The following is a 57,671-nucleotide window of genomic DNA, read 5'->3' as shown; positions in this document are numbered from 1 at the left end:
CAGGTAATCATCTGCCCCAAGCTCTAGGCCTTTGACTCTATCTTCCACCTGGTCTCGAGCAGTCAGAAACAGCGCAGGCGTTTCACTGCCCGCAGCGCGTGCTCGTTCAAGCACCTGCCAGCCATCCAGCCCTGGCATCATCACGTCCAAAATCAGCAGGTCATATTCTTCATCATGAGCCTGTTGGACCGCATCAATACCGTTCGTGACCAAGTCGACAACAAACCCAGCTTCAGCCAAACCTTGTTTCAAGTAAACGCCAGTCTTCGGTTCATCTTCTGCAACCAAGATTTTCACAATCAAGCTCCTGCCTAAGCAATAGCTCATTGTGCAGTGCTCAGGACGGAGATGCTATTGCCTTTCATAAATGTAATTGACGGCGTCCAACACATCGATAGTGTTAAGGCCTGAACCGGCTTGGCGCGTCGGGAGATTGCGCCGACAGCGCCAAACGATCAACCCGCCATCCGCCCACATTCTTCTAAACAGGCGATGCAGGCTTCGGCGCAGCGCTGACTAACACGCCCCGTACTCGCTATATAGCAGGAACGGGGCGTGCGTACCGACACTCAATTTTGATAGCTCTGTTAAGAACTAGCGCTTGCTTGCTCTTCTAACTCGTCATCTCGACGGTGAACCAGCTGGTAAAGCAACGGTAACACTAATAGCGTTAGCACCGTTGAAGACAGAATCCCGCCGATCACCACCGTCGCAAGAGGACGTTGTACCTCTGCACCGGTCCCGACATTTAAAGCCATTGGAACAAATCCGAGTGAAGCCACAAGAGCAGTCATTAATACCGGTCGTAGCCGGGTAAGAGCGCCCTCGCGGATCGCGGTGTCCAGAGGTAAACCTTGCTCCCGTAGGCTACGGATGAAGGAGATCATTACCAGGCCATTTAGAACGGCGACGCCTGACAGAGCAATAAAGCCAACTCCTGCTGAAATGGACAACGGGATATCTCTCAGCCACAGCGCAACAATGCCTCCGGTGAGCGCAAATGGAATCCCTGTAAAGACCAATAAGCCGTCTTTGACATTGTTGAACATCATGAAAAGCAGAATGAACACCAGGAGCAGCGCCACGGGGACGACAATCTGCAGCCGCTTCGTTGCCGATTCAAGCTGCTCGAAGGTACCGCCCCAGTCGATCCAATAACCTGCCGGGATATCTACCTGGGCCTGGATTTTCTGTTCTGCCTCAGATACGAATGATCCAATGTCACGACCACGGACGTTTGCACTGACAACAATTCGCCGTTTCCCTTCTTCTCTACTGATCTGATTCGGACCGGGGGACAGATCTAGCGTGGCCACCTCGCCGAGGGGGATATAACTTATGGTGCTGTTTAATTCCCTTGGAAGGGCAATTGGAAGCCGCTCAATTGCGGCGAGATCGCTGCGTATCTCGTCCGGTAAACGAACCACGATATCGAAACGCCGGTCTCCTTGAAACAAGGTGCCTGCCTCTCGGCCACCGATAGCTACTGCAACCGCTTGCTGTACAGTATCTAGACTCAGGCCGTATCGTGCGATTTGATCGCGATCGATATCAATCGTGAGCATAGGAAGGCCAGTCGTTTGCTCGACCGTAACCTCTGAAGCGCCTGGTACTTGTTCTAGCAGCTCGGACACTTCCGCCGCCGTGCTGTTAAGAACCTCCATGTCATCACCATAGATTTTCACGGCCACCGCGGCACGAACACCGGAAATCAACTCGTTGAAACGCAGCTGAATCGGCTGGGAAAACTCGTAGTTATTGCCCGGCAACTCAGCGGCGGACGCTTGGACCTCGCTTAAGAGCTCATTGCGCGACTTGCCTGGATCCGGCCACTGCTCTTGTGGCTTCAGCATGACGTACCCGTCAGAGATATTTGGTGGCATGGCATCGGATGCCACCTCCGCAGTGCCTGTGCGCGCAAAAATCCGCTCGATCTCCGGAAACTCACCCATAAGCTTTCGTTCCAGCTGCTGCTGCATCTCGACAGACTGACTAAGACTGGTAGCCGGTACACGAAGGGCTTGGATAGCGAAGTCTCCCTCGTTGAGGCTAGGCACGAATTCACTGCCCATACGTGACCCTACGAGGCCGGAAAGTATGACTACAACTACGGCAAAGGTGAGCACCGCTGGCTTGTTGGCCATCACCGCATCGAGTGTAGGTGCGTAGGCCCGTTTAGTATTGCGGATTAGAAAGTTTTCCTTCTCTGTAACCCGCTTACCGATAAATAGCGCAACGGCTGCCGGGACGAACGTCACCGAGAGGATCATCGCCCCGAATAGCGCTGTCACTACGGTAAACGCCATGGGCGTGAACATCTTACCTTCTACCCCTGTAAGGGCGAATATCGGCAGATACACGATCATAATGATCAGTTGCCCATATAGTAGAGGCCGACGCACTTCCTTTGCCGCAGCGAACACTTCATGAAGCCGCTCGGACAGCGTTAATGCCCGTCCGTGATGGGACTGAGCGTGAGCAAGTCGACGCACGCAGTTCTCAACAATCACCACGGCACCATCGATAATGATGCCGAAATCCAATGCGCCTAAGCTCATCAGGTTGGCGCTGACCTCGTTGGCTACCATGCCGGTGAACGTAAAGAGCATCGCCAGCGGTATAACAAGTGCGGTTAGGATCGCCGCACGGATATTGCCCAAGAAGAGAAAAAGTATAACCACAACAAGAATGGCACCCTCAGTGAGGTTCTTCTTAACGGTGGATATAGCTTTGTCTACGAGTACAGTTCGATCGTAGACAGTGATCGCCTTTACGCCTTCCGGAAGCGAAAGGTTTATCTCTTTCATCTTGTCATCGACAGCCCTAGAAACTACCCGGCTATTTTCACCGATAAGCATGAAAGCCGTACCTAGAACCACTTCGCGGCCATTCTCGGTGGCTGCGCCAGTACGGAGCTCCTTTCCAACCTCGACCGTCGCAACGTCCCGGATACGCACTGGGGTACCGTCAACGTTGCTAATAAGGGTATTGCGGATGTCCTCCACAGACTGCATTTGTCCTGGTGCACGAACAAGATACTGCTCGCCGCGCTTTTCAATATATCCGGCACCTAGATTGTTATTGTTTTGCTCAACCGCCTCGATTAGATCTTGTAGTGTTAGTCCAAACGACCGCAAAGTGTCTGGGTTGGGGGCGATCTGATATTCCTTTGCATATCCTCCGATCGTATTGATCTCAGTAACACCAGGTACATTGCGGACTTGCGGTTTGATGATCCAATCTTGAATCTCACGCAAGTCAGCAGGGGTATACGGCGTACCGTCCGATTTGGTGGCACCTTCCTCAGCTTCAACCGTCCAAAAGTAGATTTCGCCAAGCCCAGTGGAAATAGGGCCAAGTGTTGGAGTGACGCCTTCTGGGAGCTGATCTTTGGCCCCTCCCAGGCGCTCATTCACAAGTTGGCGGGCAAAATAGATGTCAGTGCCTTCCTCAAAAATAACTGTGATCTGAGAAAGTCCATATCGAGACAAGGAACGTGTCTGCTCGAGCTTGGGCAACCCGGCCATTACCGTCTCGAGCGGGTAGGTAATGCGCTGCTCCACTTCCAGCGGGGAATAACCTGGCGCCGCAGTGTTGATTTGCACCTGTACGTTGGTGATATCAGGAACAGCGTCGATAGGCAGCTTTTGGTAGCTGTAAACTCCTAACGCTGCCATGCCAAGCACGGCTAGCAAAACCAGCCAGCGATGCTCTATAGAAAAACGAATGATACGTTCGAACACAGTCTATAACTCCGTATTAGTGAGCATGCGAGGCGCTGGCTTTGCCAAGCTCGGACTTAATAATGAAGCTGTTAGCCAAGGCATAGCGCGCTCCGGCCTGAAGACCTTCCTTGATTTCAACCGCTTCACTATCGCTGCGACCAGTCACGATTGGCTGAGCAGCAAAACCATGGTCGGTCCGTACAAACACCACCGGCTTTTCTTCCAATGTGTGGATCGCATCAGGACTTACTGCGACTGGCACGGATGCTTCGCCAGCGCCTACCTGCACTTTGACGAACAGGCCGGGGCGCCAAACCCCTTCAGGATTGGGAAGTGTGACCCGGGCGGTAGCGGCGCGGCTTTGCTGACCAACAAGTGAGCCGACATAAGAAACGGTTCCATTGGCACTGGACTCGAATGCTGTGGCCTCGATAACGGCATTGCTGCCTACTCGTACCGCGCTGAGTGCATTGGCAGGAACGCTGATATCTGCCCACACGGTGGAGAGATCGGAAATGATGAATATCTGGTCATCGGTATTGACTGACTCACCGAGCGTGATGTCCTTCTCAACGATCATCCCATCGAACGGCGCCCTGAGTTCGTAGCGGCTCAATGCGTCTGGCTTGCCAGCATCACTGCCAAGCGCTTGTAGCTGTGCGTTTGCATTCGCAACAGTCAGCTCTGCTTCCCGTAAAGCCTGTTGTGCCTGTAAATAATCCTGTTCCGCAGAAATACGCTCTTCCCATAGCTCCTTTTCGCGTCGATAGGTTTTTTGAGCCAATGCAAGACGTTTTTGCGCCGCGTAGAACTCGCTTCTACGTTCCGACAGGTCTGTACTCGCGATCACAGCAAGTACTTGCCCCTGTTTCACCTGTTCGCCCAAATCGACTTTGACCGCTTCAACGACACCTGAGAGACGAGGCACAACTTGCGCTGTGCGGTCTTGGTTGAATGTAATTTCGCCAGGCAGCTCAATTGCGCTTTTTATCTTTGCGGGCTGAGCAGTTGCCAGTGAGATGCCGGCGGCTAGGATTTGTGTCTCTGAGAGTTCTACCTCTGCTGTTTCAGTATGCTCCGCTCCCTCGGGCTCATCTTCATGCTCATCTTTCTCTGCCGCACCGACCTCGTGATCGCTATCGGCGCCTCCTTCATCATGGCCATGATCTCCTTCGGCTTCTGCATCCTCATCCGAATGCCCTTCATCCTCATGCTCCGATTCGTCACCATGCTCGCTATGTGCGTCGCCCGCATCGGGCACAGCTGGACTACTGCGAAGAAGCAATCCGCCAAGCATAAGTGCCACGCTTAATATGACGACGATCCAAAAAATCTGCTTCTTGTGACCAGCCAAGCAAGATGTATTCGATTTACTTTTCATATGGATTCCTTATGGCTGAGTGGCCGAGGTGATAACGGCCGACCCATCTCCGACAATTCGCGAGATTTCTGCCGCCGCCTGGTTAGCTTGTGATAGCGCAGACAGATACTGAGATCGGGCTTGGAAAAGCGTGCGTTGAGCATCCAGTACGTCAAGGAAGGTGAACTTTCCGAGTTCGAACCCCTTGCTGGCAGCTTCATAAGCGCTTTGGGCACTGGGGAGCATATCGTTGCGCAACAGTTCAAACTGCTGGCGAGCAGTGCGCAGCCGCATGTGCGCTTGGGAAAGTTCGCTTTTCAGGCGTATATGGACGGCGTTGAGCTCGTCCTGCGCCTGGTAGGCCCGTTCCTGCGCTGCTCCGATGTTGCCTTGGTTTCGATCAAACAACGGCAGGGGCATCGAGATACTCACCAATCCCAGCGTGCCGTTATATTCATCTGAGCGTTGGGCACCTACGCTAACCGTCACGTTAGAAAAGCGATTCGTCCTTTCCAGCTCCAACGCAGCCCGACGTCTTTCTGCTTCCCGACGCGCGCGGGTTAGTTGAGCGGAATCGCTCAAACGGCTATAAAGCTCGCCTAGTTCGGGAAGCGGAGGTACTGCCTCTGCCGGCTCTTGTACTCGCTCAAAGCGTGGCTGTGGGTTTCCCCAGTTGGCCGCCAGACGAGTGCGCGCAGCTTCGAGTTCAGCTGTGGCCTGGGCAAGCTCCACTTGCACTCCAGTAGCCGCAACCCGCGCCCGGGTTTCCTCTACGGGAGAAACCATGCCGGCCCTCACACGCCGATTGGCCACGTTCACTGCTTGCTTCGCAAGGTTTGAAGCAGCCTGAGCGAGCTCCAGCCGTTCTTGAGCAGTAAACACATCGTAGTATGCGCCCATCACTGCCCCCCTCAGTCGAGCTTGAGCGTCCTGTAGGTCGGCGGCCGCTACGTCCATGGCGCGTTGCGCTGCCTCAATACGAGCCGAACGTTTACCGCCTATCTCGATTTCTTGGCTAAGTTCAAGCGTCGTCTCCGGGGCGTCTCCCCTTATTCCTTCCTGACTAGCGGACAATATTGGGTTTGGCCGTACTCCGGCTTGAGTAATTAATGCTTGGGAAACAGCCAGCTCGCGTTTGGCAGCAGCCAGTTGAGGGCTTGCAGAGCTAGCAAGCTCCAAGGCGCGTAACATACTTATGGAATCGATAGGCTCAACCAGGGAGGTATTTAACTCATTGACAGGTGAGGACTCTGTGAAGGTCGGCAAATCTAAAGATTGCGCAAAGGCAAGGTTGCACGACAACGTAATCAATCCTAGCAAGAATAGAACTTCTCGCATCTAAGTCTCCTAAAGAAGTTGAAGATAGAAGGCACGTCAGATACAGATAAATGGCACTCAATGGTTACTTTCGCGTCTGATCTTATTTGCATTGATGCGCCGATTAGATTTCTAAGAGCTCTCAGATTCAGCCGATGCGTAGCCGCCAAAAGGAAACTTTTTCAAGCTCCTTCTTAAGGCCACGCCAGGCGAGATTCCTTTCGTTATATACCGCTCGCATTGGTCGCCATGGAAAAAACAGCCTCAATTTGGGCTGGTTTTTTATTTGCTTTTTATAATCCCTCCTTCTCCGAACTCAAAGATTCATGCAGATATCCTAGATAACTTTTTGGCGAACCATTTTCATAATTTTACCTCGCGCCAACAACTGCGGATGATGTTGCAATGGGAAAAGCGCAAGCAACAACAGCAGAACTATTTTTCTAATCCAAGGCATAGCTGTTTTTTCCTCGCCCTAAGATGCTGGCGTCTCACATTAAGTCAGCCATGCTGGCTTCCAGGAAAGAGCAAGCCAGGGTGCTACGCGTGGATTACTTATGACCGAAGCTGCAGGTGAAGTATGTTGAGGCTCTTATCCAATCGCAAACTACCTGCGTCAAGACGAGGATCATATGCGCAGCTAATGCAACAGTGAATAGCTCAAGATCCAAACAAGAAAGCGACTTCATATAACATCGCTATACAGGCCAAATATCTGAGCGCTATCTGTAGGAGACTATAAAGTAGAGCTGTTAACGAACCAGTGACCACTTCGTTACAAATTTGTAATAAAAAAGCGATCGACTGTTGAACCTGAATCACACCGGGTTTCGTGGAGGCCTCAACTCTTGAGAGAATGAAGCATGAAGAAATCCAATAGCTACTCCCCTGAAGTCCGTGAACGTGCTGTGCGCATGGTTCTGGAGAACTTGAAGGACTACCCATCCGAGTGGGCAGCCATCGAGTCCATTGCACCCAAAATTGGCTGTGTCCCACAGACGCTGCATGGCTGGGTGCGCAAGCACCAGACCGACAACGGCCAGCGACCCGGTCAGACGACTGAGGAGCGGGACCGCATCAAGGCCCTGGAGCGCGAGAATCGTGAGCTGCGTAAAGCGAACGAGATCCTCCGCCTGGCCAGTGCTTATTTTGCCCAGGCGGAGCTCGACCGCCGCAACAAACCCTGAACGGCTTCGTCGACGAATATCGTGACCGTTACGGAGTCGAGTCGATCTGCCGAGTGGTGCAGATTGCTCCGTCCGGTTACTACCGGCATGCAGCTCGAGCTCGCCAGCCAGCGCTACGCAGCATGCGGGCCAGACAAGACGAGCTGCTGAGTAGTGAGATCCAACGCGTCTGGGATGACAACATGCAGTGTTATGGCGTCGTGAAGGTGTGGAAGCAGCTACATCGAGAGCGTATCAACGTCGCGCGTTGCACGGTGCAAAGGTTGATGCGCCGGCTTGGGTTACAGGGTGTTCGCCGCGGCCAGATAATCCGTACTACGGTGCCTGATGGGAAGCTTGTATGCCCGCTCGACAAGGTCAATCGCCAATTCCATGCCAGTCGCCCAAACGAGCTGTGGGTCTCAGACTTTACCTACGTTTCAACGTGGCAGGGCTGGCTGTACGTGGCCTTCGTGATAGATGTCTTTGCACGCAGAATCGTTGGCTGGCGCGTCAGCAACAACATGAAGACTGAGTTCGTGCTGGATGCGCTGGAGCAGGCGCTGTATGCAAGGCAGCCAGGACGATCAGATAATCTGATCCACCATAGTGACCGTGGCAGTCAATACGTCTCCATCCGCTACACAGAGCGTCTCGCGGAGGCCGGAGTAGAGCCCTCTGTTGGTAGCAAAGGAGACAGCTACGACAACGCTTTGGCTGAGACCATCAACGGATTGTACAAGGCGGAACTGATACACCGGCAATCATGGCGGAGTCGCGAAGCAGTAGAAATAGCCACCCTGAAATGGGTTCACTGGTTCAATCATCAGCGCCTTCTGGGATCGATTGGACATATACCGCCGGCAGAAGCTGAGGCAAACTTCTACCAGCAACACACAGGTCAGGCCGTGGCGGCCTGACTTAAACGGAATGGCCTCCATAAAACCCGGTACGATTCAAACCTGAAGATTACAAAATAGTAATTTACCGCTAATGTTGTGGTCATCTTTAAAAGCCTATAATTAATAAAAATTTAATGCGAAAGGCGCCATCTAGGCGCAAATGATGTCGCACATCAGGAGCATTATCATGAGCAAAAAAACCACTCTTTCACTGATAGCCATTTCAGTGACACTAAGCAACGCTCCGGTCTTTGCTCAATCGGAAACAGCGGAGGGTTTCATCGAAGGCAGCACGCTTTCGTTAATAAATCGCAACTATTATTTCAATCGAGACTTTCGCGACGGTGAGAGCACCACCGGCAATGGCTACTCTGAAGAATGGGCTCACGGAGTGATGGCTTTTTTCGAGTCCGGATATACCCAAGGTTCGGTGGAGGTCGGCGTCGACGCCTTTTCTATGCTCGGAATCAAGCTCGATTCCGGTTCGGGACGCTCCGGTGTGGGTGGCAGCATAGACCTGCTTCCTTACGACAGCGCTGGCGATCCTGAGGATAATTTCACTCGGGTGGGTGGCGCAGTGAAAGTGCGACTGTTCGATACCGAGATCAAGGCCGGTGACGTGTTCCCCACGACGCCCGTTGTGCATTACGGTGACTCACGGCTGCTGCCGGAGTCTTTCAAGGGTTTCACTGTAGTGAACAATTCGCTGGAAGGCCTTACCATCCAGGGTGGTCGCCTACACGCGATGAGCCAACCCAACACTAGCAACACGAACGACGACTTTGTCACCTTCTACGGAGGGGATGTCGACGCGTCTTGGCTCGGCTACGCAGGGGGCGACTATCGCGTTAACGAAAATATCAGTTTTAGTCTGTATACCAGCCGGCTCAAAGATGTTTGGAACCAACATTACTTTGGTCTAGCGACCACCTACCCAGTCTCAGATATGGTAGATGTGCTGGGAGGTTTCAACTATTACAAAGCAACCAATGAAGGTCGTGACCTGTTGGGTGAGTTCAACAACAACATCTGGAGTTCCAGCTTGGGTGTCGTTTTTGGTGCGCACGCCGTTACCGCATCTTATCAGCAAAACAATGGCAACAATGATTTTGACTATCTGCGCCAAGCGGACTCGATTTATCTGAATAACTCCATACAGTACAGCGATTTCAATTCACCCAAAGAACAGTCTTTGATGCTGCGCTATGATCTGGACATGGCGGACTATGGGATCCCCGGGCTTACGTTCATGACGCGTTACGCCAGTGGTTGGGGCGCTGACTATAGCAACGCGAACGAGGTGTACATGCGGCAAGACGATAACGGTGCTGCGCTGACAGGACAGAGCCGATGGGAGCGCGACGTCGAAGCTCGCTATGTTGTACAGACAGGCTCTCTCAGTGGGCTCTCTTTGAGGGTACGCCAGGCTACTACGCGGGCAACTGACTTTGAGTCAGACCTTGATGAAGTCCGATTCATAGCTGAATACCCGCTATCTATCCTGTGAGGTACCATAGGCAACACCACATCTTCTTTTTTTGCTCCCTAGGTTAGAAGATGTGTTTCAGGCGCCCATCTGGGCGCCTTTTTTTGCTTCAACGCACTTCCTTGCGCTGTGGGTTAACCAAATTTCCGGTAGATACAAAATAGCTGGATGACCCCGAAAAACTATTGCTGCGCTAGGTTGCTTGCCAAATCCATAGGCAAAGTTTTTTCATTTGTCTTTTACGTTAATAAAAAACCGTTTTCTTCTTGACCTTATAGTTAATACATAGATTATTTTTGTTCCGCTTACCGCACACCTCTTTTCCGAGCTACCTGAAATCATGCGCATCTTGATTATAGAAGACGAAATAAAAACTGCAGAATACCTACAACAGGGTCTTACCGAATGTGGTTACAAGGTCGATCGAACGGCTGATGGTCTCGACGGGTTTCACCTAGCTCAGCAAAACGACTATGACATCGTGCTACTTGATGCGAATCTACCAACCATGGATGGGTGGGAGGTGCTCGAACTCATCCGGCGCCGGAAGCAAACACGCGTCATCATGTTGACAGCCAAGGGCCGCCTGGAGCACAAAATCCGCGGCTTGGAATTGGGCGCTGACGATTACCTAGTCAAGCCGTTCCAGTTCCCTGAGCTGGTCGCTCGCATCCGAACAGTGGTGCGACGCAGCGAGGCCGTCGCACTCCCGAGCAATCTGAATATAGCCGACCTCGAGCTGGACCCGAGCCGGCATTGGGCCTATCGAAACGGTCAGCGTATCGACCTCACCAGCAAAGAATTCGCGTTATTGCATCTGCTCATGCGCCGGGCTGGCGAGGTGCTTACACGTACTGAGATCACAGCTTTAGTTTGGGACATCAACTTTGACTGCGATACCAACGTGGTGGATGTCGCGATTCGTCGATTGCGGATGAAAGTGGATGAGCCCTTTGGCAATCGGTTGATACACACCATTCGGGGTGTGGGCTACGTGCTAGAGGCGCGGCATTGAAGCCACTCAGCCTCGCATCGAGACTTGCGCTCCAAATCACATTAGCCGGCGCCGCTTTGGTCGCGCTGCTTATAGCGATGAGCTACTGGGTATTGGTACGCCAATTAGATTCGCGAGCCCAGGAGGAAATGACGGATAATCTCGGAAAAATTGATCATGTACTCGTAGATACCGAATCCAGCACAGGCCGTCCTTGGCAACATTCGCTGAGCGATACGATACTCGGCCATGACAACCTTTCGATTACTGTCGTCAACGATACAGCGAAATCGCCTATTTTGAGTATCGGAAGGTTCGCCAGTGCTCCGGAACAGCTGGATCTCGTTAACAAAGATAGTGACTTTCTGGAATGGACTGCGAAAGAGGATGTGCTGATGTTAACTGGGCGCAAGCATATCCAGGTTCCGGGACTGCCTCAAATGACGGTTTTACTTTCGCAAGATCGCAGTGCCGATCAACAGTTGGTGGCTGCATTCTTGGGCTCGGCTTTAGTGGCCGTGCCGGTATTGCTGACATTAATCTGTTTGACCGGATGGCTGGTTGCAAACAATGGCTTGCGACCGCTGCGTAAATTTCGTGCTTTGGCGACTAAGGTAACCACGCAGGATCTGTCACCCCGAATCCGCATCGATCGGCTTCCCAAAGAGCTCCAGACATTGGCGGATAGCCTCAACATAATGCTTCATCGACTCGATTATGGCGTTCAGCTCTTGTCTCAATTCTCGGACGATGTAGCTCATGAGTTGAAAACTCCGCTGAACAACCTGATAGGGAAGGCTCAGGTCACCCTAGTACGCGAGAGAAATAAGGAACAATATCTTGAAGCGCTGGAATCGTCGGTAGAAGAGCTCGAACGCATGGATCGAATTGTGTCAGACATGCTGTTTCTGGCCCAGGCCAGCCCAGCACTGAAGCTGGAACCATTATCCTTGGGGAACGACGCGAGACGAGTATGTGAATATTTCGAAGTACTCGCTGAGGAAGCGGGAATCGCAATGACGATAACGGGCGATGCCAAGATTTTAGGAAATCAACTCATGGTCCAGCGAGCCATTTCCAACCTGCTATCCAACGCGTTGCAACATTCGAACACTGGCAGCACGGTAGAACTTCAAATCCGGGAGGACTTGGAAACGATCTCATTGGCCGTTACCAATCAAGGCCCCACTATCGAATCTAGCCATCTCCCACTCCTGTTCGAGCGTTTTTACCGCACCGGCAGCATACAATCTCGAGGAGTGGGCTTGGGGCTAGCGATTGTTCGTTCAGTGATGAACCTCCACCAAGGCCACGTGGCCGTGGCTAGCACGAGCGGTCGCACCACTTTTAAACTCACTTTTCCTCGGCACGCCTGACTCGGCAAACCCCCTGAGTCAGTATTCATCAGAAGTAAAATTTCCTACTAATCGGATAAAAATTTTTATGTGGAGACATCCCGTTCTTCAGAAGGCCAAAGCATTTCTATTCTCAAGCACGCCGACGCCGGCAGCCCTGCACCCGAGTTATGCCGTGAGTATGGCATCATGCACGGCGTAGCGGGCCAAGTTTGGCGGCATCAACAGCTCGTTAGTGCCCCAGCTGCGCGAGATCGAGGATGAAAACCAGTGCCTCAAGAATGGCATGCCGAAGAGCGATTGACGGCCGAGATCATCCAGGCGGCTAAGTCAAAAATGGTGAAGCCATGCCAGCGGCGCAAGAGGTCACAGCAAGCGGTTAGCTCTGGCAACATCAGCACCAACCTGGCTGTTTTGCCTTTGACGTCAGCGTTACTTGCTATCGCTACTAGCCGCGCTTGTCATCAGAAAATGTCAAGATCGCCGACCACCTCATTAACCTCACACACAACCAACCCAACTAGGGTTATGGCCTGTTCTTCCTGTATCTGCGCAACGTGAAAGGCTATCGCTGGAATCGCAATCGGGTGTGTCGAATCTATGGCGAGCAGGAGCTCGATCTGCAGGTCAAGCCGAGCGCGCATCGTTAGGGGGGAGCCCCAGTCGCTGGCGGTGCCGAACTCGATGAATCAGTGCTGGACGACGGACTTCATGCACGACCAACTATCAGATGGCCGCAGCTTTCGGATATTCAATTTAATGTGAGCGCTGGTGATTTTGACATTTTATTCCAGTAGGTCTGACCCACTCGCGCTGGATGTTCTTACCCACCCATTCCAGTGATGGTGATCCACTGCGCTGATGATTTTGACCCATCCGTAAAGCGTTAAACTATCCGCTCTATCCCTACTTCGCAGGTCGTCTCAATTGATTGAAGAAGGCAGCCAGAATGTCTATACCGATCTCAGTTGCGCCAATGCTGACGCAATTCAGCGTAAAACCATGCTCATTGTGCGCATCAACGATTTTATTAGCGCCAAAGGGCTGGTGCTTGCCTAAGCATCGGCGGTGATGGGCATCGAGGTATTTTAGGGGCATTTTCGAGATACTGACGAAGCCTTACTGTATGCCTGCCTAAGCCAACTTGAGATGCAGTCTCACTGACTCGGTCATTTTCGCGGGCGCGAAAATGACGAAGGGGGTAATCCCCCTCCGTTGTCTATCATTTATGCCTTGGCAGCCTGCTTGCGCAGTGACTCGCCCTTGAGTCCGATACGGTGCGAACGGTGGACGATGCGATCCAGTATGGCCTCGGCAAGCGTGACGTCGCTAAACATGCTGTGTCAGTGCTCCGTGGGGAACTGACTGGTGATGATCAGCGAGCCGGTCTTTGCATGCGTTGATCGACAATGTCCAGTAAGGTATACCCCACCGTAGGCTCTACCGGAGCCAACCCAAAGTCATCGAGGATAAGCAAGTGGACTTTGGCTCAAGGCCGTTCGATACTTTGGGAGAGAGCCGTCGCCTATGGCGATTTGCAGTTCTTCGTAGAGTTTCGAGACGTTTTTATAAACCACTGAGTAGTCCTGCCGTCAGGCCTGGCTACCAAAGGCACAGGCGAGTCAGGGCTCCGGTCAGCAACAGGTTCTGTTGCTGACCGATCCAGCGACAGCTAGCCAAGCCTTCAATCACTTGCTTATCCAGACCGCGACTGCTGCGATAGTCCACATCCTCTAGGTGCGCGGCATAGCGCAGTTTCGCCTGCTCCAGTAACCGTGACAATTTGCGGTTCTCACGCTCGCTGAGTTCGCGATCAACCATTAGGCCTAAGCGGTCATCAAATGGCAATTCCTGCATGCGCGGTTGCTCAAGCTGGTCGCGGTAGGCCTTGGCCATGCCCGACAGGTGCAGTTGCTGGAGCTTGTTTTGGATCTGCTGGTTCAGCATGTCGAGTGATCCTTTTCATCGGCAAAGTAATGGGCGCCGCGCGGGTTTTCGTGAGCGGGTGTCAAGCTGGGCAAAGCTTTCAGGCCAGGGCGTTTGTCAGGTTGCTCGCGCAAGATGGATTGCAGACTTTTCAATGCGAAGATCTTGATAGTCAGCGCGTAAGCACAGGCCTCCTCCAGTCGGGCATCGCCATGCAGGTGGGCTTCCTTGCGCAAGGCGCTGGCGCGCCTTGCGCCCATTGGCCACAACGGTACGTTCGGTAAAGTGGTAGTGCAGGTGACGCAGCAGTGCAGGCCCTACTCGCTCCTCCCAGGTCAACAATGCGGCGGGTTGGCTGTCGGCGTAGTACTGATGGTTAGACGGCCGGTGTTCCGGCTGCACGCTGATGCCAGACACAAACTGACGGGCATGGCTGCTGACACTCAAATGGTTGTAGAAGACCTCAACAATCTGCCCAGTGGCGCGCACATCCACCTGCTGCTGTAACAGTCGGCTTGGCACCGAGTAATGGTGGTTGTCGTACTCCACTAGGTAGTCACTACGTACCCGTACCTTGAAGCGCCAATCCGCATGCTCGTAGGAGTGGGCAGGCAGAGGCTGGAGCGCAGGCTGAGCCACTGCGACGAACAAACTTTGCCGATTGCTGCCCGGCTGGCGTTTGAACGGACGCTGATTGAATGCCGGCAGCAAATCAAAGATGGCCTGATTGAGTTCCGCTAAGCTGAAAAAACGCCGGTGTCGCAGGGCTGCCAACAACCAGCGCTGAACCAGTTTCACGCCGGCCTCCACTTTGCCCTTATCTTTGAACCGCCCCGGGTTTCGCGGAGGCTGTTTGGTTTAAGTCAAGCCGCCACCTTGGAAGCCTGACTGGCTAGTTGCCGATAGTAGTTTGCCTCAGCCTCTGCGGGCGGTATATATCCGATGGGTTCGAGCAGTCGCTGGTGATTGAACCAATGCACCCATTGGAGCGTGGCCAGTTCCACCTGCTCACGATTGCGCCACGAGCGTCTGTGGATCACTTCGGCCTTGTACAGGCCGTTGATCGTCTCAGCCAGGGTATTGTCGTAGCTGTCCCCTTTGCTGCCTACCGACGGCTCCACGCCAGCCTCGGCCAACCGTTCGCTGTAGCGGATACTGACGTATTGCGACCCGCGATCGCTATGGTGGATCAGGTGGCTACCGCGTTCAGGCTGACGTTCGTACAAGGCTTGTTCCAGCGCATCCAGCACGAAGTCGGTTGTCATCGATGGGCTCACCCGCCAGCCGACAATGCGCCGGGCAAAGACGTCCACAACGAAGGCCACGTACAGCCAGCTTTGCCAAGTGGAAACATAGGTGAAGTCGGACACCCACAACTGATTCGGTCGGTCGGCTCGGAACTGCCGGTTCACTTTGTCCAGCGGGCACGGAGCCTTGTGGTCGCTGACTGTGGTGCGGACGATCTTGCCACGCCGGACTCCGCGCAGGCCAAGTCGTCGCATCAACCGCTCGACCGTGCAGCGGGCCACGGCGTCTCCTTCACGGTTCATCTGCTTCCAAACCTTGTCAGCACCGTAAACTTGCAGGTTCGCGTTCCACACAGCTTCGATCTTTGGCATCAACTTGCTGTCGCGCCGGGCTCGGTGGCTTTGCAAATCCGGATTTCGACGGCGGGCGGCATACCGGCGATAGGCTGACGGGGCAATCTGCAGCACCGTGCAGATTGGCTCGACCCCAAAAGCATCCCGGTGTCCATCCACCAGAGCGTAGATCACTTCAGCCGGCGGTCGAGCTCCGCCTGGGCGAAAAACGCACTGGCCACCTTGAGTATTTCGTTGGCCCGGCGCAACTCCTTGACCTCGCGCTCGAGCTCTTTGACGCGTTGCGCGTCGGCTGTGCTGACGCCCGGCCGTACGCCGGCATCGACGTCTGCACGCTTGACCCATTCCAGCAACGTTTGGGGTACGCAGCCGATCTTGGGTGCAATCGACTCGACCGCCGACCACAGCGAGGGATAGTCGCCGCGATGCTCTTGCACCATCCGCACGGCTCGTTCACGGACTTCAGGGGAAAACTTGTTTGTTTTGTTCATGGCTTCATCTTCTCAGGAGTTGAAGCCTCCGCGAAACCCGGGGCGGTTCATTTAGCAAGGTCAGTATTGGTCGCAGTGACTTAGCATAGGTACTATTTGCCACCTTTATGAGTAGCGGTGTCTGTTTTGTCGGTAAGAGCAACCTGTACACCCCGTGTGCAGGTTGCTCTTCTGACGAAGAGCCGATACGGCCATCCCTTCAGTGGCGGGCGAGGATCTTCGCTGCGATGGGCGAAGTGATCATTTGAATCACGGCAAAAAAAGCGGCTGGAATTGCGATCTCTGATGGCAAGCCAGAAGCAGCGACAAACGCTGCAGCGATGCTGAATTCCTTTTTACTGACCGTGAAAAGATAGGTAATCACCTCTTTGCGATCAGAGGTGAGTAACCGTGAGGACATACCTACCAGGTACCCAATCAAATTGAGGCACAGGGCCGCGCCCGCAATCACAAACGCATACCAGCCATAGCCAATGATCGTGGTGGCATTCGGCCCGACCACGGCGAGTAGGATCAGCAGATACAGAATCGACCCTATCCCTGCATACGCTGAATCATGCCGTGCAAAGAAAGCCGAGAACCTTGTACGCAAGCTGACCCCAATCACGGTAGGAAGAAGCACGATTAGTGTTAATTCAAGAATAATTGATCCAAGCGGCACGTCTAACTGAAGGCCGGTGAGCCATAAAAACAGGAAGGGAACAATAAACGGACATAACGCGGTGTTGACTGCGTTGAAAACAGCGGCAAGCGCCACATTGCCTTTCGCCATCAGTACCAAAAGAGGAGAAGACACATCTGTCGGCAGCGTGCCGAGCAAGGTTTGGCCAGCAGCCAGCGGGCCGCTTCCAAAAAATAGACGGCCCGTTAGCCACCCGGCAATCGACATAGGCCCATAGACCAGCCCCAATGCCAACAACTGCCGTGACGGCTTTCGGAACACGATGCGCACTGCATGCGCATCGAATGTGAGGCTGATAATCAACATCAGTAATGCCAGTAATGGCCCAATCGCGAACTTAAGCATTATTCCGGTGGCCGGAAAGAGTAAGCCTCCCCCCGCGACGACGATTACAAACCAGACAAGGTGCGCCTCGACAAAATAAATGAATCTACCCATGGTGGATTGGACGTTACCGGTTGAAGTGGATTGAGCCCCGCACCTAAAACATGATAACCTTCGGCCCAGCACACAAAGGCTCCTTGGTAGCTAGGGACGTGCTTCCCAATCCAGCGATGCAAATAGATAATGCTCAAGGGTTGAAGCTTTAGTTGCTAGAGGTTTTATAGTACCAAGAACAGATAATTCGAGAGAAGGTAACAGATGGGACATCATCATGATCATCCCCACATTGATCCTGCCTCTGGCGACCGGCGCGTCAGCATCTCCATTTGGGCCAATGGGCTCTTAACCATCGCACAAATCGTCGGTGGCATTATGGCGGGGAGCCTATCGCTGATCGCTGATGCGTTACATAACTTTTCTGACATGGCAGCATTAGTCATTGCCTTTGCTGCTCGTAAAATCGCCAGACGGCCTGCCGATGCGCATATGACCTTTGGCTATGGCCGCATCGAGATAGTGGCAGCACTCATCAATTACACCACCCTCATTATTGTCGGTGTCTACCTGATTTACGAAGGCGCTATGCGGATGGTCGATCCCCCTGAGATAGAGGGATGGACGATCGTGATTATTGGTGGCGTCGCGCTCGTCGTCGATGCCCTTACCGCCATGCTCACGTGGTCAATGCAAAAAGAGAGTGTCAATATCCGCGCCCTTTTTCTGCATAACTTATCGGATGCGTTTGCCTCCATCGCCGTGATTATCGGTGGTTCGCTTATTTTACTGTACGACATGCGCTGGGTGGACCCCGCGATCACGATAGGGATTGCGCTATATATTCTTTACCTAGCCTTCTCTGAAATTGGCGGCCCTATCCGTACGCTAATGCTGGGATCTCCCCCGGACATTGACGGGCAGGCAGTCGTTGAGACCGTACGAGATATCGAGGGAGTCCAGGATATTCACCATGTGCATCTATGGCAGATGCAGGAAAACATGGCAGCCCTTGACTGCCACGTGGTTCTGACAGAAACCGGCTGGCAGCAGCTTGAATCCGTCAAAGCAGAGATCAAGGAGCAGCTTAAAATGCGCTTCAGTATTGCTCATTCCAGCCTAGAGTTTGAGCATAGTGACCACGCGCATCAAAATGCCAATCTATATGGGCACGAGTGATAGACCGAGGCCGACTCCCGGCTCAGGTAGGTAGCGAGCGGCTTACTCCCATAGCGATTTGTAGTGGTCTACTAATCCCGGACACCAACGTAGGTGGTAAAATCGCCACCCTAAGCGAGGTGTCAGATGACCAGGAAACGACGCACTTTTTCACCCGAGTTCAAGCAGGAGGCAGCCAGCCTGGTGCTTGATCAAGGATATAGCATTCCCCAGGCTTGTACTTCTCTCGGCGTGGGAGAAAGCGCTCTTCGCCGCTGGGTCGATCAGTTGTCGCAGGAGCGTCAGGGTGTCACGCCCAAGGGCAAAGCCCTGACGCCAGAGCAACGCAGGATCCAGGAGCTCGAGGCCCGCTGTAAACGCCTTGAGATGGAGAAAACTATATTAAAAAAGGCTACCGCTCTCTTGATGTCGGACGAAATGAATCGTACGCGCTGATAGACCAGTTGGGTGAGCAAATGCCTGTCGAGATGGTCTGCGCAGCGTTCGATGTTAGTCGTTCAAGCTATTACGATTACCGCCAACGCCGGGGTCGGATAGATGTTGAGCGGCTTGCCTTGAAAGCAAAGGTAAACCGGTTGTTTTCGAAGAGCCGGAGCTCTGCAGGTAGCCGGACCATGGTGGGTCTGCTCAGCGAAGAAGGCATAGCTGCTGGGCGCTTCAAGGTGCGGCGTCTGATGAGCGAGCTGGGACTGATTTGCAAACAGCCAGGGCCTCATGCCTACAAACAGGCGACGGTCGAGCGGATCGACATTCCGAACCATTTGGCACGGGAATTTGTGGTCGATCAACCCGATCAAGTCTGGTGTGGCGACATTACCTATGTATGGACCGGTCAGGCCTGGAGTTACCTTGCTGTAGTGCTGGATCTGTATGCGCGCCGTGTCGTTGGCTGGGCCATGTCAGCCAGTCCAGATGCAGACCTTGTTGTAAAAGCGCTGGATCACGCCTGGGAACAGCGGGGCAGGCCGGACAATGTCATGTTCCACTCGGACCAAGGAAGCCAGTACGCAAGCCGCAAGTTCCGCCAGCGGATCTGGAGATACCGTATGCAGCAGAGCATGAGCCGGCGTGGAAACTGTTGGGATAATGCTCCAATGGAAAGGCTGTTCAGAAGCCTGAAATCAGAGTGGATACCTGCCTTTGGCTATCGAAGTCTGCCAGAGGCGCAAAGGGATGTTGCTGACTACCTGATGGGCTATTACAACGAGCAACGACCGCATACGTTCAACGGTGGTGTATCGCCGGTAGCGGCGGAAGAAAAACTTAAAATACTGTCCGGTATCAGTTGACCACTACACGTCCTGTGCAGCCAGTCATTGAGCCGTTAGCTACTTAGCCATATACCGCGGTCGCAGCTCGCGGTGACGCTGACCATAGGTCTCGATAACCCACTGGTAGGTCTTCACGTCCGAACCCGGCAGCGCATACTGGATATCGAACACCTCCTTAGCCAAGGCTTTCCACTCTACGATTGAGGCAGCATCTGGCTGTATCCGCTGGCTTTTCCGCGTGTATCAGGTAGGTCAGGCTGGATGTCAGGAAGTCTAGTGTGTCTTCGACGCTCTCCAGTAGCTCTATGCGTTGACGCTGCGTCATTCCAAGCGCAGCGGCACCCGACAAAAGCATTGTGTATCTCCTCTGAGTAAGTGTCAGCATGCCTTGCACCAAGGGAATACAAGGCTTACCCTGCAGTCTGCAACATCACTCTGGAGCCGGGAAAACTTTTGGCAGCAAGCAAGATCGCTTTAGCGTAGCCCAAATAGTTTTCGAGAGTTGGGGCTGACGATCAGATCAGATCTATGGTGGCGTCTTGCTTGTTACTTGCAGCAATGGCTAGGGCGATATTCAACGCACTGATTATTGCTGCAACTCAACATGGCGGGTTGTTAGCTTTTAATCATGCGCATGACCGTGGCTTTCAACGTCCGACTGAGTTTCTGGTTCGCCACCACATGCCGACAGCAGGCCGAGCAGGCAAAAAAACAGCAGTGTGCGACTCAGGGTAGTCGTGGTTTTCATCGTGTATTCCTTTTAAATTCGATCATGTATGTAAAGCCCCGGCGCTCTCAGACGCAGGGGCTTTTTGCCTTAGATAACTCGCTTGACGCTCAGGTACTCGCCCTTGGTCTTGAGCGTGATGGTCACATCTTTGTTACTGCGGTTGCGCCAGAACCAGCCGTGGGTGCCGTCGAAGATGGCGGTGAACTCGCCATTGTCGCCTTCAACCTGCTTGCCCTTGCTGTAGCTGTGAAAATAGCCATTCGGGCCGTTGTAGGGCTCGCCGTGGGTGTCGTGGTTGACCGGCACACCATTGGTTGTCCACTCGTAGCTGACTGTGGCCTTGTCGAGCATTTCCAGTTTGATTTCACTGGCCTCGCCCGGTTTCAGTGTGACCGTTACCTCATCGGACTTCAGGGCTGGCTCAGGAGGTACTACCGGTGTGGCCACAGGTACTGCCGCAACTTGTTCTTGAGCCAAAGGCTGAGCAGGCGCAGGAGCTTGAGCAACAGGAGCCGCAACAGGCTGAACAGCTGCATCCGCTGCCGCTTCTTCGGCCAGAGTTATTTTAATTTCGCCCATCTGGGACAGTCCGAGTGCGCGACCTACGCCCGTTGGGTCGATTGCGTACTCAGAGGGCATAACAACAGTGACCAATAAGACAGCGGCAACACCTACGGCGATCACAGTAGAGCGCAGCAACTGGCGGCTGGTCGGCAATTCACTTTGGATCGGAAGCTTAGTATTAAACATGCTTAGTATTCCTTATTGAGAAACGATCAGTCCGGTGAGCTGGTAACCCATCAACAGGAAGCCGGCGCTCATCATGGCGACATTGGCAGCGTAGGCATGACGCCAAAAGCTAGCGGTGCGCCTCCAGTAGCCCATGGCAATCAAGATGGCGCTCAGAGCCAATAGCTGGCCAATTTCAACGCCGACGTTGAAGGCAATCAAATTAGGTATCAGGCCGTCTGCCGAAATATTGTATTCCTGAATCTTGGTCGCTAGGCCAAAGCCATGGAGTAACCCAAATATCAAAGTGGCTACTTTCGTATTTGGCTGGTGACCGAACCACCGTTGGAACGCTCCTAGGTTATCGAGTGCTTTGTACACCACCGAAAAGCCGATAATGGCGTCGATCACATAAGAGCTGATGCTGATTTCCGCCAACACGCCCAGCAGAAGTGTGATGGTGTGGCCTACGGCAAACATAGTGACGTAGAAGCCCACATCTTTTAGGCGGTAGAGGAAGAAGATCACCGCGAAGAGAAACAGCAGATGGTCGTAGCCGGTAATCATGTGTTTAGCGCCCATGTAGATAAACGGCAGTACCATCACACCGGAGCTTTCTTGGATAAATCCCTTGTCGCCTTCGGCAACAGCATGGGCTAGTGCTTCAGGCATGCCGAGAAACAGCAGTGCCATGAGCAGCAGCAACAGTAGTAAAAAGCGACTCCGGCGCACCGGAGATGCGTCCATTGCTCGCATAGATAGCGATTGCATAATTAAGTCCTGAGTTACAGTGATTTTGGGCCGCATGGCGGCCTATGTCAGAGCACGAGTTCAGGGCGGGGGGGCCGCTCGATCAGGAAGATCGGTCTGGGAGGAATGGAATAGCGAGGTGCTTCCCTTGACTGTGTTCGCTCTGACTCCGTACTGATGCTTAGCAGTGAAGTTAGATGCGGTGTTTCATGTAAATGATCTGCGGTCAGCGGCGAGTGGCAATGATCCCCGTACGTAGCACAGGTCAATTTTTCATCACCATAGGTATGAGAATGAATGGTGCTGTCATCAATCCAAGGCTGCTGGCTCGAACCCATAAAAAGCGCAGATGTATGCCCGGCCCACGCTATCAATATGGCGAGAGCAAGAGCAAAAAGTACCTTGGTAATGATGGACTTACCGAGCATGTTGTGGCTCTTTCGATGCCTAAGCAGTGGTTGGCTTTCTGGAGGGCTGGACGGATTGACCTTATCCCCCCCAGGGGGATAGCATGCGAGCATAATTCATCGACGCACGAGACTCAAGTCATGAGCGAACACGAGCACGGACATCAGCACCAAAGCCATAAGGACATCGTCAAAAGATTGAAGCGCGCAGAAGGTCATCTGCGCAGCATCGTAACCATGATCGAAGACAGCCGCCCCTGTGTAGACATAGCTCAGCAGCTGCATGCAGTGGAAAAAGCTGTCTGCCAAGCCAAGCGTGTGCTTATCCAAGATCACATTGACCACTGCCTGGAACACACAGTCGAAGCCCTCGCGACAGGCGAACGCGCCTCACTTGAAGACTTCAAGCAAATCACCAAGTATCTTTAGGTCCATCCTATGTCTAGCTTCGCCGAACTTCTGCAACAGGGGGCCTCGCAGGCCTGGCTGTACTTTCCTAGCGCTATCCTTCTAGGGGCCTTGCACGGCCTGGAACCGGGGCATTCGAAGACTATGATGGCAGCGTTCATCGTGGCCATTCGTGGTTCAGTGAAGCAGGCGGTGCTCCTGGGGTTGGCCGCAACGCTCTCGCACACTGCGGTTGTGTGGGCGGTGGCAATGGCCGGCATGTACCTCGGGCAGAACTTGGACGCCGAAACCACTGAGCCGTATTTCCAGCTAGCCTCTGCCGCGATCATCATTGTCATCGCGGTATGGATGCTTTGGCGTACTTGGCGTGGAGAACAGATGTGGCACTTCGAGGAAAGTGATGATCACTTGCATGAAAATCACGATGAAACGCACCGCATTGACACCGGGCACGGACGTATCGAGCTGTCGATCTTCGAGGAAGGCGTCCCGCCGCGCTGGCGATTGAGGAACCTGGCTGGCCATAACTGGCCAGCTGCTGAAGTGAGCCTACTGACAACTCGCCCCGATGGATTGGCCCAACGGTTTCGCTTCGTGGGTCGGGGCGACTACCTAGAGTCGCTGGACGAGATTCCCGAGCCCCATGAGTTCACGGCACGCTTGAGCCTGGGCCATGCCGGTCACCCCCATGACTATGACCTAGAGTTCCGCGAGCATAGCCACGGTCATGATCACGCTCACACTGAGCTGGAGGGACTGGAGCTGTCGCTAGAGGGCTATCAGGATTCCCACGAGCGCGCGCATGCCAATGACATCCGCAAGCGCTTCAGAAACCGTAAAGTCACTACTGGCCAAATCATCATGTTCGGCCTGACGGGCGGCCTGATTCCCTGTCCAGCAGCAATCACTGTGTTGCTGCTGTGCCTGCAAGTGAAGGAGGTCGCGTTGGGAGCCGTCTTGGTACTGTGCTTCAGCATTGGTCTGGCCATTACCCTAGTCACTGTTGGTGCCGCTGCCGCTCTCGGCGCACGCCAAGCGTCCAATCGTTGGCCTTGGTTTGGCACCGTGGCGCGTCGCGCCCCGTACCTGTCCAGCTTGTTGATTATCGGCGTGGGGATTTACGTCGGCGTCCATGGCTGGATCGGCCTGAACGCCTAGCCGATGTGGGAGTTATCCGCATATTTCGGCCTGTTTCTCGCCACCTTAAGTGCCGCCACGCTGCTGCCCATGCAGTCGGAGGCGGTACTGCTCGGGATGATATTGACCGACCAGTATGCAGCCTGGGTACTGCTGGCGGTGGTCACCACAGGCAATGTGCTGGGCTCGGCGCTGAACTGGCTGCTGGTTCGCTCTATCGAGCACTACCGGCACAAGCGCTGGTTTCCCGTCAGCGAAGGCTAGCTCGAAAAGGCCTAGCAGGCTTATCACCGCTTCGGTCGCTGCTATTGAGCTGGGTGCCGATCATTGGTGACCCACTAACCGTAGTGGCGGGTGTCATGCGCGAAACACTCTCGAGTTTTCTGTTGATAGTGACACTGGCCAAAGCAGCCGGCTATTTGCTGCTGGCGGTCGTGACGCTTGGCTGGCTCGGGTGAGCGCGCGCGATGCCAACCTGGATCTGATCAAATGGCTGGCGATGCTGAGCATGCTCTTGGATCATTTGCGCTACCTCTGACCGCAGGCGGCTGATTGGCTATTCAGCGTCCCGGCCTTGTGTGGCTATTGCCTGCCGCACTTTGCCTGCTGGCCAGCAGCCGCAACCGCTGGCTCGCGGACTGGGAGTTCCAGCCCTATACCTTGCTGATTCTGCTCACAGCGTTCACCGCTCCCTTGCTTGGGCTATTGCTGCTGCGCCGCCCCGGCCGTTTCAGGAGCTGGCCGGTCAAACCCTGGGGTTATTGGTTCTACCCTGCCCATCTAGCAGCACTGCATCTGATCCGCTCGCTCAGCTAATGCAGATGCCTCACTTCAGAAGTCTTCTGCTGTTCTTATTGCCGCCGTTCTCGCCCTAACCTCCGTGGCAGCCCTCGCCCACAGCGATGGTACGGACTCGAAAGGTTGCCACCGCAACCACAAAACAGGCGATTACCACTGCCATTAAGCAATAGCCTGTAGCGACTGGCGGCCCCTCACATCTGTAGTACCCAGATACAGATGTACAGAGCCTGATAAAGAGTTTGAGATCCTGGTTTCATTTGTTTGGGCATAAAACTAGGACCCTGTTTCCGCCCCGGCATGTCCGGGACTTTTTATGCACGAATCTGCGGAGCGGGCCAGAATCGTCAGCACGGTGGGTCACCATCATTGGAATGGATGGGTCAGGACCTCCAGCGTAAGTGGGTCACAATCGTTGGAATTGGATGTCAGAAACGCTGGAATACACAATTTAATCGATGACTTTAACCGCAAAGCACTGGCGATGGACGTTGATCTGTCTCTGCCCACAGAGCGTGTCGTTCACGCCTTGGATCAAATGATCTTGTAGCGTGGCAAACCGCTCGCCATCCGCAGCGACAACTGCCCTGAGCACATTAGCAACAAGCTGGTAGCCTGGACTGAAACATGACATCCGTCGGGAGTACATCCAGCTGCAAAACGCCTACGTCGAGCGGTGCAACCTAACAGTGCAATACGACTGATTAGGGCATTACTTATTTGAGTCGATAGCTGCGGTGCAAGGTCAGAGATCGAACTGAATCTGGACATATAATCACGAGCGCCCAAATATGGTCCTCGGAGGCATTACCCTCAAACAAAAGCTGGCCCTAGGGACTTAACCTCTATTTCTAGCGAACGCTATGGATGGGGATTACCCATGAGTCGGCGCGAGGACTGTCACGGCAATGCCCCAATGGGGCGTTTATTTCGAAGCTTGAAAACGGAATGTATACTGGCGATGTGTTACATGACTGCATCGCTAGCCCGGTAGGATATTGGTCGATTTCCGATGCGTCGATACAACTGGCAACGACCACAACAATTCAACGCAGGGCTCGTGTTATGGAAAACTTAACTCAGTGTCCAGGATCACTTAACCACTACACTCAAAATACTGAGTGATTTGTACTTGAGTAATAGTGGCCTGGTTTTTTTGATTGAAGCATAAATATTGATTTATCTTTACCGCGTCTCAATTGTCCGCCTGATCTAAACCGTCCTGACGCTGATCTTGCCTTGCTTGGACGGCTTCTTGCTTTTGATGACCTGAGTGTTCCTCTTCAGATAAGCGAGTTTGTTTTTCACGGGCGTTTTCATGAAATCGCTTCGACCTATCCAAACCTTCTTCGGCACTGGCCATACCTACAAAGAATAATAGGGTGCTGCTGATCGCGATAGATTTTAAGAAGTTCATTTTAATCCCCTGCTCTTGTTAAGCTCGCCTATCGGATGGCGGCTTTTCACTGTTCACAGTTTAAGACTTCAAACCTGACAGCAAGGTGAGCGCAAAATTACAAAACTGTAATTTTTCATTGGGGAATTGTTGCCTGCTTGTGTTTTTAGCAAGCTCTAAAAGTCTAAGCGAAAGCCTATCTGTTGCTCAACTATGCCACTGCTCTAATAGGAAATCCATGTAGTGGTCGTAAGCGTATAGCCAACACACGCCCACATGACTGACGGTGTGTGGTTCAGTCCGTCGACTGCGTCCAGTATTTGTCCAATCGATCTGTAACGGGTATGCCCCCCTCAAGCTTTAAGACAGTACAGGTAAGGGCAGACAGCCATTCTTGATGCCTGGCTAAGCTACGTCCAAGGACGCTCCTCTCATCTACTGAGCTGCCCAAGCCAGAAATTCAGCCTGAATCTGCGCTAGGGCTTTTCAATACTATCTCCGTCGACCATTATCGCAAGCATGTGAAAAACATAGTTAAGCAGCTGCGAGGAGTACTGTTTTATATTTTTCCTTTTCCCAACGATTTCATCCTCGTTGACATGCCGCAATCTCAGGTACGCCTGAATCGACTTGCCTTGCGCAGCTTCTTGCAAATGAGTGCTTATTCCGAGCGAATGCCAAACATTCAGTTCTTCGATGCGCGCCTTTGGCGCAAGCAAAATATTTAATTCCCAGCGCCTTTTAGGTATGACCTTCTCAAGTGAATTGATGAATTTTCCTGCATCATCCAAGCAGGTAAATCGTATGCCCTGCTTCGTTTGGCTGGTGTTTTTTTCCAGTAATCGATACACCACCTAATCGCTCCCTTATCTTTCCCGAATGCGTCTCGCAAAAGCGAGATCACTCTGTCAGTTTCCTTCGCTGTAGCCCTATCTTGAGGCCTTATGGGCGCTAGTGGGATCCCGATAGCGGTTGAGCTCATGCGCTTTGGAAAATGTCGCCGATTCCCAGCCTTGGTTACTAGATTTTGTATTTGCGTCGCCGCTTCCAGCCATCCTTTTATTTTCGTTTTATCAATGTAATAACGTACACAAAGCGTCGAGATAGGGTCACCCCCCTCAAGATCGCGAAGAACTGTGTAGCAATCAAGAACTGTAGCCCTCGGTTTTGGTGATGCGTACTGAAAAGCCTCAGCTGCCATAGTGCTTATATCGCTTGACTGGAATCTTCGGGACATCGGCGCAAGCCGTTTAAGAATTTCGGGGCGCAAGGCTGACAACCTGACGGCGATGCCACTATCCTTAAAATGAGTATTTATCGTCTGAGATGAAAGCCCACTCAGACTAGAGATATGTTCTTTCTCGAGCACCGGGTCGTATTTTGTAAGCCTCCTCCAGATAAAAAGACTTGTCTCATGGATGTAGTACAGAAAGGTCGTATCGGGTGATAGGTGCCCGGCAAGACCAGCAAGCGCACTGTACTTATCTCGGTCACACATCGGGTTTGAGCAAAACAACTCTGACCGTATTATTTTAGCCTGCTCTCGACTGTATCCGGTCAGTGCTTCAATCAAGTCAGGGGATTCCTCCATTACAATGAATAGGGTTGTCAAAGTACTGTGCCTGAGGTGATGAAAGGAGAGTTCGTCCAGACCTTGGAAGCTTAAAAGAGCTTTTGTCAGACCTGAAACCATGGTCCCGCTGTGAGGAACCGTCACCGCATGTGATTCTGAAAAAAGCAGTGTGCTTACGTGATTCTTATTTTGTGTGCCGCGTTGGTACACGTAATGACGAAACCTTTCTAGCTCACTAGGTAGTAGCAGCAGATAAACGGGGACTCTTCGACGTGCCGAGTCTGTTTTATTGTTTCCGTATCGATTGCTCACAACGTAGAGCCAGTGCTCATCAGACCTTTCAATGTCAGAAAGCCTCAGCTTGAGCAACTCCCCTCTCCGCATTCCGGTGCGGTATGCCAGGATCAGAAGCACCGAAAGACCTTCCTTCGTGTCTCGATCTACGCCCGTCAGGTTCTGAATACCCTGAAGCATGCCTTGGTAATTGTGTTCCGGGATGAACCCTGCCCTTACCTGTGACTGCTTTTGTGTATCGCCCACGCACTCAAAATAACTTGTTAAATCTGGTAGGCCGTACTGATCCGACTGGCATGCAAATCCGTGCAAGTCTTGCAAACGACCCTGAAGGTAATTCTGCGACGAGACTTCATCCCCAGGCTTGAACGTGAGTATCTGCCGATATATTTGTTCGAGCTCGTTCTCATCCATGTCGTCGATGTCAGCTTCATTTGTATGAAACAGCCACAGACGAGCGAGAGCAGAGAAATAACGCCGCGCTGAAGAGACCTTGATTTTTCGGTATATAAGCCTATCGAGAAGCCAGTCAACCAGAATGGCGGCATTGAAGGAGAGTGCCTGATTGCGTAGTTCCTGCAACCGCTTTATAGCTCGGGCCGGTGTGTTCTTTTCTCCAGAAACCTCTGACTGCAAAGCTTCACGAGCTTTCTTAATCACAACATCCACGGGCGTTATGCCGCCAACATGTTCGGGATGCTTGAGTATTACCCGCTCTGGTGCACCCGTTGCTAGGCTACTTTTCGATACGATTTGCACATCACTCAAAGAGAACGTATTCGGGGTATTTTCGTCGAAGCTTTTCAGAAGCCAATTCTGTACAAACTTCGGCGGTAGTGACACCGAACCCACACGACCCGCTGCACACTCTAGCAATGCCTGTGGAAGCTCAACACCAGGTAATGTCTCTGTTATCGTTTGGGCCCCTTGGCAAAAGGTACCTAAGCTAATGATTGACTTTTTTTGAGAGCGGCTAGCCATTCTGCTCTCGATAATCGCCCAGACGCTCGGTTGATCTAGCACTTCGAGTTTTTCTGAAGTTTTATGAATCTTTATGTGCTGGAGCTTTAAAAGCTGAGCGAGTGTTCGGTTGTCTGGATAAAAACGCTGAAGTGTTTGCCAACTCGTGCCGCTCTCAGAAGAGACCCTATCATTCAGAGGGTCATTACCTCCACTTAAGACCAAATCTATCCAGACATAGGCAGTATGACCATCGGCAATCTGTAAAGGCTTCGGTTCGCTGACGAGCAGATTTGCAAGACTGGTAACCGCCCGCGGATTCGCCAGACCACCGTAAAAAACTGCAGAAATGAGCACGTCTGCAAGCCTGACTTTAAGGTCGGGCGAGTGTTTTTCATTAGCTAACTTTTGTAGCCAGCTCTCGTAGAACCTCCCTGCATTAACTCTGAATCACACCGGGTTTCGTGGAGACCGTTTCGTTTAAGTCAGGCTGCGATAGCCTGACCACTGTGCTGCCGGTAGAAGTTTGCCTCAGCTTCTGCCGGCGGTATATATCCAATCGATCCTAGCAAACGTTGGTGGTTGTACCAATGAACCCATTCCAGCGTAGCGATCTCAACCGCTTCGCGGCTCTTCCAGGACTGCCGATGAATCAGCTCCGCCTTGTACAATCCGTTGATGGTTTCTGCTAAAGCATTATCGTAACTATCCCCTTTACTGCCTACGGAGGGCTCTATTCCTGCCTCGGCGAGACGCTCCGTATACCGAATAGAGACGTATTGACTGCCGCGGTCGCTATGATGAATCAGGCTTCCTTCACGCTCCGGCTGTCGGGCATACAAAGCTTGCTCCAGTGCATCCAGAACAAACTCTGTTCTCATATTGTTGCTCACACGCCAGCCAACGATTCGGCGAGCAAAAACGTCAATGACAAACGCCACATACAGCCAGCCTTGCCATGTGGAAACGTAGGTGAAATCTGATACCCACAACTGGTTTGGGCGATCCGCATGGAATTGCCGATGGACTCTGTCCAGCGGGCATACCACCCTTCCATCAGGCACCGTTGTACGAATGACCAGGCCGCGTCGAACGCCCTGTAGTCCAAGCCGGCGCATCAACCGCTGTACAGTGCATCGTGCCGTATAAATGCCTTCCCGCTTAAGCTGTTTCCATACCTTCACGATACCGTAGCACTGCATGTTGTCATCCCAGACGCGCTGGATTTCATCACTCAACAGTTCATCTCGCTTGGAACGGACACTCTGACGCTCTGGGTCGCGTGCCTGGGCTGCACGATGGTAGTAACCAGACGGAGCAATCTGTATCACTCGACAGATCGACTCGACTCCGTAACGGTCACGGTACTCATCGACGAAGGCGTTCAGAACTTGTTGCGGCGGTCGAGCTCCGCCTGGGCAAAATACGCGCTGGCTAAACGTAGAATTTCATTCGCCTTGCGCAGCTCGCGATTCTCCCGTTCCAACGCTTTAATGCGCTCCCGTTCCTCCGTCGTTTGACCGGGACGGTGTCCGCTATCCGTTTGGTACTTGCGTACCCAGCCATGCAGTGTCTGGGGCACACAGCCGATCTTGGGCGCAATGGATTCGATCGCGGCCCATTCGGATGGGTAGTCTTTCAGGTTCTCCAGAACCATGCGCACGGCACGTTCACGAACTTCAGGGGAGTAGGTGTTGGATTTTTTCATGCCTCATTCTCTCAAGAGTTGAGGTCTCCATGAAACCCGGTGTGATTCACTCCTGCCTTGAAGTTTCTTTGACTACGGCTGCTAGTGGTTCGAGGGATCCTGGCGATCATCGACGGTATGTCCAGCTGCCACCAACCCTTCTCGTTACCCGTTGCTACGTAGCTAGCCAATGCATGGTAAGCAATCCGGAGTCTTGTGCTGTCTTGATACTCCGTCCGGAGGAAGCCCTGAAAGCTCTTTACTTGGGTATTAAACTCCTCACTATTCACAGGCTTTTCTGATAATGCAGGTAAGTGGGCAGCGATCATGCTGGCCATATTGCTCAGCACCTGTGCTTCGGCACTGGATAACTTAGATTTACCTTTTTCAGCCCGCATTGCCGAGCCATACATAGGTCTACCCATCGGAACGACCTTGACTGGTAAGGGGAATGATTTTCAGTTTTATACAAAGTTGCTCGATTTTGAGAGCAATCGTCTCGAGAGACTTAATGCTCATACCGCTATACCGAGTTAGGCCCTCCTGCCCGGGCTTAGCGTGCCCCATCCAGGTATCAATCGACTCCCCAGAAACCATTTTTTGCTGCGACAAATAGGTACGCAAAAAATGGCGGTGCCAGTTGGGTGGCAGATCTAAAACACCGGACCAGAAATGCACAACACTCTTAGGTGACAGCTGAGCCATGCGGATATCGTCAATCGCACTCCCCCTATCTATCAAGAAGAAAAGCGGGCTCTTGCCATTCAGAACGCTACTGACCTGTTGAGCAAATTCAGGAGATAAGCTTTGCATCTGTACATGCAGTTTTTCTAGGTGCTCTATGTAGAGCCCGATCTGAGTCACAGCTATATCTGGCAAAACTAGGGTTCGTGCAGAGCTGGTTGTTAATCTCGACTCTTTATCTGAAATGAAGATTTTTTTACTGATAAGGTCGATGTGCTCTATGTCATCAAAGGGATCTCGAACGGGACGATGACCGGTAGTGAAATTAAGTAAATGGAGCACGTACATCACATAGCCGTAATGGACCTTATCCCAGCCTTGGCCTTGTAATGCCTGAACGTTTTTTTGTAGATGATCGAAAATACCAGTAACTGCATTCTCTGTGACTACAAGCTGTGAGCCGCCAAGCGCGACCTTGCTCTCAATGGGATCCTGAGTTTCAGCCCGCAGCTCCTTTTCCCGGTACCTTTGATATGCCTTGTAGATGGAAACGGAGTCATACTGAGTGTAATAAAGCCCTGCTTCCTGGATGTCCGGGTTACCGGTAATGAGAGCGATAAGAACATCGTCTACTCCCTGATGATGCAGAAAATTCGCCAAGTGATCAGCGATTTTCCCAATCGACAGGTTGGTTGAGTTCGCTTTATTGATCTTTTTGAGAAGCGCTTCAGCTTGAAGCTCAAGCTCTTGACTGTCCGTTTCAGGGAAGTGACGCATCACCTCCGCGCTACACGGCACTGGGAGTACTACAGGGGTTTGTTGCTGATCAAGCAGCGATCGGTGGCTCTTTGGCAGCCGATGGGCTGGCAATGCTTGACGATACAGCCAATAAATTTCCTGTGTCCCGAGAAAGTATCCACTTCCCACCTCCTGAAAATCCCTGTAAACAGCTACCGGCCTTGCTTGTAGAAGTTTCGCAGGCTTTCGACCCGTTGCTAAAACTAAGTACAGCATGTATGAAGCGTCGCACTGCTGCATACGGCTTTTGAGCTCCGAAATCAGTATTTCAGTTTCATATTTGCTTAACCTGTTAGTAAGGCATATCAGCCGTTTTTCACGCCTTTCAATGCTGCCAGCAACGGTTTTCGCATGCACAGCACTCAGGACGTGCGATCTACGTAGGCTGGCTGGGGCGCTTCTTTCAAACTGTGTCGCCAAAAATACACCGGACGTTTGGTTGTCCGCGCGGCGCTCTGATGGATCTTGTGTAGTATCCGAGAGGATCGGCTGAGCAGACAGCTCGATATAGGCGGGAGCGTCCTCTGTCTCGGCCACATCGCGGCCATGCAGCTGGTCCGGCTCCGCCGCTGATGCGACATCGGGATAGCTACCGAAATCGCCGTAAGATTCAATAGCCTGATTCGTATCTCCTGTTCTTAATGAACCTGTCGGCTTTTCATGCTCAGCGGCTAACTTATACGCATCAATTACCGCTTCCCCACTGCTGGAGCTGGACGTGCGCAGGTTTTCCAAACTCTCTGCAATCAGGTCTCTAAGGATCCGCCGTACCGGCATCAGTCGTTGATGAGCATAGCTCAAGCTGTCGTCGGACAGCTCTTCGAAAATCAGGTCAATTCTCGACACGATTTCCTCAACAGAGTGCCAAGCAACAGCTAGATATTTATCAACTTCTATGGCACGTAATCGCTTTTGGGATTTTGCTCGATCCTCATACAACAGGCGAAATACCATCATGGCTCTCAATGGTCTTTCAGGTTTACCGAAACGCTTCTGGTGCTCCAGGGCAGCGAGTAACACTACAGCCTGAAAACTTTGCAGCTCGGGCGTGTCCGCTGGTGTGCATAAAAAAGCCTCAGCTTGAGCTTCAGAAATTTTCTTATCTCCTCGCAACGACTCAAGGGTCTGTAACAGCTTTTGATCTTCGGCAGGCCTATCGCCTATTGTTTTGTCGGTAATGTGTTTCTGCGCGAGATGTATCAGCGTCGTACCGTTGTCAGCATTCTCGGTGAATTTAATCAGGATTCGGTTGGCTCTCTGTACGAGCGCACCGATGGTAGTGGGATCTTGCCTTATTGTGAAAAGCGCGTTTATCACTAGCTATTGCCCTTAGATTGCTTGGACAGCATTTCCTCGAGCAAGCTTGGTTTTGACGGAGGAGTTATTGGCGCGGCGATGCGTTGTGCAGCATATCGCGATATGCCGCACAGGCTTTCAAGCGCGGTAGCCGGTGTGCGCGGCCGGTCACCAGAGAAAATTTTCGGCCATAGCAACTCGTGCTTTCTTAACAACTGGAAAGCGCTTGGTTGGTAGCATTCATTAATACTAACAAGGCTAGACATGCCCAATTCAGCCATCACTGCCCGCTCTTCAATATCAGCTAAGGGTGCTTGATGGACGACCGCGTAAATCGTAGTCATGCCGCGTCTGCGCAACTCATGAAACAGATGCCAACCTGCAAAAAAATGGTACTTCTTCAGCTCCAACAGCCCTGACTCTGCCTGCACGACATGCGCTGGCTGCAACTGCTGCAGCGTATTCAGCATATCGTCGCTGAACTGCTTTAAATTCATCTGGTCATCGAGCTCTAGAGACGCCTCCACCGCTGAAACTATCGCAGAGTGGGGGTACAGATGGCTCAACTGTAGCTTTTTATATGACGCCATAATGGATTACCTCCAAGCAGGCTTGAAGCGTGGATTTTTAAATTCTTAGCCTTCGCTCGTAACGCCTGTGCTTGCCAATAATTGGAGGTTTTTACTACCAGCCACAGCAGAGTCAATGACTTCCAAGCGCAAATTGCTTCTAGAAAAAAGTAGATGGAGCCCAGCGCTTCGCCCTTATCGGAAGGCCATTTCCGAGGTGAAAAATATCAAATACTCAGGTCGGTCCATTTTAGGCGATACTCATTATTCTTCAACATATGAATCATAATGAACCGCCCCGGGTTTCGCGGAGGCTGTTTGGTTTAAGTCAGCCGCCACCTTGGAAGCCTGACTGGCTAGTTGCCGATAGTAGTTTGCCTCAGCCTCTGCGGGCGGTATATATCCGATGGGTTCGAGCAGTCGCTGGTGATTGAACCAATGCACCCATTGGAGCGTGGCCAGTTCCACCTGCTCACGATTGCGCCACGAGCGTCTGTGGATCACTTCGGCCTTGTACAGGCCGTTAATCGTCTCAGCCAAGGCATTGTCGTAGCTGTCCCCTTTGCTGCCTACCGACGGCTCCACGCCAGCCTCGGCCAACCGTTCGCTGTAGCGGATACTGACGTATTGCGACCCGCGATCGCTATGGTGGATCAGATGGCTACCGCGTTCAGGCTGACGTGCGTATAAGGCCTGTTCCAGCGCATCCAGCACGAAGTCGGTTGTCATCGATGGGCTCACCCGCCAGCCGACAATGCGCCGGGCAAAGACGTCCACAACGAAGGCCACGTACAGCCAGCCTTGCCAAGTGGAAACATAGGTGAAGTCGGACACCCACAACTGATTCGGTCGGTCGGCTCGGAACTGCCGGTTCACCTTGTCCAGCGGGCACGGAGCCTTGTGGTCGCTGACTGTGGTGCGGACGATCTTGCCACGCCGGACTCCGCGCAGGCCAAGTCGTCGCATCAACCGCTCGACCGTGCAGCGGGCCACGGCGTCTCCTTCACGGTTCATCTGCTTCCAAACCTTGTCAGCACCGTAAACTTGCAGGTTCGCGTTCCACACAGCTTCGATCTTTGGCATCAACTTGCTGTCGCGCCGGGCTCGGTGGCTTTGCAAATCCGGATTTCGACGGCGGGCGGCATACCGGCGATAGGCTGACGGGGCAATCTGCAGCACCGTGCAGATTGGCTCGACCCCAAAAGCATCCCGGTGTCCATCCACCAGAGCGTAGATCACTTCAGCCGGCGGTCGAGCTCCGCCTGGGCGAAAACGCACTGGCCACCTTGAGTATTTCGTTGGCCCGGCGCAACTCCTGACCTCGCGCTCGAGCTCTTTGACGCGTTGCGCGTCGGCTGTGCTGACGCCCGGCCGTACGCCGGCATCGACGTCTGCACGCTTGACCCATTCCAGCAACGTTTGGGGTACGCAGCCGATCTTGGGTGCAATCGACTCGACCGCCGACCACAGCGAGGGATAGTCGCCGCGATGTCTTGCACCATCCGCACGGCTGTTCACGGACTTCAGGGAAAACTTGTTTATCTTGTTCATGGCTTCATCTTCAGGAGTTGAGTCCGCGAAACCCGGGCGGTTCAGTACTGAATCACACCGGGTTTCGTGGAGGCCTCAACTCTTGAGAGAATGAAGCATGAAGAAATCCAATAGCTACTCCCCTGAAGTCCGTGAACGTGCTGTGCGCATGGTTCTGGAGAACTTGAAGGACTACCCATCCGAGTGGGCAGCCATCGAGTCCATTGCACCCAAAATTGGCTGTGTCCCACAGACGCTGCATGGCTGGGTGCGCAAGCACCAGACCGACAACGGCCAGCGACCCGGTCAGACGACTGAGGAGCGGGACCGCATCAAGGCCCTGGAGCGCGAGAATCGTGAGCTGCGTAAAGCGAACGAGATCCTCCGCCTGGCCAGTGCTTATTTTGCCCAGGCGGAGCTCGACCGCCGCAACAAACCCTGAACGGCTTCGTCGACGAATATCGTGACCGTTACGGAGTCGAGTCGATCTGCCGAGTGGTGCAGATTGCTCCGTCCGGTTACTACCGGCATGCAGCTCGAGCTCGCCAGCCAGCGCTACGCAGCATGCGGGCCAGACAAGACGAGCTGCTGAGTAGTGAGATCCAACGCGTCTGGGATGACAACATGCAGTGTTATGGCGTCGTGAAGGTGTGGAAGCAGCTACATCGAGAGCGTATCAACGTCGCGCGTTGCACGGTGCAAAGGTTGATGCGCCGGCTTGGGTTACAGGGTGTTCGCCGCGGCCAGATAATCCGTACTACGGTGCCTGATGGGAAGCTTGTATGCCCGCTCGACAAGGTCAATCGCCAATTCCATGCCAGTCGCCCAAACGAGCTGTGGGTCTCAGACTTTACCTACGTTTCAACGTGGCAGGGCTGGCTGTACGTGGCCTTCGTGATAGATGTCTTTGCACGCAGAATCGTTGGCTGGCGCGTCAGCAACAACATGAAGACTGAGTTCGTGCTGGATGCGCTGGAGCAGGCGCTGTATGCAAGGCAGCCAGGACGATCAGATAATCTGATCCACCATAGTGACCGTGGCAGTCAATACGTCTCCATCCGCTACACAGAGCGTCTCGCGGAGGCCGGAGTAGAGCCCTCTGTTGGTAGCAAAGGAGACAGCTACGACAACGCTTTGGCTGAGACCATCAACGGATTGTACAAGGCGGAACTGATACACCGGCAATCATGGCGGAGTCGCGAAGCAGTAGAAATAGCCACCCTGAAATGGGTTCACTGGTTCAATCATCAGCGCCTTCTGGGATCGATTGGACATATACCGCCGGCAGAAGCTGAGGCAAACTTCTACCAGCAACACACAGGTCAGGCCGTGGCGGCCTGACTTAAACGGAATGGCCTCCATAAAACCCGGTACGATTCATACTGCCTCAGATGGGGCACATAGGCACCCTGCAAGCTTAGTAACTGTCGATGTGTAGTGGCTTAATGAATCCGGACACTCCATAGAGGCGCTATAGTAGCGCCATGAATGAGGTGTCTAGTTAGAATCAACGTCGAGCATTTACCCCGGAATTCCAATTCGAAGCGGTGGACCTGATACTAAACTAAAGCTACTCCGTTACCGAAGCCTGTGACGCATCGAATATTGGGCCCACAGCTATGCGCCACTGGATTGACCAGTACAAAAAGAAAGTTGAGTATTATCCACGAGAGACGCAAAGCGCTGGCGTCGGAGCAAAGGCAGATCCTAAAGCTGCCGAACGCGCTGTTGCTCAGGCGTCAAGGGCTTACCTATTCCAGGCTGCCCACACCGCTCAGCGTCATACTGCTGTAACCAGCGGCGGACGGCCGCTTCACCGACATTAAGATCACGGCATACTGAATACCCGGCAACGTCAAACGTTGGGCTGGAAATTTCTAGCAGAAGTACTTGTTGAATACCTTCAGCTCTCGCAGAGCAATAACCTTCTGACCATTAACTAAGTGTTGCACTTAGACCCTGAGACCGCCCAACCCAACATTTATACAAGGAAGACACATGGCCCGAAAAATGGTGAGAATCATTATCCAGACGATGGTCTTCGGTGAGAGTGTTTGGCTCGAAGGCGTTGCCATAAACCTACCCCCTACAATTTTTCAGCACCTGAACGGCGACTTGAAAAACAAACTTGATCGCGACTATTAGGCGACAATAATCAGGATGAAAAAGCATCTCAATAGTCTATCCATCATAATGTGGGCTATTTCTCTGCTATAGCGCAGTGTGGTCCCGCTAACAGCCATCCCGGACGAGCGGCCTGTTTAAAGCACAATATTCCTGCGCCTAGGAATCGCACAATCTACTACAACCACGAGTCTAAAATGAAAGATGTAACTCAGGAAAATAAACAATCGGTTGATAGCTACTCGGAGCGTCTAAACCGGGAGTGCTATTGCGTAACCCTTGATCGTGCAGCCCTCAAAGAGAGCTTTGAACATCAATTTGTAGCCGCTGGATACGTGCCATCGATCACTCCTGAATTCCATCAGCTTTTTCAAACACGCCGGTCTTCGTCCCCCAGTCCGACATCAAAGCGATGGAACGAATCGTTGAAGCGATCGAATCAACCGCAGAGCTTTCTTCCTATCGAGAACGCGTTCTGTCCTGGGCGCCGGAAATTGCAGGCTTCGATCCAGGTCCCATAGGGGCGTTCATGGGCTATGACTTTCACTTAGGCAAAGACGGTCCTCAACTGATCGAGATCAATACCAATGCCGGCGGCGCATTTCTGAACTCGTTGCTAGCTCGGGCTCAACATCGATGCTGTAAACCATCTCAACAGACCGCAGCAACCAGACAGGCGCTGGAGGGATTTGAGAATGCTGTGTTCGATATGTTTCGACAGGAGTGGCAAAGGCAACGTGCTGACTCGATGCCCAAGAGCATGGCCATCGTGGACGAAGCCCCGGAGACCCAGTTTATGTTCCCTGAATTCGAACTGGCCCAACAGCAACTTCAAGCCAGAGGAATTAATACCCTGATATTGGACCCATCGGAGCTTGAATATGTCGATGGTGCATTGATTGCACAAGGAAAGCACATCGACATGGTGTACAACCGGCTAGTGGATTTCGCACTGGACGCCCCAGCTCATGAAGCGCTCAGACGTGCGTACGTCGACGGCGCAGTGGTGGTAACGCCAAACCCCGTGCGCACGCACTGATGGCCGACAAACGAAATCTTATCCTACTCTCCGATCCCTCGACCCTTCGCGACTGGGGACTCAGCGAAGTTGAAGCCCGATACCTGGAGAGCTCCGTACCCAAGACCCGGCTGGTTACAGCAAGCGACGCAGCGGAACTGTGGGGTTCCCGGCGCGAACTTTTCTTCAAGCCGGTTGCCGGCCATGGCAGCAAGGGCGTATACCGCGGCGACAAGTTGACCCGGCGTGTTTTCGACAACATTTTGCAAGGCGACTATATCGCGCAGAAATTCGTCCCGGCGGGGGAACGAGCCATGAGAGTTGACGGCACTGTAACCACTAGGAAAGTCGATATTCGCCTTTACACCTACGGCGGAAAAGTTTTGCTCACCGCTGCACGGGTATACCAGGGCCAGACCACTAACTTCCGCACGCCTGGCGGTGGCTTTGCACCCGTGTTTCAGGTGTGATTTTTTGCCTGTCATTGAGTGCATACTAAGTCATGCTAATGAATCATCGGGTTCTACCCCGTTACTGCGGACACTCTTGAAAAGAGGCACAATGTGCCAAAGGAGTGTTCATGTCCAAACGCAGAAAATACAGCCCTGAATTCAAGCGCGAAGCCATCGCGCTATCTCGCCAGCCTGGTACCAACTGTCGTCAGGTGGCCTTAGAGATTGGCATTAACCCCAATTTGTTGTCGCGGTGGGTCCGTGAAGCGGACGATGTGCCAAGCAAAGCGTTCAAGGGCTCTGGTACGCCTCGTGACGAGGAGCTTGCCAATCTGAAACGCGAACTGGCGCGGGTAAAAAAGGAGCGCGATTTTTTGCGCGAAGCGGCAGTGTTCTTTGCAAAGGAGTCGTCCTGAGGTATCAGGCGATTCAACGCTGTCGCAGTCTTTTCCCGATACGCCTTATGTGTCGATGCCTGAAGGTCTCGGCCAGCGGTTATTACGCCTGGGCATCTCGACCTCTATCCAGCAGGGCTATGGCTAATCAGCATCTGTTGTCGCGAATCAGAGAGATTCATGATGATAGTGGTGGCATGATTGGTTCGCCCCGGATGCATGAAGACCTGGCTGCCGAAGGCACTTCTACGAGCCTGAATCGGGTTGCAAGGCTAATGGCTAAGCACGGTATCCAGGGGTGGCCTCGCAAAAAGCGGGGACGAATGGGGCGAGCGTCGAGTCGGCCACAGGGTATTCAAAACCATCTACAGCGGGACTTCTCAGCGCTTGAGCCTGATACCAAGTGGGTCACGGATATTACGGAGATCTCCACTCAGGAAGGAAAACTGTATCTATGCGTGGTCCTGGATCTGTTCAGTAAGCTGATTGTGGGCTGGTCCATGCATCACAGACAGGATCGGCAGATGGTAATCAGAGCTGTTCAAATGGCTGTGTGGCAACGCCAGGGCGAAACCCCGGTGATACTGCACTCAGACAGGGGTACGCAGTTCACCAGCGGCGATTACCAGCGTTATCTGGGCAGCAATCGGTTAGTCAGCAGCATGAGTGCCGTTGGCCACTGTGGCGATAATGCCGCCTGTGAGGGCTTCTTTGGGATGCTGAAGCGAGAGCGAGTACATCACCGACGTTACCGTACTCAAGACGAGGCAAGAGCAGACCTATTTGAATACATCGAGCGGTTCCATAATCCTAGGATGCGACGTAGAGTTGCTGCGCAGGATCAAAAGCTCTTAGCTGTTTTATAACCGTCCGTGGAAACGGGGTAGAACCCATCTGACCTCGTCCAGGGTTCAGCGGCCAGTCAGCGCTTGCAGCCCTCTATGGGTGCCTTGATTATAAGGCCTGGAGGTGTCTACTAAACTTGGGCTATTCATTCCGCTGACCTGCGCCGCCATCTGACTCTTCCCTAACGCTTATGCCTTCGGTAACTCATCCGTTAAGACAGCAGACTGCCTTAGCTTAGGCGCAAAAAAGGTAACCCCTATTGTTAAAGCTCATTTCGTCTTAAACCAGCCAACCTGATGCGCCTCCGCAACCAAAGACGATCCCCCAAAAGCCGAGTCCGCCACAGAATTCGGTATGACTGAATACCTTTGCAGCCGCCAAGATAGTTACTTCAACAATTTGCTGCTAACGTGATTCGCATCAATTTGGCTCGCGCTGAGTCAGATACATAACGGATTAAGTTAGTGATGGCTGCATCTCACGATATTGAACGCCTAAGTCAGTTGCTGGAGGCCGTTGGGCGGGCCGACGAACATGCCTTTGACCAGCTGTACCAGCTCACCAGTGCAAAGCTGTTTGGCATCTGCAAGCGCATGCTGGCGCGGCGTCAAGACGCCGAAGATGTGCTTCAGGAAATTTACATCCTGGTTTGGCGCAAGGCGGGTCAGTACGATGGCCAGCTAGGCAACCCCATCACCTGGTTGGCGATGCTGGCCAGAAACAAATGCATTGACCGGATCAGGTCGGGGGGCTTCGATAACCACCTTGATCCCGTAGAACTCGACGAACAAGACCCGCTAAATGCGGATGCTACGCTCGACCAAGACGGCGTTCAGCGCCGCCTGAAGACGTGCATGTCGACCCTCCAGGAAAAACATCGAACGGTTATCCAGATCGCGTTTTTTGACGGTTGCACCTATGACGATTTGGCCAAGCGCACCGGGGTACCACTCGGCACTATGAAGAGCTGGATACGCCGGGGCTTGCAAAGCCTCAAGGCTTGTCTCGAAAAATGAACAACACTATGAATATTGATGAAGGTGACGACCTCCGCCTGGCCGAGTATGTGCTGGGCGTGCTGGATGCGGACGAGCGCGCTGCAGTAGAGCAGCGTGTAGAAAGCGACCCAATGTACGCCCAGCATTTGGCTGAGTGGCAGGAGCGGTTAGCCCCGATGCTTGCTGAGATATCCGATGTCGTGCCACCGGAGTTTATCTGGGCTCGGATACGTGAAGAGATTCAACTAAGGTCGGCGCCAACACAGGCTCCGCAAGCCGCGCAGCAGCCGGGCACCTTGTGGTCGAGTCTGCTGCTGTGGCGCTGGCTGACCGCATCCAGTCTTGCCGCAACCTTGGTATTAAGCGCGTTGCTGTGGAACAACCTTGCGCAAGAGCCAGTTGCCGACTCGCTTATCGCCGTCTCGCTGCACCTGGAAAATGGTCAGACTGCCTTTACTGTCGCGCTCGATGCCAATCGGGAGACGATGATAGTAATACCTGTAGCAGACGTGGACTTGAATGGCAGGGTGGCTCAGTTGTGGTTGATCGCAGGCAACGCACAACCCCTATCCCTGGGATTACTATCAGATGCTCGCCCGACCGCCGTCCGTGTACCAGCCGATATGCGCGCACTGGCTGAGGCGGCCAATGTCTTTGCAATCTCGCTGGAACCAGCTGGCGGCTCGCCTACTGGACTGCCTACTGGGCCGGTGGTGGCGCAGGGCGCTTTGACCGAGATTTAAGCCTTACCGATGATTGGCTGGCCAGCAGATACCTGCTGGCCAGCCACCTCCCGCTGGCCTCGTACTTCCTGATAGCCCCCCTGCTCCACCGCGCATACACTCCCCGCTGATTAAAAAAAACGCCACAAGTGCATCTTTTTTTTGCTGGTGTCCGTAACTACATGGAGGTAACGGTAAAACAATCAAAAAGGAGTTTCCCCATGAACCGTCTTTTTCAACGGTCTTTAATCTCCACCGCTGTACTGGGTGTATGCCTTGGCTCGGCAGTCAGTTTTGCTTCAAGCCACCGTGAAGCACCTTTCATTACCAAGGCGCCCAAGGTAGACGGGACTGATTTCTACATGTTCCGCAGTTATGAAATTGGTCGCGAAAATACCGTGACTTTGATCGCTAACTACCTGCCCCTGCAGGATGCGTACGGCGGACCGAACTACTTTGATCTGGACCAGGATGCGATATACGAAATTCATATCGACAATTCCGGCAACGCACAGGAAGACATCACCTTCCAATTCAAATTCACCGACGTAGAGCAAGACTTGCAGCTGGCAGTAGGCGACTCCGGCGCTACCGAGCAAGTCTCCGTGCCGTTGAAAAACATCGGTGGCATTGGCCCAGGGCCAGGCGATACCGGGTCGGTTCAGATGACTCAGACGTATGAAGTTTCCGTCATCAGAGGCGACAGACGCACCGGCACCGCAGAAAAAATGATGAACACCCTGGATGGCAGCAATACCTTCATCAAGCCGGTGGACAACATCGGTGGTAAATCCTTTTCCGACTACCAAGGCTACGCTGAAGAGCACATCTATGCCGGGGCTTTTTCCGGTTGCAACGGCGACGTTCGCGTTTTCGCCGGCCAGCGTCAGGAAGCCTTTGCGGTCAACCTGGGTGAAATTTTTGACTTGGTTAACACCAATCCGCTGGGGCCGCGCAATGCGGAGACCAATGATCTGGCAGACAAGAACGTAACCTCGCTAGCGCTGGAAGTACCTATTTCCTGCCTGACGGGTGTAGCGGCTAACTCGGCCGGGCAGCCTGTGCTTGGCGGGTGGACCACTGCCAGCCTGCGTCAGGCACGCGTGCTTAACCCAGAGCCCATGGCTGACGGTACTGGCGCCAGCGTATCCGGCGGTGCCTATACACAGGTGTCACGTCTGGGCATGCCATTGGTTAACGAAGTCGTGATCGGTCTGAAAGACAAGGATGCGTTCAATGCGAGCCAGCCTATGGACGACGGCCAGTTTGCTACTTACGTTACCAACCCTACGTTGCCTGAGTTACTGGAAATTCTGTTTGCCGGTACCGCTGTAGCGCCCAACATGTTCCCCCGCACCGACCTGGTAACAGCCTTTTTGGAAGGCGTACCCGGCGTCAATATGCCAGTGGGTGTAACAGGCTCTGAAATGCTGCGCTTGAACCCGGCCATTGAAGTGACGGCCTTCGGTATGCAGAACGACCTGGGTGTGCTTGGTGGCGATAACGCAGGCTTCCCGAACGGTCGTCGCCCGATTGACGACGTCGTCGATGCGTCTTTGCGCGTTGCCATGGGCGCCTTGATACCTGACGCCACGGTTGCTCCGAACAATACCGCACCGTTCACCGATGGTGTGCAGGTAGATCCAGCGAACCTGATGGTGAGCTTCCCTTACCTGAATACGCCTTTGCCCGGCGCACCTAACTAAGGAGGGATCATCATGTACCTAGTCAAAACCTTAGGTGTGTTGGCGCTCAGTAGCCTGGTGCTTACCGGCTGCCTCAGCGGCGGCGGTGGTGGCGGAAATGACAGCGCAGATGGTGGTGGCGGTGACGGGGGCGGCGGAATGCAGCCAACGACCTTTACCGCTCTGGTGCAGGATATTTTTGCACAGACTAGTGATACCGCTGAGCCTGTGGATATCAATGCGCTAGACATCACCTATGACGATCAGGATAACGAGGATGCCTTCAACGATCTTCTTAGCCAGCAGTAAAGGAGGCCGGGGCGTTCGCCCCGGCTTCTACCCCCTCATTTTATCTGTGTTGCTGATGCCCACTACGGGCATGGCAGCACCGATTGGTCCTGATGTGCAGATACCGTCTCGCGAAGAGGTAGTGCTACGCATCGACAACAGCTTGCCAGTCATTCCAAAGGCCGAGCGCAATAGCCCCGAACTGTCCCCGGCGATACTTGCGCTGCAGGTGCGCGAGCTTATCCAGCGTTCGCGAGAAACCGGAAGCCCTCGGCCGCTTGGCTTGGCCGAAGGCTTGCTCGCTCAGGTGCCAGAGTCAGAGTGGACGCCCGATGTTTATTTGATGCGCGCCACCGTATTGCAACGCTTGCATCGCTTTGACGATGCCGAGGCCGACCTTGAGCGCGTATTGCAAGCCGACCCGGATAATCATCAAGCCTGGCTTACCCGCTACAGCATTGCATTGGTACGGGGCGATATTCAGGGTGCCGAACAGGCCTGTGGTCGGCTTGAGAAAGTGCTGCCAGGCTTGGTCGCGCAAAGTTGCTCGGCAGAGTTGGCAAGCATGGGCGACGCGCCGGAACAGGCCTTTCAAGACCTGCAATTAAGCATTCAAAATAGCCGCAACGCACATTCATCAGAGCGTGACTACGCGCTGGTAACCTTGGCCGATATGGCTAGCCGCTTAGACATGCCCGTGGCTGGCAAGCTCTGGGCTGAGGCGCTATTGCAAGCTCCGGATGATTTGTATCGGCGAGCCCGCTTTGCCGACTGGCTGCTTCTAAACGATCAAGCCAAAGCAGTACTACCCCTCACCCGTGATTATGTAGCAGTCGATACACTTGCCGTTTTACGAGCGGTGGCAATGACCGACCTGCAGCACCCGCAGCGCCAAACATTGACCGAAGATCTGCAGCGCCGCTTTCAGGAGGCCAGCTGGCGCGGCGAGTTCTTGCATCAATGGGAATACGCACGTTTTCTGTTAGACGTGCAGGGTGATGCCCGGGCAGGTTTTGAGATGGCCGAGGCAAACTGGCAGACCCAGCGAGCCTATCCGGATCGTCAACTGTTAGTGCGCGCTGCTATAGCTGCGGGCAAACAAGACGACCTCAAGCGTTTAGGCGTTGAAAGCGGAGCAGCCTTATGACGCGCATCGTATCGATTTTACTGCTGGTGCTCTTTGTCTGCGGCTCAGCACACGCACACAAAGCCAGTGACAGTTTTTTATATTGGGATGCCGCAAACCAGGACTCACCGGGGCGTCTGGATATCGCCTTGGTCGACCTCCTCGGCGTGATGGTGCTGGATAGCAATGGCGATAACCAAGTGACCTGGGGTGAGCTGCAAGACCAGCAGGGCGACATCACCGAGTATCTTGCAAGCCGCATCAGCATGACCGCCGGAGAGCAAAACTGCTCAATGGATTGGCGAATGGCAGGATTGACCCAGCACAGTGACGGCAATTATTTGGCCATGGAGCTAAAGCCCAACTGCCCAACTGAAAGCGCTGCAGGCCAAGAGCTGCACTACAACCTGCTCTTTACAGAAGACCCACAGCATCGAGCTTTGGTCATGGTGCGCAAGGACGGCAACGAGCGACTCACTGTACTCAGCCCCGGTCAACGCAGTCTGGCGCTGGCAGACAATCCAGGCCTGCTCCAGACCGCGAAAACCTTCCTCTGGGAAGGCATGGTGCACCTTTGGATCGGCTACGATCACATCCTGTTTTTGCTCGCGCTTATGTTGCCTGCCGTGCTCAAGCGAAAAAACGGTCGCTGGGTAAGCGTTGACAGCATGGGCGCCGCGGTCAAGGAAGTCGCATTGGTTGTCACCGCCTTTACCCTCGCGCACTCAATCACGCTGGTCATGGCAACGCTAGGTTGGGTACGTTTCGATATCGCCTGGATTGAGACCATCATTGCGCTATCTATCGTGGCGGCAGCGGCGAATATCGTCTGGCCATTCCTCGGCGGACGGCTCTACTTGCTGGGCTTTGGCTTCGGCCTGATTCACGGCTTTGGCTTCGCCAGCGTGTTGTCTGACTTTCTGGTGAACACGGGTTCATTAGCCGTCGCCCTCGCCAGTTTCAACATTGGCGTAGAGTTGGCTCAGCTAGCGATTGTGGTGGTGTTTGTACCGCTGATTTTTTTACTGCGACACCAATGGATTTATCAACGAGTCATACTGCCCGTCGGCATTACCCTTATCGCCTGCACCGGCATGTATTGGGTCTGGGACAGAATACCGCTGGCCTGATTAGCTGCCAAAAGCACGATGGTGCCCGGTAACAATGATGCAGCAAAAACATCGTTACCGGGCCTTACCAAACTACCCTCCCTCGCCTTACTCCTCAGAACGCCCCGCACTTTCACGATCATGCTCGTAACGCTTGGAGACGACCGGAAACAGCGGCAACCAAGCCTCCCGTCGAGCAGTCCAACTCTCATAGGTAGGCATCAGTTGATTGGGGTCATCCGAAGCGCCCAGATGCACTTCAATTTCATCTGCGCTACGAGCAAAAACCGATGAGCCACAACGAGGACAGAAACACCTCCCCGCGTAATCGTGCACCTCACCCTCAATGCTCACCGCATCCTCAGCGAATACCGCCGCAGCATAAAACAGCGCTCCATGATGCTTGCGGCAATCGAGGCAATGGCAAACGCCCACCCGGTAAGGCAACCCCGACGCCACGATGCGCACCTTGCCGCAAAGGCAACCGCCAGTGAATTGGTTCATGATGGGTTTCCTTTGGAATCAGATGCCAGAAGTTTTGTATGGCTGCTCGGAATGAATCGCAAGATGCTCAAACCTAGCTCCCCCTAATATCTGAGAGTTCCAAATTTAGCAGTCTGGTCGCGTGAAAAGACAGATACCAGCACAAAAAAAGGGGTGCTTTCCGCCATTAGCGAGCGGTCGTCAAACGCCTGATTGACAATGTACGTCAATGCCAAGCACGGTCGCCCGGCAAGCCGGAATCACCACATCAAACAATATAATCACTTAAATTCTGCGTAGCCATGTAATAAAGATTAAATTCGATGATGTTATTTTAATGGTCTGTTTGGCACACATGAATTGCTAACACTGAGCCAGTGTTCTTAAGGATATCCAACATGTCTAAAAATAAAAAACACGAACAAGTAACACCAAAAATTCCAAGGGATGATTATGTCTATGGCATTACCAAAGATATTGTATCAAGCCTCACCCTCACTGTTGATCCCGTGGCTGGAAGTTTTTCCATTGCAGAAATAGACCCCACTACGATTACAAGAAAGATCACCTACAAAAGGGAAGACAAGGACGACAAGGTTATTTACTCAGCTCCGGCTGATGATTTCTCCCTGTTTCTGGACCATTTCGAACAACTGAAAACAAAATTTGATTACTTACTAGCAGTGGACACTAATACGGATAAGAAGACGTTTTTTCAAGATGGTTATGCTCTCAGTGCAGCATCAATCTACTGCATTATCGAGCCGATTCAGACGCTAACAAACCAAATCCCATATAAGCATCTGGCTTCGTATGTAATCTTAGACACAAACATCGAAGCGAAGCATGAGTCGTTGGGATGGCATCTTCTGATCAAGCACCACATACAGACCCCGTTTCTCCGCTCTCAACGCATTGGAATCATAGTGGACAGCGAACTAGGTAAGCACTTGGATATCAATTCACGCCAAACCCCCTATCACGCTGATTTTTTCTTACCCCCGAATGTGTCTCTGATATACGCATCCAGCGATAAGCCTGAAATATTTGCCAACAATATGATCAAGCATTGTGACACTGCTGCAAACATGCTCATTAAGGAAGCTGAGCGTCGAGGCCTAGAAGAGCTAATTAAACATGGACCGCCTGAGACTGGAACGGCAAAGTGTTTTTTTGTGAAAGGTGCGCGCTAGGACTGGCAAAAATAAAAGATGCTATCTACTATCCAGCAGTTCACAACGCCAATTTACCTGCCCAAACAACACATCTGCTGTTTACCACTCAGCATGCCAATGATTGCGCTGCCGGTGCTAAACAATCCGCCGAGGTGTTGAACATAGCGGTTTCGCTCAGCGAGGCCATCAGGCGGGGCATTACCCGCGCCGCTCCTGGAGTAACTTATACACTCGGTCGGTCCTGCCTTAATCATTACCTACACTACCCTCAATGACCCGACGACACTCCTCAAACTAACGATGGTATCCAATCGGTAAGCATTCCCATTTCAGCGCCAGCGAACGGCGCATCCGCTTGCTGGCCGGGGAGGTGCTCATCACCAGCGTCCAAGACCCGGCACCCATTTACCGTCCCTTGATAGTGGAAACCCCAGCGGGCGACATTCAGGCACTTGGCAAGCGTTTCAGCGTGGGCGAGGTCGAGAGCGAGAGCCGGTTTGAGCTGTATGACGGGGAGCTGGAAATTCGCCCGCGGCAGGCCGCCAGCTGCGCCGCAGAGCAAACGCGCCAGCTGTATCAGGCAGGCCGCGCGTCATTCCTAGAAGACCTGCAAGCCACCCGCACCTACACCGATGTGCGCGCGCAACTGGCGCAGGCCAATACCGCGGTTACCTTGCGGCAGATCCAGTTGTTCTGGCTTTGGGTGGTGGTTAGGAGCAAGACGCCAGCACGCCTGCTGCGACTGCGCCCAATTAGGTCGCTTTTAGTTAGCAATCAGCCGCGTTGCAGTACCAACCAAGCGTAGCCAGGATGATGTTCAAAGATCCGTAGCAGGCAGTTGAGAAAGCCGGCGGCGCAGCTGGTTTTAACGTGCCGCTACCTTATGGCCCGCCGGCGCTTCATCCTTATCCGCAAACCAATCACCCAATCGGCACCAAGCCAAAGGATTGGTGCTGCATTCACCATCGGCAATCGCCAGCTTTACCTCGCCAACGTCCACGCGGTTCAGGTAGCCAATCGCATCTTCCATGCGCTCCGCCGTGCCAAAGCCGCCTTCCAGCATTTCCGCCATGGCCTCATCACGACTCCAGCCGTCATACACAATGCGGTACATGGCAGTGATCAGTCCGGTCCGGTTTTGGCCGTGCTTGCAGTGCACCAACACACTCCCATGTTGCTCGCCTTCACGGATAGCGCGTAATACTTCAATCACTTGGGTATCCGTAACACGGTCACCACGCAGGGGAATATGAATAGCGCGTATTTCACTATCACCCAGCCAGTCTGAATCACTTTGTTGGTAAAAGTTGATCACCGTATTGATGCCGCGCTCGTGCAACTCAGCTAGATCATCTGCTTGCGGCAGTGCGCTGCGATACAGCGTGGGGCTGAGTTCATAAAAACGAAAAGCTTCATCCACCGAGATGGCCCAAGCCTCAGGTCGCGGCTCCTGCGCTGCCAAGGTAGATGGTGGGATATCCACGTCATCACTGCGCAGCACATCCGGGCGCCACAGCGCGACTATCGCCAGGATCCCCAGCGGCAGCGCAAGCCATCTCGCATGGCGCACAATGCGCTTAACTCGGTTCATGTTGCATTTCTCCGTATTCTTTTATTGGATGAGAAGCGCTCACTGAATCACGATACAGCACCAGACGATAACAGATCAGACTGATGCACCAATCAAATAATAGTGTCCACAAATTATGCGACATAAAGTGCGCGCCCTGCATGGTGCGGCCCAGGGAGAACACTGCCCCCAAAGCGAGCGCTCCGATCAAAGCAGCGCGGGCCGCACGAGGGCGGCGATCACGCAGCATGAAAAACAACGCCAGCAATGAGAAACCAGCAGAGGCATGCCCACCTGGCCAGCAACGCCCTGGTTTGTCACTGGGCGGCCGCTTGCTGAGCAATGGGGTATGGACCTGATCGCCACCATACTGTTCCAAACTCCAGGGGCATTGCACGTTGGTCAGGCCTTTTAACGGTGTTACCAGACTAGTGCAGAGCGCCAGTGCCAGCACCAGATAACCCAAGGAACGGCGGTACTGACGTAGCCGAGTGGGCAGCAGGCTGACCACAAAGCCAACAATCGCTAACACACCGATCACGATCACCGCCTGCTTGGCGCGATCATGCAAAATGTCTTCCAGGAAAAAGCTGTGGCGCCCAACAAAACCCACACCCGGCTCATAGAAAAGATTAGAGATGGCCATATCCAGCGGGCCGGGATCAACCAGTAATAACAGCGCCATCAGACTCAGCGGCAATGCAAACCACAGCCGAAAATTGAAGGGCCTGGAGGGCGAGTTAAGCGGCTTCATCGTTCACTCACTCGCACCTTAGGTGCTGTCTCGGCGTGCCATGCCAACAATTCGTGGCCAAAGTCGTAACTCGCGCCTTCGTAATAGGCAATGCTGCGGGCAACTAGCGGGTCAGTTTGCTGCGCGTGTGTTTCCACGCTTTCTCCCAACGCATCATCATGGCGGCGCATTAGTTGGCGAGGGCTGAGGATCGCCAGATTCTCACCATCGAAGAGCCCCAGGTGCTGATAATTACCAATCAGTGCACGTCCGGGCGCTGTATCTTCGCGCAGCACGTTGCGACCAAAAAAGGTTGAGGTGTAATCCATATTCAGCAAGCCAAGCAACGTAGGCGCCAGATCAATCTGGCTGGTCAAGGCACTCACCTCGGCCGGCCCAACCAATGCAGGCGCATAAATGAACAGCGGGATATGGTAATTACTGACCGGCAAATCCTCTTTACCGGCACTGCCAGCGGTGTGATCGGCAATAAACACAAACACCGTGTTATCAAACCAGGGCTTCTGCCGCGCCGCGCGCAGAAACTCGCCAATCGCGTAATCGGTGTACTTCACCGCGCCTTCGCGGCCACTGCCAGAGGCAATATCAATGCGCCCTTCAGGATAACTGTAAGGGCGGTGATTGGAGGTAGTCATCAGTTGCAAGAAGAACGGACTGTTCTTGGCAAAATCCGCATCGGCGACTTTCAGCGTCTGCTGATAAAGGTCTTCATCACTCATGCCCCAGGCGTTAGTGAAGGTCACTTCATCGTCCGGCACGCTGGCCTGATCGACAATGCGATAACCATTGCCAGCAAAGAAGGCATTCATGTTGTCGAAGTACCCGCGCCCGCCATACATAAAGACGCTGTCGTAACCTTGCGCGCTGAATTGCTGGCCGAGACTGGCGAAGCCACTTTCACGACCTACGCGTTTGACGATGGAGCGGCCAGGAGTGGGAGGGATAGACAGGGTGATGGCTTCCAGCCCGCGCGTGGTGCGCGTGCCGGTCGCGTACAGATTGCTGAAGTACAGACTCTGCTCGCGCAACGCGTCCAACTCTGGGCTAAGGTCGCGGGTATCCCCTTCGCTGCCCAAGTACTTGGCGCTCAGGCTCTCGATGGTCACCAGTATCACGTTCATGCGCTTAGGTTGGCCGGGGTTGTCGATCTGCCGGCGGATACTTAGGGGGTCGCCGTCAACGAACTGCGCGTTAGGTTCGAGTACTTCTTCACGTAGCTGGCTGGCCACCTGTTGCAACGGCAACACAGGGTAGAACTGCTCGTAGTCCAACTCGTTATTACGGAAGGCCGCAAAAAATTGATAAGGCCCATTGGCAGACAGCTCATGTTGATAGGCATTACCACCGCTGCTACGCGGGAAGCCCTGACCGATAGTGCCAACGCTCAAACCGAGCAACAGCGCCCAGCTGCTAAGCACCAGGCCACGCTGCCGCCAGGACAGCAGGGGCGCCGCAGCAACAGTGCGCAAAGCGCCGCGCAATGCCAATGTCATGCCTATGGCAATCAACGCCAGCACACCCAGCAGCGGGTAGACTGGGTAAGATTCGAGAATGTTGTTCAACACTTCGTCCGAATAAACCAGATAATCCACGGCGATGAAGTTGAAGCGCACGCTGAATTCATCCCAAAACAACCATTCGGACACCGCAGTGAACAGCATGATGAAAATGCTCAACGTCAGCACTAGTTGCAGCAAGTGTGGGTGCCAACGGCTCTGCCAAACACGTGTCGGGCACAGCAGTAGATAGAGCGCCAGCGGCGCCAGGGCATACAACAGGAAGGCAAAATCGTAAACCGCACCCTCGGCATACAAGGCTAGAGTGCTGCCCAAGCTGAGCTGCGCTTCATGCAAATGGGTGAAGAGCAGCACGCTGCGAGTGAGGATAAACAGGCTCAGCCAGACCAGGCTGATCAAAGCGAGAAAACGCGTTTGCGCAAATTTAAACGGGTGCATTGTATGATCCGAGTTGATGACAATGGCGCAAGTGTGGCCATACTGCTGTCACTAGTTCGTCAACACGCTGTGAAAAAAACGTTAAACGATTAGCCCATATTGGTGAGGCCGCTGGATGCGTATTCTGGTAATTGAAGACAACCGCGACATTCTGGCTAATGTGCTGGATTACCTGCAGCTCAAGGGCTACACGGTGGATTGCGCACAAGATGGGCTGTCCGGCCTGCACCTTGCAGTCAGCGAGCATTACGATCTAATCGTGCTCGATATCATGCTGCCCGGCATAGATGGTTATCAGCTGTGTCAGCGTTTGCGCGACGATGCCCAGCGCGACACGCCGATCATCATGCTGACCGCACGCGACCAATTGGATGATCGAATCAAGGGCCTGAACAGCGGCGCCGACGATTATTTGGTCAAGCCATTTGCCCTGTCCGAATTGGTCGCGCGCATTGAGGCCATACTGCGTCGCAGCCAAGGAGGCTCTCGGCATCAATTGCAGGTAGCCGACCTCAGTTACGATCTGGACACCTTGCAAGTCAGCCGTCAGGGCAAGCAGCTAAAACTCAACCCGGTTGGGCTCAAACTGCTGGAAGTATTGATGCGCAAAAGCCCTGCGGTGGTGCGCCGCTCCGTGCTGGAGGAAGCGCTTTGGGGCGAAGAATTACCCGACAGCGACAGCCTTCGCAGCCATGTGCATCAGCTGCGTCAAGTGATCGACAAACCCTTCGCGCAAACCTTGTTGCACACCGTTCACGGTCTGGGTTACTGCCTTGCCGAGCGTAATAAAGATGTCTAAACAACCGCTGGTTCGTCGTATCGTGATCGCCTTCACGCTGATGACCCTGGTGGTCAGTGGCGGCTTCTCGCTGGGCATCGTAGCCATAGTGCACTTTATTGAAGAGCACCTGGTTTCCCAGGAAATGAACGAAGAGCTGGACAGCATTCTGCAAAAGGATATCGCCCATGGCCTGGCCCCGAGGCTGGATCTAAAGACCAGGCTGTTTGCTTCACACATGCCCGGTTACGAGATACCAAAGAATTTCATCGGGTTGGATGAAGGCTTCAATGAAGTTGTCACCGACACCGAAGCCTACTACGTTTATATCCGCGACCTGCCACAGCAACGTTATTTATTGGTACAGGAACAGGCCGAATTTGAAGCACGGGAAAATGCGCTGTTCGCGACCGTATTTGCCGGATTTTTGCTCAGCGGGCTGGCCGCCTGGTTGCTCGGCTGGCTGATGGCGCGAACCATCATCGCCCCCTTGGTGCGTTTGGCCCAACAGGTTCGCCACCGCGACCAGCTACTGACCCTTGCGCCCAATCTGGCCCCCGATTATCCGGCTGATGAGGTTGGCCACCTCGCGGCGGCCTTTGATGAAACCCTAGGGCAGCTGCGCAACTCGTTGGAACGAGAACGTTTTTTCACCAGCGATGTGAGCCACGAGTTACGTACGCCTTTGATGGTAATCGCCTCTTCGGCGGAGCTGCTGGAGACTGCAGCACTGGATGAGCGGGGCAGCAGCCAGGTCAATCGCATACAACGCGCCACAGCGGAAATCAGCGAACTGGTAGAAACTTTTCTACTGTTAGCCCGCGCCAATAGCCAATCCAACCCTCTCAGCGGCCACGGCACCCTGGAGCAGGTCGCGCAGGAGCAAACCGAACGCTGGGCGCCACGCTTTGCAGAACAGGGGCTAGCCTTCCAGCTCACCGTGGAAGAGAACAACACGGCGTTACTGCATAGCGGTTTGCTGAGCACGGTGATGTCCAACCTGCTACGTAATGCGCTGCATTACACCGCGAGCGGCGAGGTTCGTTTGCTGCTGACCGCTAGCGGCTTTCGGGTAGAAGATACCGGCCAAGGCGTATCTAGCGAGCAACAGGACAATATTTTCAAACCCTTCGTACGGGGCCCAGAGGCACGTGGCGAAGGCCTCGGGCTGGGATTGTCTTTAGTCAAACGTATTTGCGCGCATCAGCGCTGGCAGGTACGCATGTACTCCCTGCCAACCGCGGGCAGCTGCTTTGAAGTGACGCTGGTTTAAGCCCGATTGCCGTTTCACATATTTTTCACATCCTTTTGACAAGCGCTTGACCCACCGCTGCGTAGTCTGGCCCACATGAACTCTCCGAGGGCCTTGTGATGCCAGACTTAAAAGCGATCAAGTTGGACTTCTCCGACAAGTACGATCAGCAGCACGCTTCCCATTATCTGGAAAAGCATCAGAACGGGCTATCCCGTCGACTGTCCAGCTGGCGTGACATGCAGTTGGCGCGGCGCGCGCTGAAGGACGCTGGCGAACCCAAGCTGGTGCTGGATCTGCCCTGCGGCGCGGGACGCTTCTGGTCGATGCTGGCAGAAACGCCTAACCGCGTGATTCTGGCTGCCGACAACTCCGCCGACATGCTGAAAACAGCACTGAATGGTCAATCTCCTGAGGTCGTTGCGCGGGTCAAAACCTTTCAAACATCGGCTTTTAATATCGATCTGGGCGACAACGCCGTCGACAACATTTTCTGCATGCGCCTGATCCATCACGTTGCCGACCATGAGCACCGCCTGGCTATGCTGCGCGAGCTTTGCCGGGTTACCCGCGACACGCTGGTGATCTCACTCTGGGTGGACGGCAACTACAAAGCCTGGAAGCGCAAACAGCTGGAAGCACGTCGGGCCGCAAGGGGTAATCGCTCGGAAAATCAGAACCGCTTTGTGGTGCGCCGCGAAACCATTGAGAGCGAGTTTCGAGAAGCCGGCTTCAGGGTTCTCAATCATCACGACTTTTTACCCGGCTACGCCATGTGGCGTGTTTACGTGCTGCGCAAGGTGAACGTATGAGCGCCCTATCCTGGCCGCAAGGCGGTCTACTAACCAAAGCCAAGCCGTCTGTTTTCGAGCGCTGGTGGAACATGCACGGCGAATGGGTCGAGGAAAAAAACCAACGCCGCGGGGGTGAAAGCGGCGTGCAGTTGCTCGCGCCACTGCAGCCCGGTAAACCACCGCTCTACAGCAAGCGTCAGATCGGCCATCTTTTTCACTCCCTGCGCCACCCCTTTGGCTTACCAACGGTGCTGCGTGAAGAACAAGCACTGATTGCCTGTGAGCAACTGGGCGTATTGGTGCCCAAGCGGCTATTTTGCGCCGCGCGCAAAATAGCCGGACAATGGCAAGCGCTGCTGATCACCGAAGAGTTGAGCGGCTTCGTCAGTCTGGATGACTGGTATTCCGAGCACGCCCATAAGCTGGAAGACGCTGCCCGCCAGACGGTGCTACATCGTATGGCGTTGGTACTTCGTAGATTACACAGTGGCAAGCTGCAGCACGGCTCGCTGTACAGCAAACACGTGTACATTAGCCTGAACACCCAGCAACCGGCGGTGGCCCTACTGGACTTGGAAAAAAGCCGCCGTCGGTTGTTCCGCCATAAAGCTATGCAACATGACCTGGCCCAGTTCTACCGCCGCCGCGGCGCCATGCCGCAAGCCGATTGGGCCTGGTTACTGAAGTACTACCACAACCCGCAACTGCAACCTGAGGTAAACATCGATGCCAGCTGACCCAACACCCGGTGATGACGCCTTGGCGCTGAAAAGCCGTGGCGGCATCAGCCGGGTATTCAAGGCCACAGGATATTCAATGGCAGGCTTGCGCGCGGCGATCATCGGTGAGGCCGCTTTCCGTCAGTTGCTGGTACTCAGTGCTGTGCTGATTCCGCTGGCTTGCCTGCTGAATGTCAGCGCACTGGAACGCGCAGTCTTGCTGCTAGTGGTTTTCGTCGCGTTGATAGTGGAGTTGCTTAACTCGGCCATAGAAGCCGTGGTTGATCGCATTTCGCTCGAGCTGCACCCGCTATCCAAGCAAGCCAAGGACATGGGTAGCGCTGCTCAGTTGGTCTCACTACTGATGATACTGACCGTTTGGCTAGTGATATTGATCTAGCCCCTGGGCCTGCTTGGCCCATACCTTAATTGGAAGCTCTTTTATTCATGCGTGCTCCCCGTAGTACGGCTGATCTGAATCAGCCGACAGTAGGCCTGCGTAGCCAGCTGCTGTTTGTCCTATCGTCGCTATTTGCCCTTACTCTTCTGCTCACGCTCTTGCGTGCGGCGCTGTTAGCGTACAACTGGGAGTTGGCGGCCGACGCCTCATGGCGCGACCTCTGCGAAGCTTTTTACAACGGCTTACGATTTGACATGCGCATCGTCATCATCGCCGGGGCACCACTGATTCTGTCGTTTTTCAGCGTCCGGCTAATGCAGTTACGTGGCCTGCAGTGTTTCTGGCTGACCCTAGCCGCAATCCTGTTCAGCCTGCTTGGCGTGGTCGAGCTGAATTTCTATCGTGAATTTCACCAGCGCCTGAATGCGCTGGTTTTCCAGTATCTGCAAGAAGACCCGGCCACCGTGCTACGCATGCTTTGGTACGGTTTTCCGGTAGTGCGCTTATTGCTAGCACTGGCGGCGCTATCGCTATTGATGTTCAGCCTGTTCCGCTGGCTGGATCGCCTCACACGCTTATCCGCAGTGGCTAACAGCGCTCGTCTAACTCAACGTGGCGCGTTGACTGCCCGGTTAGCTGTACTTGTATTGTTGCTGCTCGGCTCTACCGTACTGGCGCGTGGCACCTTGCGCCAAGGGCCACCGCTACGCTGGGGTGACGCCTTTACCACCAACTCGATGTTTGCCAACCAGTTGGGGCTAACTCCAACATTGACACTTTATTCCGCCGCCAAGGCGCAGTATTCCGACCACCGCAACAATGCCTGGCTCGACCTAATGCCAGCAGAACAGGCCACCGAGACTACTCGGCAGATGATACTGGGTGCACATGATCAATTAGTGGAACCTGATCTAGCCCCGGTACGCCGCGACTATCAACCGCCTGAGGACGGCACCTTGCCGATCCGTAACGTGGTGGTGATCCTGATGGAAAGCTTTGCCGGTTATTACACTGGCGCACTCGGCTCGCCGCTGCAAATTACACCCGAGTTCGACAAGCTAAGCGAGCAAGGGCTGCTGTTTACCCGTTACTTCTCCAACGGCACCCATACCCATCAGGGCATGTTCGCCACCATGGCTTGCTTCCCTAACCTGCCGGCCTTCGAGTACCTGATGCAGGAGCCAGAGGGGAGCCACCAGTTCTCCGGCCTACCGCAGTTACTCAGCGCGCGCGGCTTTAATGACCTGTATGTGTACAACGGTGATTTTGCCTGGGATAACCAGCGTGGTTTCTTTGGCAATCAGGGCATGACGCGCTTTATCGGCCGCAACGACTATGTGAACCCGGTGGTGTCAGATCCGACCTGGGGCGTGTCCGATCAGGATATGTTTGATCGTGCCGTCACCGAGCTGCACCAGCTCGATCCAGAGCGCCCCTTTTATGCATTAC

General features: G+C 53.6%; 51 protein-coding genes, 4 pseudogenes and 5 other annotated features (2 of these 60 running past the window's edge). Of the genes and pseudogenes, 31 read left to right on the top strand and 24 right to left on the bottom strand.

Features of this window, described 5'->3' with window-relative positions:
• The 4 genes from AC1XYH_RS18605 to AC1XYH_RS18590 all read right to left on the bottom strand — a co-directional run.
• Positions 1 to 297: the 5' portion of a heavy metal response regulator transcription factor gene (locus AC1XYH_RS18605; protein WP_123891422.1), read on the bottom strand. 387 nt of this gene lie to the left of the window's left edge; only the first 297 of its 684 coding nucleotides appear in the window; the start codon lies at positions 295 to 297; the stop codon falls past the left edge of the window.
• A gap of 290 nt (positions 298 to 587) precedes the next feature.
• Positions 588 to 3,743, bottom strand: a complete 3,156-nt coding sequence (locus AC1XYH_RS18600) for an efflux RND transporter permease subunit (RefSeq protein WP_123891421.1) — start codon at positions 3,741 to 3,743, stop codon at positions 588 to 590.
• A gap of 16 nt (positions 3,744 to 3,759) precedes the next feature.
• The gene (locus tag AC1XYH_RS18595; RefSeq protein WP_483324580.1) at positions 3,760 to 5,106 is read right to left on the bottom strand and encodes an efflux RND transporter periplasmic adaptor subunit; all 1,347 of its coding nucleotides are present in this window, start codon (positions 5,104 to 5,106) and stop codon (positions 3,760 to 3,762) included.
• 9 nt (positions 5,107 to 5,115) lie between these two features.
• Positions 5,116 to 6,423 (bottom strand): TolC family protein, encoded by a 1,308-nt coding sequence (locus AC1XYH_RS18590; RefSeq protein WP_439270924.1) that lies wholly within the window; start codon positions 6,421 to 6,423, stop codon positions 5,116 to 5,118.
• 842 nt (positions 6,424 to 7,265) lie between these two features.
• On the opposite strand from AC1XYH_RS18590, the gene AC1XYH_RS18585 reads away from it, so the two are divergent.
• The 5 genes from AC1XYH_RS18585 to AC1XYH_RS18565 all read left to right on the top strand — a co-directional run bounded on the left by AC1XYH_RS18585 (position 7,266) and on the right by AC1XYH_RS18565 (position 13,364).
• Positions 7,266 to 8,488 (top strand): IS3 family transposase gene (locus AC1XYH_RS18585; RefSeq protein WP_096006128.1). Its coding sequence is split into 2 segments (ribosomal slippage): positions 7,266 to 7,551 and positions 7,551 to 8,488, totalling 1,224 coding nucleotides; the frame shifts between segments, so codons are not numbered across the junction.
• Positions 7,544 to 7,660: a sequence feature (AL1L pseudoknot), on the top strand. (Overlaps the previous gene by 117 nt.)
• A 169-nt stretch (positions 8,489 to 8,657) precedes the next feature.
• Positions 8,658 to 9,977, top strand: a complete 1,320-nt coding sequence (locus AC1XYH_RS18580; protein WP_123891418.1) for an OprD family porin — start codon at positions 8,658 to 8,660, stop codon at positions 9,975 to 9,977.
• Between the two features lie 319 nt (positions 9,978 to 10,296).
• Positions 10,297 to 10,971, top strand: coding sequence for a heavy metal response regulator transcription factor (locus tag AC1XYH_RS18575; protein WP_123891417.1), 675 nt, complete (start codon positions 10,297 to 10,299; stop codon positions 10,969 to 10,971).
• Positions 10,968 to 12,326 carry a heavy metal sensor histidine kinase gene (locus AC1XYH_RS18570; protein ID WP_182249977.1) on the top strand — a complete coding sequence of 453 codons (1,359 nt, stop codon included), beginning with the start codon at positions 10,968 to 10,970 and terminating at the stop codon, positions 12,324 to 12,326. The genes AC1XYH_RS18575 and AC1XYH_RS18570 overlap by 4 nt, the downstream gene beginning before the upstream one ends.
• 906 nt (positions 12,327 to 13,232) lie before the next feature.
• Entirely contained in the window at positions 13,233 to 13,364 is a 132-nt protein-coding gene (locus AC1XYH_RS18565) for a helix-turn-helix domain-containing protein (protein ID WP_256671458.1), read from the top strand.
• Positions 13,365 to 13,531: 167 nt separating this feature from the next.
• On the opposite strand, the gene AC1XYH_RS18560 is transcribed toward AC1XYH_RS18565, so the two are convergent.
• The 5 genes from AC1XYH_RS18560 to AC1XYH_RS18540 all read right to left on the bottom strand — a co-directional run bounded on the left by AC1XYH_RS18560 (position 13,532) and on the right by AC1XYH_RS18540 (position 17,443).
• Positions 13,532 to 13,642 carry an ATP-binding protein gene (locus AC1XYH_RS18560; protein ID WP_372237943.1) on the bottom strand — a complete coding sequence of 37 codons (111 nt, stop codon included), beginning with the start codon at positions 13,640 to 13,642 and terminating at the stop codon, positions 13,532 to 13,534.
• Positions 13,643 to 13,907: 265 nt separating this feature from the next.
• Positions 13,908 to 14,252, bottom strand: coding sequence for an ATP-binding protein (locus AC1XYH_RS18555; protein ID WP_372237944.1), 345 nt, complete (start codon positions 14,250 to 14,252; stop codon positions 13,908 to 13,910).
• A 96-nt stretch (positions 14,253 to 14,348) separates the two neighbouring features.
• Positions 14,349 to 15,029 (bottom strand): Mu transposase domain-containing protein, encoded by a 681-nt coding sequence (locus AC1XYH_RS18550; protein ID WP_123891415.1) that lies wholly within the window; start codon positions 15,027 to 15,029, stop codon positions 14,349 to 14,351.
• Between the two features lie 65 nt (positions 15,030 to 15,094).
• Positions 15,095 to 16,323 (bottom strand): IS3 family transposase gene (locus tag AC1XYH_RS18545; RefSeq protein WP_483324579.1). Its coding sequence is split into 2 segments (ribosomal slippage): positions 15,095 to 16,035 and positions 16,035 to 16,323, totalling 1,230 coding nucleotides; the frame shifts between segments, so codons are not numbered across the junction.
• Positions 15,929 to 16,045, bottom strand: a sequence feature (AL1L pseudoknot). It overlaps the preceding gene by 117 nt.
• A 199-nt stretch (positions 16,324 to 16,522) precedes the next feature.
• Positions 16,523 to 17,443, bottom strand: coding sequence for a bile acid:sodium symporter family protein (locus tag AC1XYH_RS18540; protein WP_027957952.1), 921 nt, complete (start codon positions 17,441 to 17,443; stop codon positions 16,523 to 16,525).
• A 204-nt stretch (positions 17,444 to 17,647) separates the two neighbouring features.
• Here AC1XYH_RS18540 and AC1XYH_RS18535 point away from each other — a divergent pair, with 204 nt between their 5' ends.
• The gene (locus tag AC1XYH_RS18535) at positions 17,648 to 18,562 is read left to right on the top strand and encodes a cation diffusion facilitator family transporter (protein WP_016916432.1); all 915 of its coding nucleotides are present in this window, start codon (positions 17,648 to 17,650) and stop codon (positions 18,560 to 18,562) included.
• A 126-nt stretch (positions 18,563 to 18,688) separates the two neighbouring features.
• A protein-coding gene (locus tag AC1XYH_RS18530) for an IS3 family transposase (protein ID WP_339667071.1) occupies positions 18,689 to 19,851 on the top strand; the annotation gives its coding sequence in 2 pieces (ribosomal slippage) (positions 18,689 to 18,944 and positions 18,944 to 19,851; 1,164 coding nt in all).
• Between the two features lie 604 nt (positions 19,852 to 20,455).
• Here the strand turns inward: AC1XYH_RS18530 and AC1XYH_RS18525 are convergent.
• From AC1XYH_RS18525 to AC1XYH_RS18515, 3 genes are all read right to left on the bottom strand, one after another.
• The gene (locus tag AC1XYH_RS18525; RefSeq protein ID WP_256671457.1) at positions 20,456 to 20,581 is read right to left on the bottom strand and encodes a hypothetical protein; all 126 of its coding nucleotides are present in this window, start codon (positions 20,579 to 20,581) and stop codon (positions 20,456 to 20,458) included.
• Positions 20,582 to 20,650: 69 nt separating this feature from the next.
• Positions 20,651 to 21,313: a transmembrane anchor protein gene (locus AC1XYH_RS18520; RefSeq protein WP_123891467.1), complete on the bottom strand. Its 663-nt coding sequence runs from the start codon at positions 21,311 to 21,313 to the stop codon at positions 20,651 to 20,653.
• 12 nt (positions 21,314 to 21,325) lie between these two features.
• Positions 21,326 to 22,063: a HupE/UreJ family protein gene (locus AC1XYH_RS18515; RefSeq protein ID WP_372237936.1), complete on the bottom strand. Its 738-nt coding sequence runs from the start codon at positions 22,061 to 22,063 to the stop codon at positions 21,326 to 21,328.
• Positions 22,064 to 22,590: 527 nt separating this feature from the next.
• On the opposite strand from AC1XYH_RS18515, the gene mreA reads away from it, so the two are divergent.
• The 5 genes and pseudogenes from mreA (at position 22,591) to AC1XYH_RS18490 (ending at position 24,958) form a co-directional block, all read left to right on the top strand.
• Positions 22,591 to 22,878 carry a metal-sensing transcriptional repressor MreA gene (mreA, locus tag AC1XYH_RS18510; RefSeq protein ID WP_123891465.1) on the top strand — a complete coding sequence of 96 codons (288 nt, stop codon included), beginning with the start codon at positions 22,591 to 22,593 and terminating at the stop codon, positions 22,876 to 22,878.
• Between the two features lie 9 nt (positions 22,879 to 22,887).
• Positions 22,888 to 24,015 carry a nickel/cobalt efflux transporter gene (locus AC1XYH_RS18505; protein WP_123891464.1) on the top strand — a complete coding sequence of 376 codons (1,128 nt, stop codon included), beginning with the start codon at positions 22,888 to 22,890 and terminating at the stop codon, positions 24,013 to 24,015.
• Between the two features lie 3 nt (positions 24,016 to 24,018).
• Positions 24,019 to 24,452 (top strand): annotated as a pseudogene (locus AC1XYH_RS18500) (YqaA family protein).
• A 94-nt stretch (positions 24,453 to 24,546) separates the two neighbouring features.
• On the top strand, positions 24,547 to 24,810 hold the full coding sequence (locus AC1XYH_RS18495) for a TraX family protein (protein WP_235869805.1): 264 nt from the start codon (positions 24,547 to 24,549) through the stop codon (positions 24,808 to 24,810).
• Between the two features lie 64 nt (positions 24,811 to 24,874).
• Complete coding sequence (locus AC1XYH_RS18490; protein WP_483326415.1) at positions 24,875 to 24,958, top strand: YHYH domain-containing protein; 84 nt, start codon at positions 24,875 to 24,877, stop codon at positions 24,956 to 24,958.
• 1,029 nt (positions 24,959 to 25,987) lie between these two features.
• Here the strand turns inward: AC1XYH_RS18490 and AC1XYH_RS18485 are convergent.
• The 7 genes from AC1XYH_RS18485 to AC1XYH_RS18455 form a co-directional block, all read right to left on the bottom strand.
• Positions 25,988 to 26,209: a hypothetical protein gene (locus AC1XYH_RS18485; RefSeq protein ID WP_123891462.1), complete on the bottom strand. Its 222-nt coding sequence runs from the start codon at positions 26,207 to 26,209 to the stop codon at positions 25,988 to 25,990.
• 703 nt (positions 26,210 to 26,912) lie between these two features.
• Entirely contained in the window at positions 26,913 to 29,372 is a 2,460-nt protein-coding gene (locus tag AC1XYH_RS18480) for a tyrosine-type recombinase/integrase (RefSeq protein WP_483324578.1), read from the bottom strand.
• A gap of 128 nt (positions 29,373 to 29,500) precedes the next feature.
• Positions 29,501 to 30,723, bottom strand: a protein-coding gene (locus AC1XYH_RS18475; protein ID WP_483324577.1) for an IS3 family transposase whose coding sequence is annotated in 2 segments (ribosomal slippage) — positions 29,501 to 30,438 and positions 30,438 to 30,723 — 1,224 coding nt in all. Because the reading frame shifts where the segments join, the coding sequence is not laid out codon by codon here.
• Positions 30,329 to 30,445, bottom strand: a sequence feature (AL1L pseudoknot). Its footprint overlaps the gene before it by 117 nt.
• 11 nt (positions 30,724 to 30,734) lie before the next feature.
• Positions 30,735 to 31,100, bottom strand: a complete 366-nt coding sequence (locus AC1XYH_RS18470) for a hypothetical protein (protein ID WP_483324576.1) — start codon at positions 31,098 to 31,100, stop codon at positions 30,735 to 30,737.
• 19 nt (positions 31,101 to 31,119) lie between these two features.
• A complete protein-coding gene (locus tag AC1XYH_RS18465; RefSeq protein WP_483324575.1) occupies positions 31,120 to 33,501 on the bottom strand; it encodes a hypothetical protein in 2,382 nt (793 codons plus the stop codon).
• The gene (locus AC1XYH_RS18460) at positions 33,501 to 34,070 is read right to left on the bottom strand and encodes a hypothetical protein (protein ID WP_483324574.1); all 570 of its coding nucleotides are present in this window, start codon (positions 34,068 to 34,070) and stop codon (positions 33,501 to 33,503) included. Before AC1XYH_RS18460 ends, AC1XYH_RS18465 begins: the two co-directional genes overlap by 1 nt.
• 243 nt (positions 34,071 to 34,313) lie before the next feature.
• Positions 34,314 to 35,600 (bottom strand): IS3 family transposase, encoded by a 1,287-nt coding sequence (locus AC1XYH_RS18455; protein ID WP_483324573.1) that lies wholly within the window; start codon positions 35,598 to 35,600, stop codon positions 34,314 to 34,316.
• Positions 35,211 to 35,326: a sequence feature (AL1L pseudoknot), on the bottom strand. It overlaps the preceding gene by 116 nt.
• Positions 35,601 to 35,697: 97 nt before the next feature.
• On the opposite strand from AC1XYH_RS18455, the gene AC1XYH_RS18450 reads away from it, so the two are divergent.
• Positions 35,698 to 36,920 (top strand): IS3 family transposase gene (locus AC1XYH_RS18450; RefSeq protein ID WP_096006128.1). Its coding sequence is split into 2 segments (ribosomal slippage): positions 35,698 to 35,983 and positions 35,983 to 36,920, totalling 1,224 coding nucleotides; the frame shifts between segments, so codons are not numbered across the junction.
• Positions 35,976 to 36,092 (top strand) — a sequence feature (AL1L pseudoknot). Its footprint overlaps the gene before it by 117 nt.
• 369 nt (positions 36,921 to 37,289) lie before the next feature.
• Here AC1XYH_RS18450 and AC1XYH_RS18445 read toward each other — a convergent pair.
• A pseudogene (locus AC1XYH_RS18445) lies at positions 37,290 to 37,418 on the bottom strand (transposase); the annotation flags it as partial.
• 697 nt (positions 37,419 to 38,115) lie between these two features.
• Here AC1XYH_RS18445 and AC1XYH_RS18440 point away from each other — a divergent pair.
• The 9 genes from AC1XYH_RS18440 to AC1XYH_RS18400 all read left to right on the top strand — a co-directional run bounded on the left by AC1XYH_RS18440 (position 38,116) and on the right by AC1XYH_RS18400 (position 46,363).
• Entirely contained in the window at positions 38,116 to 38,742 is a 627-nt protein-coding gene (locus AC1XYH_RS18440; protein WP_483324572.1) for a hypothetical protein, read from the top strand.
• Complete coding sequence (locus AC1XYH_RS18435) at positions 38,742 to 39,191, top strand: hypothetical protein (protein WP_483324571.1); 450 nt, start codon at positions 38,742 to 38,744, stop codon at positions 39,189 to 39,191. The genes AC1XYH_RS18440 and AC1XYH_RS18435 overlap by 1 nt, the downstream gene beginning before the upstream one ends.
• A gap of 110 nt (positions 39,192 to 39,301) precedes the next feature.
• A protein-coding gene (locus tag AC1XYH_RS18430) for an IS3 family transposase (RefSeq protein ID WP_123891117.1) occupies positions 39,302 to 40,434 on the top strand; the annotation gives its coding sequence in 2 pieces (ribosomal slippage) (positions 39,302 to 39,542 and positions 39,542 to 40,434; 1,134 coding nt in all).
• Positions 40,435 to 40,881: 447 nt separating this feature from the next.
• Positions 40,882 to 41,430 carry a sigma-70 family RNA polymerase sigma factor gene (locus AC1XYH_RS18425; RefSeq protein WP_483324570.1) on the top strand — a complete coding sequence of 183 codons (549 nt, stop codon included), beginning with the start codon at positions 40,882 to 40,884 and terminating at the stop codon, positions 41,428 to 41,430.
• Positions 41,431 to 41,438: 8 nt separating this feature from the next.
• Positions 41,439 to 42,155, top strand: coding sequence for an anti-sigma factor (locus AC1XYH_RS18420; protein WP_483324569.1), 717 nt, complete (start codon positions 41,439 to 41,441; stop codon positions 42,153 to 42,155).
• A gap of 200 nt (positions 42,156 to 42,355) precedes the next feature.
• Complete coding sequence (locus AC1XYH_RS18415) at positions 42,356 to 43,840, top strand: DUF4331 domain-containing protein (RefSeq protein ID WP_483324568.1); 1,485 nt, start codon at positions 42,356 to 42,358, stop codon at positions 43,838 to 43,840.
• Between the two features lie 12 nt (positions 43,841 to 43,852).
• Positions 43,853 to 44,128, top strand: coding sequence for a hypothetical protein (locus AC1XYH_RS18410; RefSeq protein ID WP_483324567.1), 276 nt, complete (start codon positions 43,853 to 43,855; stop codon positions 44,126 to 44,128).
• Positions 44,097 to 45,254, top strand: coding sequence for a tetratricopeptide repeat protein (locus tag AC1XYH_RS18405; protein WP_483324566.1), 1,158 nt, complete (start codon positions 44,097 to 44,099; stop codon positions 45,252 to 45,254). Before AC1XYH_RS18410 ends, AC1XYH_RS18405 begins: the two co-directional genes overlap by 32 nt.
• Positions 45,251 to 46,363, top strand: coding sequence for a HupE/UreJ family protein (locus tag AC1XYH_RS18400; RefSeq protein WP_483324565.1), 1,113 nt, complete (start codon positions 45,251 to 45,253; stop codon positions 46,361 to 46,363). Before AC1XYH_RS18405 ends, AC1XYH_RS18400 begins: the two co-directional genes overlap by 4 nt.
• Before the next feature lie 87 nt (positions 46,364 to 46,450).
• Here the strand turns inward: AC1XYH_RS18400 and AC1XYH_RS18395 are convergent, their stop codons facing one another.
• The gene (locus tag AC1XYH_RS18395; protein WP_483324564.1) at positions 46,451 to 46,846 is read right to left on the bottom strand and encodes a GFA family protein; all 396 of its coding nucleotides are present in this window, start codon (positions 46,844 to 46,846) and stop codon (positions 46,451 to 46,453) included.
• Between the two features lie 377 nt (positions 46,847 to 47,223).
• Between AC1XYH_RS18395 and AC1XYH_RS18390 the strand changes: the two genes are divergently transcribed.
• From AC1XYH_RS18390 to AC1XYH_RS18380, 3 genes and pseudogenes are all read left to right on the top strand, one after another.
• Positions 47,224 to 48,018: a hypothetical protein gene (locus AC1XYH_RS18390; protein WP_483324563.1), complete on the top strand. Its 795-nt coding sequence runs from the start codon at positions 47,224 to 47,226 to the stop codon at positions 48,016 to 48,018.
• Positions 48,019 to 48,370: 352 nt separating this feature from the next.
• Positions 48,371 to 48,460, top strand: a pseudogene (locus AC1XYH_RS18385) (hypothetical protein); the annotation flags it as partial.
• 75 nt (positions 48,461 to 48,535) lie between these two features.
• A pseudogene (locus tag AC1XYH_RS18380) lies at positions 48,536 to 48,714 on the top strand (TolC family protein); the annotation flags it as partial.
• A gap of 151 nt (positions 48,715 to 48,865) precedes the next feature.
• On the opposite strand, the gene AC1XYH_RS18375 reads toward AC1XYH_RS18380, so the two are convergent.
• From AC1XYH_RS18375 to AC1XYH_RS18365, 3 genes are read right to left on the bottom strand one after another with little or no spacing between them, the layout of a single operon-like run.
• Positions 48,866 to 49,591: a dual specificity protein phosphatase family protein gene (locus AC1XYH_RS18375; protein WP_483324562.1), complete on the bottom strand. Its 726-nt coding sequence runs from the start codon at positions 49,589 to 49,591 to the stop codon at positions 48,866 to 48,868.
• The gene (locus AC1XYH_RS18370) at positions 49,578 to 50,324 is read right to left on the bottom strand and encodes a phosphatase PAP2 family protein (RefSeq protein WP_483324561.1); all 747 of its coding nucleotides are present in this window, start codon (positions 50,322 to 50,324) and stop codon (positions 49,578 to 49,580) included. Before AC1XYH_RS18370 ends, AC1XYH_RS18375 begins: the two co-directional genes overlap by 14 nt.
• The gene (locus AC1XYH_RS18365; protein ID WP_483324560.1) at positions 50,321 to 52,279 is read right to left on the bottom strand and encodes an LTA synthase family protein; all 1,959 of its coding nucleotides are present in this window, start codon (positions 52,277 to 52,279) and stop codon (positions 50,321 to 50,323) included. Before AC1XYH_RS18365 ends, AC1XYH_RS18370 begins: the two co-directional genes overlap by 4 nt.
• A 115-nt stretch (positions 52,280 to 52,394) precedes the next feature.
• Here AC1XYH_RS18365 and AC1XYH_RS18360 point away from each other — a divergent pair, with 115 nt between their 5' ends.
• From AC1XYH_RS18360 to AC1XYH_RS18335, 6 genes are all read left to right on the top strand, one after another.
• Positions 52,395 to 53,078, top strand: coding sequence for a response regulator transcription factor (locus tag AC1XYH_RS18360; protein WP_483324559.1), 684 nt, complete (start codon positions 52,395 to 52,397; stop codon positions 53,076 to 53,078).
• Positions 53,071 to 54,330: a sensor histidine kinase gene (locus AC1XYH_RS18355; RefSeq protein ID WP_483324558.1), complete on the top strand. Its 1,260-nt coding sequence runs from the start codon at positions 53,071 to 53,073 to the stop codon at positions 54,328 to 54,330. The genes AC1XYH_RS18360 and AC1XYH_RS18355 overlap by 8 nt, the downstream gene beginning before the upstream one ends.
• Before the next feature lie 98 nt (positions 54,331 to 54,428).
• Entirely contained in the window at positions 54,429 to 55,121 is a 693-nt protein-coding gene (locus AC1XYH_RS18350) for a class I SAM-dependent methyltransferase (protein WP_483324557.1), read from the top strand.
• Positions 55,118 to 55,840: a lipopolysaccharide kinase InaA family protein gene (locus AC1XYH_RS18345; RefSeq protein WP_483324556.1), complete on the top strand. Its 723-nt coding sequence runs from the start codon at positions 55,118 to 55,120 to the stop codon at positions 55,838 to 55,840. The genes AC1XYH_RS18350 and AC1XYH_RS18345 overlap by 4 nt, the downstream gene beginning before the upstream one ends.
• On the top strand, positions 55,830 to 56,222 hold the full coding sequence (locus tag AC1XYH_RS18340) for a diacylglycerol kinase (protein WP_483324555.1): 393 nt from the start codon (positions 55,830 to 55,832) through the stop codon (positions 56,220 to 56,222). The genes AC1XYH_RS18345 and AC1XYH_RS18340 overlap by 11 nt, the downstream gene beginning before the upstream one ends.
• Before the next feature lie 47 nt (positions 56,223 to 56,269).
• Positions 56,270 to 57,671, top strand: partial view of an LTA synthase family protein gene (locus AC1XYH_RS18335; RefSeq protein ID WP_483324554.1) — the 5' portion only. It continues 701 nt past the right edge of the window; 1,402 of the gene's 2,103 nt are visible here — the first part of the coding sequence; the start codon lies at positions 56,270 to 56,272; its stop codon lies off the right edge, out of view.

This window comes from Pseudomonas sp. GW-45 (genome assembly GCF_056896675.1).
Note: the sequence above shows the minus strand (reverse complement) of the source record. Positions and strands in the feature narration are given on the sequence as shown.

What these genes read in the sequence shown, in the direction of transcription:
- AC1XYH_RS18555 (WP_372237944.1), bottom strand. Translation starts at nt 14,252, where the DNA reads ATGCTGAACCAGCAGATCCAAAACAAGCTCCAGCAACTGCACCTGTCG.
- AC1XYH_RS18345 (WP_483324556.1), top strand. Translation starts at nt 55,118, where the DNA reads ATGAGCGCCCTATCCTGGCCGCAAGGCGGTCTACTAACCAAAGCCAAG.
- AC1XYH_RS18440 (WP_483324572.1), top strand. Translation starts at nt 38,116, where the DNA reads ATGGAACGAATCGTTGAAGCGATCGAATCAACCGCAGAGCTTTCTTCC.
- AC1XYH_RS18390 (WP_483324563.1), top strand. Translation starts at nt 47,224, where the DNA reads ATGTCTAAAAATAAAAAACACGAACAAGTAACACCAAAAATTCCAAGG.
- AC1XYH_RS18535 (WP_016916432.1), top strand. Translation starts at nt 17,648, where the DNA reads ATGGGACATCATCATGATCATCCCCACATTGATCCTGCCTCTGGCGAC.
- AC1XYH_RS18485 (WP_123891462.1), bottom strand. Translation starts at nt 26,209, where the DNA reads ATGAACTTCTTAAAATCTATCGCGATCAGCAGCACCCTATTATTCTTT.
- AC1XYH_RS18360 (WP_483324559.1), top strand. Translation starts at nt 52,395, where the DNA reads ATGCGTATTCTGGTAATTGAAGACAACCGCGACATTCTGGCTAATGTG.
- AC1XYH_RS18420 (WP_483324569.1), top strand. Translation starts at nt 41,439, where the DNA reads ATGAATATTGATGAAGGTGACGACCTCCGCCTGGCCGAGTATGTGCTG.
- AC1XYH_RS18375 (WP_483324562.1), bottom strand. Translation starts at nt 49,591, where the DNA reads ATGAACCGAGTTAAGCGCATTGTGCGCCATGCGAGATGGCTTGCGCTG.
- AC1XYH_RS18395 (WP_483324564.1), bottom strand. Translation starts at nt 46,846, where the DNA reads ATGAACCAATTCACTGGCGGTTGCCTTTGCGGCAAGGTGCGCATCGTG.
- AC1XYH_RS18515 (WP_372237936.1), bottom strand. Translation starts at nt 22,063, where the DNA reads ATGCAATCGCTATCTATGCGAGCAATGGACGCATCTCCGGTGCGCCGG.
- AC1XYH_RS18400 (WP_483324565.1), top strand. Translation starts at nt 45,251, where the DNA reads ATGACGCGCATCGTATCGATTTTACTGCTGGTGCTCTTTGTCTGCGGC.
- AC1XYH_RS18540 (WP_027957952.1), bottom strand. Translation starts at nt 17,443, where the DNA reads ATGGGTAGATTCATTTATTTTGTCGAGGCGCACCTTGTCTGGTTTGTA.
- AC1XYH_RS18365 (WP_483324560.1), bottom strand. Translation starts at nt 52,279, where the DNA reads ATGCACCCGTTTAAATTTGCGCAAACGCGTTTTCTCGCTTTGATCAGC.
- AC1XYH_RS18525 (WP_256671457.1), bottom strand. Translation starts at nt 20,581, where the DNA reads ATGAAAACCACGACTACCCTGAGTCGCACACTGCTGTTTTTTTGCCTG.
- AC1XYH_RS18590 (WP_439270924.1), bottom strand. Translation starts at nt 6,423, where the DNA reads ATGCGAGAAGTTCTATTCTTGCTAGGATTGATTACGTTGTCGTGCAAC.
- AC1XYH_RS18505 (WP_123891464.1), top strand. Translation starts at nt 22,888, where the DNA reads ATGTCTAGCTTCGCCGAACTTCTGCAACAGGGGGCCTCGCAGGCCTGG.
- AC1XYH_RS18415 (WP_483324568.1), top strand. Translation starts at nt 42,356, where the DNA reads ATGAACCGTCTTTTTCAACGGTCTTTAATCTCCACCGCTGTACTGGGT.
- AC1XYH_RS18435 (WP_483324571.1), top strand. Translation starts at nt 38,742, where the DNA reads ATGGCCGACAAACGAAATCTTATCCTACTCTCCGATCCCTCGACCCTT.
- AC1XYH_RS18595 (WP_483324580.1), bottom strand. Translation starts at nt 5,106, where the DNA reads ATGAAAAGTAAATCGAATACATCTTGCTTGGCTGGTCACAAGAAGCAG.
- mreA (WP_123891465.1), top strand. Translation starts at nt 22,591, where the DNA reads ATGAGCGAACACGAGCACGGACATCAGCACCAAAGCCATAAGGACATC.
- AC1XYH_RS18410 (WP_483324567.1), top strand. Translation starts at nt 43,853, where the DNA reads ATGTACCTAGTCAAAACCTTAGGTGTGTTGGCGCTCAGTAGCCTGGTG.
- AC1XYH_RS18455 (WP_483324573.1), bottom strand. Translation starts at nt 35,600, where the DNA reads ATGAACAAGATAAACAAGTTTTCCCTGAAGTCCGTGAACAGCCGTGCG.
- AC1XYH_RS18520 (WP_123891467.1), bottom strand. Translation starts at nt 21,313, where the DNA reads ATGTTTAATACTAAGCTTCCGATCCAAAGTGAATTGCCGACCAGCCGC.
- AC1XYH_RS18560 (WP_372237943.1), bottom strand. Translation starts at nt 13,642, where the DNA reads ATGTTTAGCGACGTCACGCTTGCCGAGGCCATACTGGATCGCATCGTC.
- AC1XYH_RS18350 (WP_483324557.1), top strand. Translation starts at nt 54,429, where the DNA reads ATGCCAGACTTAAAAGCGATCAAGTTGGACTTCTCCGACAAGTACGAT.
- AC1XYH_RS18425 (WP_483324570.1), top strand. Translation starts at nt 40,882, where the DNA reads ATGGCTGCATCTCACGATATTGAACGCCTAAGTCAGTTGCTGGAGGCC.
- AC1XYH_RS18355 (WP_483324558.1), top strand. Translation starts at nt 53,071, where the DNA reads ATGTCTAAACAACCGCTGGTTCGTCGTATCGTGATCGCCTTCACGCTG.
- AC1XYH_RS18340 (WP_483324555.1), top strand. Translation starts at nt 55,830, where the DNA reads ATGCCAGCTGACCCAACACCCGGTGATGACGCCTTGGCGCTGAAAAGC.
- AC1XYH_RS18575 (WP_123891417.1), top strand. Translation starts at nt 10,297, where the DNA reads ATGCGCATCTTGATTATAGAAGACGAAATAAAAACTGCAGAATACCTA.
- AC1XYH_RS18580 (WP_123891418.1), top strand. Translation starts at nt 8,658, where the DNA reads ATGAGCAAAAAAACCACTCTTTCACTGATAGCCATTTCAGTGACACTA.
- AC1XYH_RS18405 (WP_483324566.1), top strand. Translation starts at nt 44,097, where the DNA reads ATGCCTTCAACGATCTTCTTAGCCAGCAGTAAAGGAGGCCGGGGCGTT.
- AC1XYH_RS18470 (WP_483324576.1), bottom strand. Translation starts at nt 31,100, where the DNA reads ATGCGGGCTGAAAAAGGTAAATCTAAGTTATCCAGTGCCGAAGCACAG.
- AC1XYH_RS18370 (WP_483324561.1), bottom strand. Translation starts at nt 50,324, where the DNA reads ATGAAGCCGCTTAACTCGCCCTCCAGGCCCTTCAATTTTCGGCTGTGG.
- AC1XYH_RS18460 (WP_483324574.1), bottom strand. Translation starts at nt 34,070, where the DNA reads ATGGCGTCATATAAAAAGCTACAGTTGAGCCATCTGTACCCCCACTCT.